The following is a 45922-nucleotide window of genomic DNA, read 5'->3' as shown; positions in this document are numbered from 1 at the left end:
TTCTTCGCGGAGCTGGGCGAAGGCCTGGGGGCTGGTGACTTCGTGGCAGAGGTGGAGCCCGATAAAGAGCTGGCACTGGCCGCTCGGGAGCTTTGCTACCGTGTGGCTCTCAAAAATCTTCTGATAGAGTGATTTTCCCATGATTTTTTCTCTTTTTTGCGCTCGTCCGGACATTTACGCAAATGTCCGAATGGAGCCGTTCAATTGCGGCACAAATATAGAAAAAACCTCGGCAATTGCCGAGGTTCTCCCATGCACAAACTCCATAAAATGCGCTATCTAGAGGTATTTGCTGAACACGTCCATGAGATTGCTGTTCCAGTTTCCCGTATAGGCCTCGAAACCGCCCACGCCGGTGAATCCCCAGTAATGCCAGGACATGCCGTAGCTTTCTGCCGCCTTGATGGCCGCGTCGGTCCATTTCGCGCGCTCTTCGCTGGTGGGGCCGTTGCCGCCGCAAGTCGAAACGCCGAATTCACCCATGTTCATCGGGATGTGCCCGCCGTTAATGTCGGGGAAATGGACGAGGGCGGAATCAACGTAAGACTTGAACTGCATCGGAATCTTGGAAATGTCGGTATCCTTCAGCCTTCTTCCGCAGTCGTAGCCGTGACCCTGGTGCGTAAACTCGAACGGTTCGTAGTAGTGGCCCGTGAAGATGATGTTGCCGTCGGCGGGGAGCTTCACGTTCGAAATCTGCGCGAACTTGGAATATCCGTTGCCTTCGAACATGATTGTCTTGCCCGGGGCGTTCTTGCGGATGACTTCGTAGGCGGAGAGCATCAGGTCATCGACGAACTTGTTTTTCATTTCATGCGGCTCGTTAAAGATTTCCAGCACGATTTGGTCGTCGCCGTATTCGTCCATTTCCCTTGCGACCTGTTCCCACATTCCGAGGAAACGAGCCTTTTCCTTGTCGTAACCGCTGGGATTGTTGTCGTAGTAGAGGGCGTAGTTGTTGAGTTCCATGTAATGGTGGAAGTTCACGATGACGATGAGTCCCTGTGCGAGAGCAAGATCGATATCGGCCTTCACGCCAGCGAGTCGGCCGGCATCCAGCGTGTAGGGCGCTTCCTTCGCGGCATCGTAGTTCCAGCGGACGGGGAGGCGTATGGACTTGAAACCGGCATCCTTGATAATCTTGAAATATTCATCCTTGATGCAGTTGCTCCATCCGCAGTCGGCCGTGGCGCCTTTCTGGCCCTGGGATTCCCAGGCATTGCCCAGGTTGATGCCGGGGCCGAGCTTCTCGTTCATGGCGCGTCCCTTGGAGTAGTCGACCGGAACCACGTTCAATTTTTTCCAGGTGGAATTCTGGCACAACACATAAGCGGATTCGTGTTGGACGATATTCCCGTTTTTCTCGGCGGTGCATGCGCCGTTCTTTTCTGTTACGGCGATGTCCAGGAGTTCCTCGTCGCTCGCATATTTCCATTTGGATTTTTTGCAGAGGAAATTCTTGTCGCCCGATTCTTTAAGCTTTCCTTCCAACGCTTCGGTGCATTCCCCGAACAGCTCGGATCCTTCGCGGTTCTGGAGCACTGCGGCCGATGCGATACGCCATATGGAATCTCCGCATACGAAATTCTTGTCGTAGTATTGGCTGAACTCGTTTACGGCTTTCTTGATTTCTTCTTGGTTGGTAGAATCGCAGGTGCCGAGCCCGAACGTTTCGAACCAGAAGATGCGGACTTTTTGATCGAAGTTCGACAGTTCCTGCGGAAGAATCATGTTCTCGAGGGTGTAGGAGAGGTCGTCCATTCTCTGCATGTACGCCCAGTCTGCGATTTGCGCCTTTGTTTTGGCGTCGTCCCATGTGCCGTCCTTCTCGATATCGGCAGCGATTGCGTCTATGATGCCCTGAATGTCGGAAGATGCGTTGTCGGCGGTGATCAAGAACGAAATCGTGAGCAGGTTCGCGTCGGCGGCGCTGTTGCCGAATACGGAAAGACCGCGCGCCGGAACAAGATGATTCTGCATGTGGAACGCCCGCAGGACTTCGCCTTCCGCCTTGCCTTGAGCGTCGGCGTAGCTCATGGATTTTTCCTTCATCAGGTAGGCGATACGCGGGGCCTCCAGGTGGGTAAGCATGTTCACGTTGGCCGTGTCGCCGTCAACACCGCGGATGAGCGAGCGGAGGGTCATTGTCGCGTTGGCATCGCCCTGAACGATGTTCAGGAATTTTCCCGAAACTTCCTGCATGGCGAAGGAGGGGAGGCCCGAGTACGGAAGGGTGTATTTGCCGAATTCGTCGGAGACGGTGCCGCTTGCCGCATCATCGGTCGGCGAAAGGTCGGATTCCGAGAGGTATTGCAGCTTTACGGTGGCTCCGGCCTGGAACGGGCCTTCGCATACGCCGGTAAGGGTGCCCGTGTAGCCGCCATCAGGAGGGGGGACGTCAGGCGTGAGAATGGTCGTGTCCTTGGGGGCGGACGAAGATGAATTTGCGTTTTGATGATTGCTCGAGGAATCCCCGTTGCCGGAATCGTCTATGGTGTCGTCGGCGGAGTTCGAGTTGCTGGGGTCATCGGAACAGGCGATAAAAGCGCTTGCCGGGAGCAGGAGCGCCGAAAGGATTATTGCGGGTAAACAAATTTTGCGGATGGACATAGTTTCCTCACTTACAAAAATAAAAATAGATTTGCAAATGGTTGATGTCCTTTTTTATATGTCACAAAGCGTTTACCGTTGTTACCAGCTGCGGGTTTGCGCTTTTCCGTGAACGGAAAAGGCCCGTATTGCGATTTCATCGCATAAACCGGCGCCTCAACAATAGAAACAAGCAAGCTTGTTTCTGCTGTACTCGGCTTAGGTTTATTTAACGGGCCTTTGCAGTGAGAGAGCACGAGTTGCCGGAGATTCTGCTCCAGAGACGTCGAGTGCTCGGTCTGTAATCGCGAACGGTCTTCCGTGAGCAACAAAGCCCCAGTTATCAAACTGGGGCGGTTGCGACCTTTGACCACTTAGCGCTTCAGCGCTTATGTGGGCATGGCCCCCCTTGCGGGGGTAGCGAGTGAGGAACCGGAGGTCTCGACACTCAAAATGTCGAACGAGCGGTCTTTTGTGAATGGAAAAGGCCCGTATTAACGGGCCTTTGCAGTGAGAGTGAGCGCTTACCGGAGTAATTTAATACTCAAACTAAGCGCGAACGGTCTTAATTCGTTTCGAACTTGTAGGCTTCGCGGTAGTACGCCATCATCTCGTCCGTACTTCCGAACGCCCTGCGGGCAGCGGCGCCAACCTGACGGTCCTTGCGCACGAGGTCCGTAATCTTGGAATTCACATCCTTGAAGAAGAGGTCGTTGCTGGCCATGTCCACGTGGTTCTGCGTGTAGTTCATGTGGTAACGGCGTTCGAGCATCTGGAAGAGCTCCGTCTGGCAAGCGTTGACGGGCGGTTCCCTCTTGGCGACGGGCATGTAGCATGCCTGGATGTAGTCCTGCTTCATGTCGACGATCATCTGGTCGATAGCAGGAATGTCATGACGGGAGTCATGGCTGGCGAGATCCGCCGTCGGTGTCTTGATGCCTGAGCAGCCGGCCAACATTGCTGCAGAGAAGAGGAGAGAGGCCACAAATCCAGATTTCATTATTGATAAACTCCTTGGTTTTTACTCTAAAGTTCTCTTCGTCCCTAAAACTGGTTACAAAGTTATTTAAATGTTGATATCTTGGCGATGGTGGTTTTGTAATTATTTACTTACTTCCGGTGAAAATAAGCAAAAAAAAGCCATTCTTGTGACCTGAGTCACCATGTTTTTCGGAACCTTTAGTGACATCTGTCACAAAGCGGCTTTTTGTTGCCTTGAATGGGCTTTTGAATGCGCTGTTTCGCTATTAAGGCATGTTCGGTTTGAACTTGTAATACCACGCAATCGGGTCTATTACTTTGTACGAAACATTCCCGATGCGGTTCGTGCCGCGCTTGTCGATAACGCCCGTTACAATGTGCGCGTGCGGGCCTGTCGTGTGCCCAGTCATGCCGACCGTCGCTATCGGGTCGCCCTGCATAACTTCTTGCCCGTCAAGGTACAAAAGTTGGTCGCAGTGCATAAAGATCAGCACGTCCTTTTCGCGTACGAGTCCGATCATTACGCCGCCGCGTTCGTTCTTGCTGGTATAGGCCTTCGCGGAGAACGGGGCGAGAATGCGCGCGCCTTGCCTCGATGCCAGGTCGATGCCGTTGTGCTTGCGTCCGCCGATGCCTTTCTCGTTGTAGAACTCGGTGATGTAGGCGACGCTGTCCGAAAGTATGGAGGTCCAGTACTTCCATGCGGCTCCGATGGAATCGGCTGCGGCGCGGGGGAGGTTGCTCGGGCGCGAGAACTTGATGACGGTCCCTTGCGGCGGCGTGGCGAGCGCGTTCGATTCCCAGCCCTGTCCCTTGTAACCGTTGTCGTTTATCGTTTCGTCGAGGTACTGGCGGACCATCTTGTCGTCGGAGATGACCGCGTTGAATCGTCCGATGGCGTAACGCGCGATGCGGCGCAGGTTCTCCTTGCCGTCGAAGGTGTAGTCGAAAGAGGGTGCGACCGAAAGCTTGTTCCTTTCGGGTATGCGGTCGCGCATGTTGGAGTGGCTACTTTGTATGCTGGTCGGGTAGATGAATGGCGTAAGCAGCGCAATGAGCAGGAACAACGGGAATAGGTTGCGGAAAAGCCTGGAGAGCCCTTCCATCGGGTTCTTGCGCAGTATGCCTTCTTTCAAGATGTACTTGACGCTTTCGGCCAGCGCCTCGGGCTTGTCCTCGAACTTGCTGCGCTCCGCCACATACTTCGAGCAACTGCGCTTGACGGCCTTCGCTGCGCGCGGGAATCGCTTCTTGTCGGGGAACTTCGCCGGAAGCCAGAGGATGTTCTTTTTCTGCAGTGTCGGGCTATCCTCGATGAATGCCGCGGCGTCGTTTACGTTGTCTGCAGAGATCATCACGAGCTTCGTAATCTCGATGATGTTCTTGTCGAGCGCGGTCGGATCGTCCGCGGGCATCACGCATATCGTATGCGGTACAATCTTCTTTATGGATTCGAGATTGCGGTAGAACTTGCGGAACGAATCCTCGGCGGAATCTACGGGCGCAAACCCGCCGAACACGAGCCCGTCTTGCTTTCGCTCGTCGATTTCCTGCAGCTCAGTTTTCGTGAGCGTGCGCGTGAACAGGTCCGCCAGCGTGAGCGGTGCCTTTTCCTTCATGGTGCGCGTGAAATCGAAAACAACAAAACACGCGCCAGCGTTCATTGCCAGCGCGAATTTTTCAAGGGCCTCCTGGGGAATGCGGCTTCCGGGGAAAACCGCCATCACCAGTTCGCCTTGCGCATACAGGTAATCGAGAACCTGCCGCTGCATGGGCGGTTAGACCTTCCTGGAGCCTCTCGGGTACGTAAAGCCGGAAGGAGGAGCGGCGACGAACTTGTCGACCTGCAGGTAGAGTTCCTCGGGGCTTGCGGACGGGTTGAAATAGATTTCCTGGTTCCTGTTCTGGCTTCTGCCCTTGAGGGGTTCGCCGCGGCGGCCGCGGGAAACGACTCCGAGCGGGAGCACTTCAAGAAGCGGGAGGAGACCGAAGTAGCGGAACAGGCTGAAGTTCTTCTGCCAGGTGGCGCGTTCGGCGAGAATCGCGAATGTACCTTCGATGACGGACTTGGACTGCAGCAGGTCGTCGGAAGTCATCGTCACCAGCTCGTGGTTGGTGGGGAAGTTATTGACGAAGTTGACCAGGTCGCCCTTAAGGTAATTGGCGTCGCAGAGAAATACGAATTTCATGTTTTGTCCCAACGTTGAAGGATTTTTGGTATTATACGAGCCAATATTAGTATTTTTACGCGATTTTGTCATTTGACCCTAAAAAATGGGGCATTATACCAATTTGGACGATATTTTGTTTGAAATGCGTAAGTCGTTGATACTCAATGACTTACGAGATTTCTCTCAAAAAAAAATAAAAAAAATGCCGATTTTTTGCTAAAAATGCCGATTTTTCGTGAGTAAAAGCATTATATTTGAGCGCATAACACGCATGTAGCAAGCGTGCCTGTTTTTGTTTTTTGGCAAAATTCATGATGCTTGTGGCAGTATTATGGGAGACAGTAAAAGATGAATAAAATGAAATGGCCTGTTACAGCGCTTTTGGCATCGGCTGGAGTTCTAGCCTCTGTCGTAATTGCGCAGGAAAATTCTGGCAAGTCCCCGGCGGTCGAAAACAACGCGCCGTCAGTGAACGGGATTCCAGGGGAATCTATCAACGAAGGCGGCAAGTTCGCTCCGATCAAGCTTGATAGTTATGTCTCGGACGACATGGACAAGCCCGCGCAGCTCAAGTGGTCTGTATCGGGCAACAAGAGCATCAAGGTGTCCATCTCGAACGACCATGTGGCCACCCTGCAGGTCCCCGACCAGTACTGGAACGGTTCCGAAGACATTACGTTTGCGGCTACCGACTCCAAGGGTGCTGTTGGTTCCGAGACGGTCAACTTCTCTGTTGAATCCGTGAACAACCCGCCTGTCATGAAGGCCATTCCCGAACAGAACATCGACGAAGGCAAGCAGTTTACCAAGATTAAACTCGATGAATTCGTGACTGACCCGGACCACCCGAAGGACCAGATCTTGTGGGAATTCGACATCCAACCGGTGGGCAAGGATCAAGCTGAAGGCGACCTCAACGTTGAAATCGACCCGAAGCGCGTCGCTACCATTATCATCCCCGATACCAACTGGTACGGTTCTGCAAAGATTACATTCACTGCGACCGACGGCGAGTACGCGTCCGACAAGAAGACGGCTCTCTTCACGGTGAAGCCGATTAACGATGCTCCCGTGCTGCAGAAGATTCCTGACCAAACCATCGAAGAAAAGAACGAGTTCGAATCTATCTCCCTTACGGACTTCGTGAGCGATGTCGATGATGACGTCTCGAAAATCAAGTGGGCCATTACGGGCAACAAGGACCTGAAGTTCGACCTCGACAAGTACGGTACCGCGAACATCAAGATCCCGAACGAATTCTGGAACGGAACTGAAACCGTTACCTTTACTGCGACCGACCCCGCTGGTGCGGCGGTGAGCACGAAGGCCACCTTCACGGTGAAGTCCATCAACGACCCGCCGGAGTTCACGAAGGACGTGCCTGAACAGACCATCGAAGAAAAACAGGAATTCAAGCCGATCGAGCTCTCGCAGCTCGTGAAGGATCCGGACCACAAGATGGAACAGCTCAAGTGGGAAGTTTCTGGCAACAAGGACCTGAAGGTCAAGATTGCCGGCGGTACTGCCACAATCGCCATCCCGAGTAAGTTCTGGAATGGTTCCGAAACGCTCAAGTTCAAGGTGTGCGACCCGGCTAACGCTTGCGCCACTTCTGAGGCTACGTTCACCGTCAACTCTGTGAACGATAAGCCCGAATTCACGAAGACTATCCCGAACCAGACCATCGAAGAAAAGAAGCAGTTTGCCAAGATCAAGCTTGACGAATTCGTCAAGGATGCTGACCACAAGAATTCTGAACTCTCTTGGGATGTCGACGTGAAGCACCAGGGCAAGGAGCCCGAATCCGGAACGCTCGTCGTCAACATCGACGAGAACCGCATCGCTTCTATCGAAATCCCCGACACCTACTGGAACGGCGCCGCTGTGGCGACGTTCACCTGCTCCGACCCGGAAGGTGCTTCCATCAAGCAGGCCGTTACCCTTACGGTAAGCTCCATCAACGACAAGCCGGTGTTCAAGAAGATTCCTGACCAGGAAGTCGAAGAGAAGACCGAACTTTCTTCCATCGTTCTCGACGAATACCTTTCTGACCCGGACCACGACATCTCGAAGCTGAAGGTCGAAGTCGCCGGCAACAAGGACATCAAGGTCAACATCAACCAGAAGACTCGCGAAGTCACGTTCAAGACTCCGAACGAACTCTGGAACGGTTCCGAGACTGTCACGTTCACTGCTACCGACCCGGAAGGCGGTGTGGCTAAGACCACGATGAAGCTCTCGGTGAAGTCCATCAACGACCCGCCGGTCATGAAGGACATTCCGGAACAGACCATCAAGGAAAAGGGCCAGTTCAAGGATGTTGAACTCGACAAGTATGTCGATGACCTCGACCACGGCAAGGACAAGCTCAAGTGGACGATTACCGGCAACCGCGAACTCAAGGTTGTCGTCGACGCGAACCGCGTGATGAAGGTGACTCCGCCGAGCCCGCAGTGGAACGGCTCCGAGACGCTTACCATCAAGGTTTCCGACCCGGAAGGCGCTTCTGACGAACGCTCCATCGCTTACACGGTGGAATCCGTGAACGACCTGCCCGAATTCGTGAAGCAGATCCAGCCGCAGACTATCAAGGAAAAGGGTCAATTCCAGCCCATCAAGCTTGCCGAAATGGTCCGCGACCTCGACAACAAGCTTTCTGATCTCACGTTCTCTGTCGACGTGAAGCCGACGGTGAAGGGCAAGGACGGCGATCTTTCTGTTGAAATCGACGCCCAGCACGTCGCCAAGGTAAATATCCCGAACAAGTTCTGGAACGGTGCCGCCGAAATTACCTTCACGGTTACCGACCCCGAAGGTGCAAAGGCTTCTTCTAAGGCCCTCTTCACGGTGCAGTCCGTGAACGACGTGCCCGAACTCAAGAAGGTCCCGGACCAGATGATTGAAGAAAAGCAGCAGTTCAACCCGGTGAACCTCGCCGAACTCGTGAACGACGCTGACCATGAATTTGCAAAGCTCAAGTGGACTGTCACTGGCAACAAGGAACTGAAGGTCGATATCGACAAGAACGGTGTTGCCACCATCAAGACTCCGAACCCGAAGTGGAACGGTTCCGAAAAGGTGACCTTCACGGTTGCCGACCCGGAAGGCGCTGCTGCCAAGAGCGACGCCGTGTTCACGGTGAAGTCCATCAACGACCCGCCGGTCATGAAGGATATCGCAAGCCAGAAGATCAAGGAGAAGGAACAGTTTAAGCCCATCGCGCTGGATGACTTCGCGAAGGACGAGGACCACGACAACTCCAAGCTCAAGTGGACGTTCTCCGGCAACAAGGACCTGAAGGTCCAGATGGATGCCAAGCATGTGGTGACCGTTACCGCCCCGAACAAGTTCTGGCACGGCGAAGAAGTTATCACGTTCACCGTTACCGACCCGGAAGGCGCTGCTGATTCCCGCAAGGTCAAGTTCACCGTTGAATCCGTGAACGACCTGCCGGTGTTCACCAAGCCCATCAAGGATCAGACCATTCCTGAAAAGCGCGAGTTCGCGATTATCAACCTCGCTGACATCGTGGCTGATCCGGACCACAAGCCCGAACAGCTCACCTGGAGCTTCGACGTGAAGCCGGCGAAGGGTGCTCCGAAGACCTATATTCCGAAGCTGTCCGTGAAGGTGGAAAACCGCATGGCCCGCATCATCATTCCGGACAAGAACTGGAACGGTGCCGAAGAAATCACGTTCAAGGTGGAAGATCCGGAAGGCGGCAAGGCCAGCTGCACGGCGCTCTTCACCGTGACCTCCGTTAACGACGCTCCGACCATCGGCAAGATTGAAGACCAGATTGTCGAAGAAAAGCAGGAATTCACTCCGATTGATCTCGCGGCCATCATCAAGGACCCGGATCATCCGTACGAAAAGCTCAATATTGAAGTTACTGGCAACAAGGACCTGAAGGTCGACATCAGCAAGGACGGCAAGGCTACGGTCAAGGCCCCGAGCAAGATGTGGAACGGTACCGAGAAGATCACGTTCGTCGTGACCGACCCGGAAGGTGCCGCTGCCAAGGCCATGGTCACCTTCACGGTGAAGTCCATCAACGACCCGCCGATTATGAAGGATATCGCGAACCAGACTATCAAGGAAAAGGGCCAGTTCAAGCCTATCGAACTTGATAACTTCGTCGATGACCTCGACCACGCCAAGAACAAGCTCAAGTGGAAGATTGAAGGCGCCAAGGAACTCAAGGTGCAGATGGACGGCAGCCACAAGGTCACCGTTTCTCAGCCGAACCCGCAGTGGAACGGTTCCGAGACGATTACGTTCACCGTCACCGACCCGGAAGGCGCTTCCGATTCTCGCAAGGTCACCTTCACTGTGGAATCCGTGAACGACGCTCCTGAATTCGTGCGCGAACTCAAGGATCAGTCCATCGACGAGAAGAAGCAGTTCCAGACCATTAGGCTCGGCGACCTCGTGAAGGACCCGGACCACAAGGCTTCTGATATCAAGTGGAGCTTCGAAGTGAAGCCCGCCAAGCTCGCTTCCGCCGAACCGGCCCCGAAGAAGGGCAAGAAGGCCAAGGCCGAACCCGAAGTGAAGGCTCCGGCTGTTGAAACTCTCAAGGTCAGCGTGGATGCGAACCAGGTGGCGACCATCGAAATCCCGAACAAGTTCTGGAACGGTGCCGCGAACATCACGTTCACCGCGACCGACCCGGAAGGCGCCAAGACCTCGAAGACCGCACGCTTCGAAGTGCGTTCTATCAACGACCCGCCGAAGATTGCCGAGAAGGCTCCGCAGGGCGAGACCATCCGCGAAGGCGGCCGCTTCAAGACGATCGACCTTGCTAACCTCGCTATTGATCCGGACCATCCGGCCACCAGCCTCAAGTGGAGTGTCTCGGGCAACAAGCAGCTGAAGGTTGATATCCGCAAGGACAACACCGTCATCGTTTCTGTGCCTGATCCGCAGTGGTCTGGCCGCGAAATGCTCACGTTCACCGTCACCGACCCGGAAGGCGCTTCTGCTAACCACAGGATGACCTTCGAAGTGACCCGCGTGAACGACCCGCCGACGCTTGCGAAGAAGATTCCTGACCAGAAGATCAAGGAAAAGGAAAACTTCAAGCAGATCAAGCTCGACGAATTCGTGAAGGACCCGGACAACAAGCCGAACGAACTCGTTTGGACTGTCACTGGCAACAAGAAGCTCAAGGCTGAAATTTCTCCGAGCCGCATCCTTACCGTCTCCGCTCCGGACAAGTACTTCTGGTGCGCACCCGAGACGATGGTCTTGGAAGTCAAGGACCCGGATGGTGCCGCTACCTCGCAGACGGTGACCTTCGAAATTACCTCGGTGAACGACGTTCCTGAGATGAAGGACATTCCTGGCCAGAGGATCAAGGAAAAGGGCCAGTTCAAGGAAATCGACCTGAACAAGTTTGTGCGTGACCCCGACCACAAGAACGAACAGCTCACGTGGACGGCTACTGTCGCGAAGGTCGGCCCTGTCGCCGCTCCGAAGAAGGAAGTCAAGCCCAAGAAGCCCGCGAAGAAGGGCAAGAAGGGCGCCAAGGAAGAGAAGGTCGAAGAGGCCGCTCCGGCACCGGTTCCGGTTGACGAATTCCAGGTGGAAATCGACAGCAGGAACATCGCCCGCATCAACATTTCCGACAAGTTCTGGCATGGCGAACGCAACGTGACCTTCACGGTCACCGACCCGGAAGGCGCTAAGGCCTCCAAGACGGTGAACTTCCTCGTGGAATCCGTGAACGACGCTCCGGTCATCAAGCCGATTCCGACCCAGTCCATCCAGGAGAAGGAACACTTCAAGCCGATCGATCTTTCTCAGTTCGTGTCTGATCCGGATCATCCGTTCGCCGCGCTCAAGTTCGAAGTGGGCTCTACCCGCTCTCTGAAGGCTTCCGTGAATGCGAAGAAGGAACTGGTTGTCTCTACTCCGGACAAGTTCTGGAGCGGTACTGAAAAGGTCAAGCTCGACGTGATTGACCCGGAAGGCGCTAAGGGCACTGTGCAGGTCACCTTCGAAGTGACTCCGGTGAACGACCCGCCGGTCGTGAAGTTCATTCCTGGCCAGAAGATCAAGGAAAGGGAAAAGTTCGCTCCGGTCGACCTCTCGAAGGCCGCCGAAGACCCGGACAACAAGCCTGCCGAACTCCGCTGGTCTGTTGCCGGCAACAAGGACTTGAAGGTTGACATCAAGGGCAGCCGCGCCATGGTGGTGACCCCGAACCCGAACTGGTTCGGCAAGGAAACCCTCACGTTCACCGTGAAGGATCCGTCCGGTGCTTCTGCTTCCAAGAGCGCAACCTTCGAAGTGACTCCGGTCAACGATCCTCCGGTACTCAAGCCGGTGCAGCCGTTCGTAATCGACGAAAAGAAGCAGTTCCAGCCGTTCGACTTCAGCAAGGTCGTGAGCGATCCGGACAACAAGCTTGAAGATCTCAAGTGGTCTCTCGATAACGACGTCCCGGGTGCCAAGGCCGCTCCTGCCAAGAAGGGCAAGAAGGCTAAGCCTGTCGACCCCGAAGATGGACCGGTCAAGCATGAAATGAAGTTTGAAATCAGCGACAAGGGCGTGCTTACCGCCGAGACCCCGAACAAGTTCTGGTATGGTACCGAAACCGTGACCGTGAACGTGTTCGACCCGGCTGGTGAAAAGGCCTCCGTGAAGGTGAAGTTCACCGTGCGTCCTGTGAACGACCCGCCGGTCGTGCAGGAAATTCCGGGCCAGGAAACCCTCGAAGGCAAGTCCTTCAAGGCTATCAAGCTCGACCAGTACGTGACTGACCCCGACCACAAGCCGCACGAAATCAAGTGGAAGGTCTCCGGCGCCAAGAATCTCGACGTGATGATTTCTGGCGGTCGTGAAGCCGTCGTGAAGCCCAAGAGGCAGGATTGGTTCGGCGAAGAAACCCTCGTGTTCATGGCTCAGGACCCGGCAGGCGGAATGGACAAGGCCGTCGTCAAGTTCGTCGTGAAGCACGTGAACTCCGCTCCGGTGATGCGCGATATCCAGGACTTCACCATCAGGGAAGATGACAATGAAGGCGTTATCGCTACCATCAAGACCGATCAGTATGCCCGCGACAAGGACCACAGGCCTGAAGAGCTCAAGTGGACCTGGACTGGCAACAAGTTCCTGCAGGTGAAGTACGACAAGTTCAAGAGGATCCTCACTGTGTCCCAGCCGCACGAAAACTGGAACGGCAAGCCGGAACGTATCACGTTCACGGTGACCGACCCGGAAGGTGCTAAGGCCCAGAAGACTGCTACCTTCACGGTTATTCCTGTGAATGACCCGCCGGTGGCAAAGTCCCAGACCTACATGACCCAGGAAGGCGAAATGCTCAAGGTGACCGCATCTGAAGGCCTGATGAATGGCGTTTCCGATGCCGATGGCGAAAAGCCCGTGGCCGTTCAGCTGGTGCAGCGTCCGCGCAACGGCAAGATTGAGCTGAACGAGCGCGACGGTAGCTTCACCTACACGCCGAACCGCGGATTCTCCGGCCTCGATGAATTCACCTTCAAGGTGAAGGATCCGGGTGGAGTCTACTCCAAGGTCGAAACCGCCGAAGTCAACGTTACCTTCAAGATGAAGGACCTGCGTGGCAACGCTCCGAAGCCGGCTCCGAAGGTTGAAGAACCGAAGGAAGAAGAAAAGCCCGCTAAGGACGACAGAAAGGGCAAGAAGAAAAAGAAGAAAAGGTAATCTTCCTTCTTGAATGAATTGACAAAACCCGTGCAGTGAACCTGCGCGGGTTTTTCTTTATGGAAGTCGCGATGTGTAGTGTGTGGGGGAGGGCGTTTTTAGCCTTTACATACTAATCGATGTTTTATACCCATTTGGTATGTAATTTTGTGCGCCTGGAGGGTGCTTTTTGAGATAAAAGAAGGGATGACGGGGCCGCAATGCTGCTTTTGGGCCTGTTTCTATGTTGTCGAGTCGTGTTTTTACATACCAGCGGCAAGTATTTAGGCGTTTAGTATGTAAGCCTATTGGAGAGCCCATTCGCTTTACATACTAAATGAGCGGAGCATATGCCTTGGTATGTAATAGAGCTTTTTAGGCTTGTATCGCTTCGCTCAATAAACGAAAAAGACCTTCTTTCGAAGGTGGATATTTGGTTTATTTCGCTTTGCTCAATAAACGAAAAGTCCTCTCTTTCGAGAGGACTTTTTCGCGGGATAGACGAGGCTTGAACTCGCAACCTCCGGCGTGACAGGCCGGTGCTCTAACCAAAATTGAGCTACCACCCCAGAGTGGTTGTGACTGATTTCTCAATCAACGTGCCAAATATACAAATGTATTCCGTTCTTGTCAAGTGAAAAAGCGCTTTTTTTGCAATTTTTTTGAGAAAATTTTTTTCTAGCGCGCAGGAACTTTTCCTTTGACAAGTTCAGGATGACAAAGACGAGCTATGCGCATCTTTGTCACTTCTGGCCGGGATACTTGACGCGGGTATGGAACGTGCCGTCCAGGCTGTGCAAGAAGGCCTTCTCGAGCTTGAACAGTTCCTTGATGGAAAGGTCGCACTCGTTGAACTGTCCTTCATTGAAACGTCCCTGGATGGTGTTGTGGATCATGTCGGCGAGGCTTTCCTGGTTCTGGTCGGTCATCGAGCGGCTGGTGGCCTCGATGATGTCGGCGAGCATCAGGATTGCGGTTTCCTTGGTCTGCGGCTTGGGGCCCTTGTAGCGGAAATCCGCCTCGTTGACGGTCTTGCCTTCGGCGGCTGCGTTTTCGACCGCCTTGTGGTAGAAATACTGGATGAGCGTCGTGCCGTGGTGCTCGTTGATGCCTGCGGTGACGATGTCGGGGAGCTTGTATTCCTTGGCGAGCACGTTGCCCTGCACCACGTGGCCCACGATGATTTTCACGGAGTGTTCCGGATCGATATTGTTGTGCGGGTTCACGCCCTGCTTCTGGTTCTCGGTGAAGTATTCCGGGCGCATGGTCTTGCCGATGTCGTGGTAGAGCGCCATGACGCGCACCAGGAGCGAATTGGCGCCGATGCTGTCGGCGACCTTTTCGGCGAGGTTGGACACCTGGATGCTGTGGTGGAACGTGCCGGGAGAAAGCTCGGAGATGCGCTTGAGCGCTGGGCGGTTGAAGTCGGACATTTCCATGAGCGTAAGGACGGTCGTGATGCCGAAAATGCGCTCGACAAGGTGGATGAAGAACACCGACGCGATGGCCGTGCAAATCATGATATTCACGGAGCCTGCGATGAGCGTCTGGTAGAACGGGGTGAATCCCATGCGGTTACGCAGCAGGAACATGATGCATATGGCGCAGGCGAGCCCGATTACGCCGGCCATCATGGACCAGACGAACTGGATACGGTAGCGGATACGGATGAGCGGGTAGGTGAGGACGGAGAGGACTCCGAACACGGTGACCATGGCCGCGAGGTCGTAGCCGTTGAGGATGCCGAAGAATATGGAGGAGAACGCCTCGAAGGCGATGCCGATGCGCTGTTCGTAAAGCACCATCGCGATGACGGGCGTGATGGCGAACGGGTACAGCCACATGATGTCGATTCCTTCGGGGAGCGGCATCACGTTGAGCTTGTTGAGGCTGTCCGAGAAGTTGTGCATGAGCCAGAAGGCGACGAGCTGAAGGGCCAGAAGCGCCATGAGGCTCCAAAGCTGGCGCGGGGTGCGCAGCGTCTTGGTGGACGAAGAAAACGCGAAGAAGCAGAAGAGGATGGTGATGCACACGAAGAACACGAGCACCTGGCCGTAAGGGGCGGTGAGGGTGCGGGCGTTTTCTTCTTTCTGCTGCGCCTGCTGGAAGGCTTCGAGCTTTTCGAGGATTTCCTTGGTCACCGGAGTGCCCTGCGTGACGATTTCGACGCCGCGCGGGACCATGCCCTTGATGAGGGTGACCTTGTCGCGGGCTTCCTGCTTGCGGGCCTGCGTTTCCTTTTCGAGGTAGAATACGTTGGGGAGCGTGAATACGTAGAGGATTTCGTAGAATGCACTCTGGAGGCTCTGATCGGAGGGGAAGGCGCGCTGCAACTGGCTGAACGCTTCTTCGACGCGGCGCTGGATGGGCTGGATTTCGCTCACTTCGAGCGTGTTTTCTTCGCTGTCCTTGATGAGCGAGACCGTGGGCTTGTTGTAGATGATGGCCTTGGTGTTCTGCAGGTTGTAGTTGTTGCTGAACAACTGTACTTCGGTCTCGGTTTTCGCGACGAGCGTGTTGGAGACGCCCTTCTCGAGCATGCGATTGAACGTGGCGAGCAGGGAATCGCGCGCCTTGGAATTCTGGCTAAGCGGGCGAATGGCGGTGACGGAGACGCGCTGCTTGAGGGTCTCGTAAATGCGGCTGGCCTGCTGCACCTTGCGCTGCAGGGAGTCGTTGCTTTCTGCGTTGCCGCCGTTCGCGCTGATTTGCGCCTGGAGGTAGCCGTACTGCGCGAGTTTCTGCAGGTACTGCTTGAGGTCTTCGCTGATGCGGTTTGTCTCGTCGGTGTTGTACCCGAAGATGGCGTTCACCTTCTCTTCGGCGCGCTGGCGTTCGACCTCGATTTCCTGCTTGGACTTGGGAATGTCGAACTTGAGCGTCGAGACGATGGTGCGCGTGCTCAGCTGGCCCAAATGCGGGTGTTCCGCCTGCAGGGCGATGTTCTTATCGGGGAAAAGGAGTATGGCCAGTATCGTAATAAGTATCCACCCGATGGCGAGATGGATTCTTTTCTGCTTCTTCTTCATTTCACTTTTCCTTGTTTTCGTAGGCTTGTAGGATGTCCTTGACCAGGTGGTGGCGGAGAACGTCCGTCTTGTCGAATTCGATTTGCGCGATGCCGCGTATGCCCGAAAGGATGCGCATGGCATGCTTCAGGCCCGATTCTTCGCCCTTCGCGAGGTCGACCTGCGAGGTGTCGCCGGTGATGATGGCCTTGCTGTGGGGGCCTAGGCGGGTGAGGAACATCTTCATCTGCGCCTTGGTGGTGTTCTGTGCCTCGTCCAGGATGATGAAGGCGCGCTTGAGCGTGCGCCCGCGCATGTAGGCGAGCGGTGCGACTTCGATGGCCCCCGTTTCTTCGTAGCGGCGGAGTTTTTCGGCTGGCAGAAGTTCGGAGAGGCTGTCATGGATGGGGCGCAGGTAAGGAGCGATTTTCTCTTTGAGGTCGCCCGGCAGGAACCCGAGGGATTCGCCCGCCTCGACTGCGGGGCGGACAAGGCAGATGCGCTCGGCTTCGCGTTTTTCGAGACTTGCGACGGCGAGCGCCACCGCGAGGAACGTCTTGCCGGTGCCGGCGGGGCCCTTCGCGAATATGATGTCGTTTTTGTCGACCGCCTTGACCAGTTCGGCCTGCGAGCGGGTCTTCGCCGTGATGGCGATGCCGAACCTGTTCCTGAGGATGGGCGCCGTCGGCAGGGCTTCCAGATCTACGGGTTCCCCCGGTTCCGGTTGCCCGATGAGGCGGTCCACTTCTTTCGCTGTGAGCACGCCACCGCGTTTTGCGATGAATTTCAGCTGGTCCAGCACGGAAAACAGGCCGTGGACGTCCGACTTGTCGGTCGTCTTGACCGATAGCCCCGGAAGCCTGGTCTGTATTTCAACACAAAAACGGCTCTCCAATAAGCGGAAAACCGTTTCGTTTTCACCTGAAACAACGCGTTTCAGGTTATCTGAGATGGAATAATGTTCCAAACTGCCTACTCGGCGTCGGGACGTTCCACAGGGATGCCCAACTTGTTCTTGGCATCGAAGATTTCCTTACGGAGCTTGTGGTTTTCTTCGTTAGCGGCCATAGCTTCGTCTTCGGTCTTCTTCAGCTTGTTTTCATCAATAACTTCCTTCGGGGCAGAAGCTTTCTTCTTGCTGGTGCTGCCGCTTCCGGAAACCTCTTCCGTACCTTCGTCATCGGCGTAATAGCCTTCGCTGCTGCCGCCGTTAGATCCGCCGGCACATGCGGTAAAGAATGCAAAGGAGAGAGAGGCGAGGATAAGTTTCCATTTTTTTGTAAGAGACATTTTGTTCAGGCTCCATTCTAGTCTGTGATGCCTAAAATCTATAATATTTTAATGTGGAAGGTTAGCGAAAATGGTAAATTTATAGCGAAATTTTACTTACTTAGAGGATAAAATGGCATCAAAAGCGATTTCCAGGCCTTATTCACAAGTTTTTATTGATTCTCCGCGCTACAATTCGAGAAATCTGTACAGGAAACGCCGCAAGGCGATGCTCAAGGAGCTTGATTCATTTTGTGTGATAGCCGGTATCCCCGCGGATCCGGGTTCCGAGGAGGCCTACGTGCAGACTTGGAACCGGTTTATCCAGGAACCGGCCTTCCTTTTTCTCACGGGCATCAACCAGGCGGGCTGTTATCTGCTGCTCGACCCCGCGACGGGCGAGGAAATCCTTTTCGTGCCGCCGAAGGATCCGTTCAGGGAGTTCTGGAACGGCAAGCGCCTCGGGTACCTGGAAGGTGACAGCGATGTGGCGAAGGTTACGGGAATCGCCGACGTGCGTAGTGAATCCGAGCTTTGGGACGAAATAGCCTTGCGCGTCTCCCGTCTCCCGGAGGGCGGGCATGCCTACGCCTACTATTTCGAGAAGTTCAGGGACGACCACAACGACCGGTTCAGGAAGTCTATGCTCAAGTCCCTGCGCGGGACTGGAATTTCGCTCAGGAGCGCCGCCGCTCTGCACTGGAAGTTGCGGCTCCCGCTCGAACCCGAGCGTATCGCGGATGCCGAGGCCGCGCAGAAGGTGACGGACGAGGCCTTCCGTACGGTGCTGCCCATGTTTGCTGAATTCAGGAACGAGCGGGAGCTTGCGCTGCGTCTCGATTACGAGATGCAGCGCCGGAGCGACGGCGACCTCGCGTTCCCGACGATTGCCGCCTGCGGGAAGAACGCCTGCTGCCTGCATTACGTGAAAAAGGACGAGCCGCTCGTCTCTGGCGAACTCGTGCTGCTGGATTTCGGTATCCGCATGGGCTCGCTCCACAGCGACATTTCGCGTACGGTTCCGGTAAACGGCAAGTTCGACCCGCTGCAGAAGCTCCTGTACCAGATTGTGCTAGATTCTGCCGCGGAATACCAGAAGTTCGTGAAGCCCGGGGTCTCGTTGAGGGATATCGGGCAGGTTCCCTGGGATTATATAATGGAGCAACTAGAAACTAGGCTGGTGCAGGGGGCCAAGGGTTCGTATGAACTGCTGTACGACAGGCGCCCCCACGGGGTGAGCCATTTTATCGGCGAGCAGATTCACGAGGGCGACCCCGGCTCGCGCTCGCTCGACGTGGTCCTTGAACCGGGTATGCTCATATCTTGCGAACCGGGATTGTACGGCAAGTTCTCGGGCGTATTTGGCGGCAGGCGTATTACTGCGCAAATAGGCATCCGCATAGAAGATGACCTTCTTGTTACAAAAAGTGGTTTTATAAATGTTTCAAAGCATATTCCGAAGGAAATTGCCGAAATCGAGAAGCTGATGGGCCGATAACGGCCCTTTTTCACTGGGGAAAACACCGAGAATTTCTAGATTTTACGTCACGTTTTTTCCTACCCGATTTTATAAAGGTGCAAAAATGTGGAAAGTTAAAGGATCTATCCGCTATTTCCTGTCGATTCTCGCAATGACCTTCGTACAGTGTGGTGTGTTCATCTATGCCCAGAAAATTCTCTCGGGCTCTTTTTCCGACTCGGATACTGGCCAGATATGGCAGACGTTCATGCTGCAGGTGTTTTTCCTCGCGCCCTACGTTTTGATGATATGGCCCGCCGGGTTCTTTACCAACAGGTTCTCCAAGAATAAGATTCTGGCTTGGTCTGCGCTGTTCATGACGGCGTTCGTGATTGCCCAGGCGGTTCTGGTTTCCTGCAACTGCCCGCGAGTCGCATTCTGGCTTTCTATCGGGCTTTCTTCCGGATTCGCGGTCCACAGTGCGGCCAAGTATGCGATTGTCCGCGAGATGTTCGGCGTCCACAACTTGAGCTATGCTAACGCCTTCTTGCAGATTTTCTCCATTATCGGCGTGATTACTTCGAGCTGGCTTGTCATCGTGGGTATTAACCTCATCGACTTGGAATCGCTCGTCCGTTATGAGGCTGTGGGCTTCCTGCTTTCGAAATCCGTCGTCATTCCGTGGATTTTGACGGGCGTGAGCGTCCTCGGTACGGTCGCGAGCTTCCTCGTGCCGAAGGTCAAGTACGAAGACCACAACATTAAGTTCTCCGTGGCCCGTCGCCGCCTGAGCTTCGGCTGGCGCCACCGCACGCTGCGTGCCACCATCATTACGCTTTCGATGTTCTGGGCCATGGCTCAGGTGTTCATCCTCATGTTCCAGGACGTGTCCGGCTCCCAGACGGTAGCCACGCTCCAGAATTTCCTCTCGTTCACCATCGTTGGCCTCATGGTGGGCTCCATCATCGCCGCCCACAATTCCAAGGACTTCATCGAGACGGGCTTTATCCCCCTCGGCATGGCCGGTGCTTCCATCTGCATGTTCCTCATCCCGTTCATGGTGCATCCGGTTGCCCTGTCTATCCTTTATAGCGCCATCGGTATCTTCGGGGGCATGTTCCTCGTGCCGGTGAACGCCCTTCTGCAGTACAACACGCGCCCCAACAATTCCGGCTGGGTGCTTGCGCTTGCGAATCTTATCCAGGCGCTAGTACTTGTGGTGTTCCTGTTCGTGTATTCTACTATGGTGCGTTACACGGACATACAGCCGCAATACTATTTCATCGGGCTGGCCGTCATATCGGTGGGCGTTTTCTACTGGTCCATTTCGAACCTTCCGCAGGCCCTCGTCCGCTCGCTCTTGCGCCTTGTCTTTAGCCGTTACAAGATCCGCGTGCTCAATGTGGGCAATATCCCGAATGACGGACCGGTGCTCTTGGTCGGTAACCACCACAGCTTCATCGACTGGGCCATGGTGCAGATGGCCTGCCCGCGCCCGCTGTGCATCGCGAGCAACAAGGACCATTTCGAGAAGTGGTACCTGCGTTCCATGCTCAAGCGCCTGGGAAGCATCCGTATAGACAACCGCCACCCCGAAGAGGCGATGAAGAAGATTCACGACCGCCTCATGGAAGGCCATGCGGTGGTCATCTTCCCGACGGGCGAAGTTTCCCGTTCCCCGCACGTTGAACCCTTCAGCATAGATTATTCCAAGGCGGTGGAAGGTACCGATGCGACCGTCGTGCCGTTCTACATCCAGGGCCTCTGGGGCTCGAACTTCAGCTACAGCGGCTCCAACATGTACGGCGCGAGCGCCGAACGTACCGTGACCATCGCTTTCAGTGCGCCTATCGATGCGACGACGCCCGCGAACAAGGTTCGTGCCATCATCCGCAAGATTTCCATCGACGCCTGGAACTACTCCGTCTCGTTCGTGAAGCCGGTCGGCGACGCCTGGATCAAGACGTACAAGAAGTACGTGAAGAACGGCCCTGCCATCTACAATCCGGACGGCGGGCACTTCTCGGGCTACAAGCTCATGGGCGCGGTTATCGCGTTCAGCAAGCTCTTGAGGAAAAAGGTTGGGCCCGAAGAACAGAACGTGGGCATTATGCTCCCGCCTTCTCCGGCGGGCGTGATTGTGAACCTCGCGCTCTGGCTCTGTGGCAAGACCAACGTGAACCTGAACTACACCTCGTCGGTCGACAACGTGAAGTTCTGTGCCGCCCGCGCCGACGTGAAGACGGTCGTCTCGAGCCGCATGTTCGTTGAAAAGCTCAAGGGCCGCGGAAACGACTATTCGAAGATAGCGGGCGAGAACCTGAACCTGCTCTACGCCGAAGACCTGATGAAGGAAATTCCGAAGGCGAAGATCGCGTTCTACATGTTCTTCTGCATGATTGCGCCCGCATGGCTCATCAAGTTCTTGTTCCGCAAGCGCGTGAGCCTCGACAGCATTGCCGCCATCATGTTCAGTTCGGGCTCTGAAGGTACCCCGAAGGGCGTGATGCTGAGCCACAGGAACCTGATGGGCAATATCCAGCAGCTCGCTTGTATTTTCAACGTGACGCGCAACGACGTGATGCTTTCGGAACTCCCGCTGTTCCATAGCTTCGGCCTCACGGTGACTACGCTCTTGAACCTTACCGAAGGTTGCCCCATCGTGACGGTTGCCGACCCGACCGACGTGAAGACCATGGCCCGCGTATGTGCGGAATTCCGCGTTACGGCGTTCGTCGCGACCCCGACCTTCTTGCGTGCGTTTACGATTAGCCGCTACGTGCACCCGATGGCGCTCAAGTATGTCCGCCTGATTATCGCTGGTGCCGAAGCATTGCGTCCGGAACTTGCGACCGCATTCCGCCTCAAGTTCGGCAAGGAAATCTACGAAGGATACGGCTGTACCGAAACCGCTCCGGTGGCATCCATCAATACCGAGAACAACCTGCACAGCGACTACATGACGATGCAGGTGAACAACAAGCCGGGTACCGTGGGCATGGCGCTCCCGGGCTCGCAGTTCCTGATTGTGGATCCGGATACGAACGAACCTCTGCCGACGGGCGAGGCGGGCATGATCCTCATCGGCGGTTGCCAGGTGATGGTGGGCTACCTCAAGGATCCGGAACGCACGAAGGACGTGACCGTGATGATTGGCGGCAAGCGCTACTACCGCACGGGCGACAAGGGCTACCTCGACGAGGACGGCTTCCTCACGATCGTGGACCGCTACAGCCGCTTCGCGAAGCTTGGTGGCGAGATGGTGAGCCTCGGTGCTGTCGAGAAGAAGATTCAGGATACGCCGGTGCTCGAAGGCTGCGACTACGTGGTGACTTCGATTCCGGATTCGGCGAAGGGCGAAAAGATTGTGCTCCTCTACCAGGGTGAAAAGGACCCGAAGGACGTGCTTTCTGAACTGCGCGCGAGCGGGTTCCCGCCGATCATGCTTCCGGCTGCTGCTTTTGCCGTCGAGAAGGTCCCGAAGCTCGGTACGGGCAAGGCGGACTTTACCACAGCCAAGAAGCTCGCGAAGGAACTCGCCGGAATGAAATAAAATGTAGGATGTGAAATTAGAACTTAGAGCGTAGAAGTTCCTAGTTCTGAGTTACTAGTTACTAGCATAGACGACATCAAGAAGCATTTTGGTATAAGATATTCTAGTAACTAGGAACTATTAACTCCATTAGATTATGACTGAAGAAAAGAAAATCCAAGGACTGGCTCCGGTACGGACAGCGCACCTCGTCGCGTCGCTGTTTGCCCTTGTGGGTATGGTTTTCTTGCTCTTGGAACGCGTGCTCGCCGCGGTGCTTGAAATGGCCCGCGGGGCAGTGACGCTCGGACTTGCTCGGTACAACAACTTTACCGGGCGGTTTGCCGCGCAGAATTTCTCCGAGGACAAGGAACTTCTCGGCCTGCTGAAGGAAGCCGAGGGGCTGCTCCCCATGGCGGATGTCGCGCTCGTCGTCTTGCTGGTGATTTCCGTGCTCCTGATTCTGGTGGCCGCGGCGGGGCTTGCCTTCCCGCGACAGATGCTCCACATCCTTGTGGCCTTGAAATTGCTCAAGTGGCAGAAGGGGAAGGAGGTTGAACCCGAGGGTGAGTCCATCGGCGAGGTGCTCGAAAAGCTGGGCAACGTGCCGCTCAAGAAGATAGCGCTTCCGCTCGTGTGTATTGTCGCGGTGGTGGTTGCCGTTTTCGCGGTGCGCAGCTGCAACGAGACCGCTCAGGAGAACGAGCTTGCCGCCTCGGTCAGGGACATGCAGGAACAGTCCCTGGCCTACATCAACGCGCAGAAGGATTTCTTCGCGAAGAACGCCTATGTCGGGAACGCGAAGGCCCTGCAGCTGGGCGATTCCGCATCGACGGACTATTTTGATTACAAGATTACATCTACGAGGTTCACCGCGGTATCGAAAGTGGACATTTCGGGATGCCCCGCCGGGAGCAAGTGGAGCGTTTCGGCCTCGGCGAAGGGTGTTTTTACTAAGGAACTCGCGCTTTACCGCAGTGCCCCGAAGGACACGAACTGCGTGAAGCTTACGCCCGATTACAAGAACTTGGGCCGTGCAAGGTAGCCTTTTACGGCCGCTTTTGCGTTTTTTTTATTTACTCTTTCCTTTGCGCAGTCCTACGGGGCCCAAAAAAGAATATATTCATTCGTAGTTTGGGAATAAATCCGGGCCAATAGGAGTGCTTATGAAAAGATGGGTGGTGGTTTCCCTTTTCCTTGGCGGTTTGTGCAGTGCAGGCGCTGTCACGTGGAATCCTGTATGCGAACCGCACGGGCATAGGCTTGTCCGTGCGTCCGAGCATTTTGAGATATGCCGCAAGGACAAATACGACGACGGCTCCACGAACATGGTGGGAATCTCGAGCGACGAGGCGCAGAAGGGCCTGGATATCCTGGAAGAAATTTTCACGTTTTACCATGATTCTTTAAAATGGGCGCTGCCGCAGCCCGGCAATCCGAATAGCAAGATAAAGGTTGCCGTCTACGTGTTTGACGACGAGAAGATGGGCGCGCTTTACGGGGGCGACAACAACGAGGCCTGTGGCGACGGTGGGTGTTCTCCCGGCATCTGGCTCGGGAAGGGCTCCTTGAGCGACCGCTGGGGTCTTGCGCACGAATATGCGCACGGCATGCAGAGCCTTGCCGGATGGATGGGCAACAACAGCCATACGGGCTGGGTTTGCGAATCGCATGCGAACTGGATGGCCCACCAGTTTATCCCGAATGAGGCTCCCGGCTGTTCGGAATACCTTATCGATTTCCCGTTCCTGTATTACGGCTCGACGCGCGACCGTTACTGCAACTGGCATTTCATGGAACACCTCAAGGAATCGTTCGGTGGCGGCATCGAGGGGGCCAAGCAGGTGAACCGCATCTGGACGGAATCCATCGCCGACGGCGAGGACGGGCTTATGGACCAGACGCCCTTCACGGCCATGATGATGGTTTACAAGTGGTCGCTTGACGACCTGAACGAAGAGTTCGGCCGGTGGGCGATGAAGCAGGCGACGCTCGAGTACGTCCCCCAAAAGAAGGCTTTGTACAAGAAGGCCTGGGGCGATTACGAATTTTCGACGAGGCGCAGTGTCGGTGTAGGTTACCCCTACAGCAACCATGCCCGCGTGACGATGCTTAACAAGATGGAGTGCGATTCCGCCGTTTCGGGGGAATGCCCCGACCGATACATTTCGCCGAGCTACTGGGCTCCGCAGCGCTGGGGCTACAATCTGGTGCGGCTTTACCCTGACAAGGCGGGGAAGGTCTCGGTCAAGTTCCGCGGAATCGTGCAGGACAAGCCGACCGTCAAGGGCTACACCTGCTTTGGCGACAATACCGACGACTACATGGGCAAGAAGTACAACTGGTGCAACTACGCGCCGGACAAGTTGCCGGATCCGGCTTCGGGCTGGACGGCGGGCCTTGTCGCCGAAGGTGCGGACGGGACCGCGCGTTACAGCGAGATGAAGCACGGTACGGGATTCAACCTTGAAATCGAGACGAAGGCAAGCGACAAGGCTTTGTGGCTTGCCGTGGCGGCGACCCCGACCGAGATGCAGACGATTCTCTGGGACCAGTTCTACTATAGCATCTACCGCTATCCGTACATGATTGAGGTCGTGAACGGCGCACCCGAAGGCTACAACAAGGATTTCTGGAAACCCGCGAACACAAGCGGCTACAAGCAGCACGCCAATGGTGGGGGGTGGGTAAGCGGCAAGGCGACCGTGGCCACCACTGCATTTGTCGGGCCGAATGCGGTCGTGAACGGCGGAACCGTTACGGGGAAGGCCCGCATCGAGGATTTTGCAGTTATTAATGGTGGTTCCGTCGGCGACAACGCCGTTGTTCGCGGGCGTGCCTTCATGAGCGCGGGGTCGGTCAGCGACGACGCCGTGCTCGAAGAAGACGCCTGGCTCGTGGGCGGGAGCATCAGCGGGAACGCGAAGGTCGGCGCGCTTTCGGTGATTTTTGAAAGCACCATCAAGGACGATGCACAGGTTTACGGCGTGATGTGGCCGCTTGAATACAAGACTGTCGGCGGGACGGCGCAGCTGCGTGGCGACCTCGAGAACAATTTCAGCAAGGAACTCACGAAGGGAGTGTTCTTCGGCTTGGTTGAAGATGCGATGCTGAACAACCCGAATTACGGCGCGAATCTGACGGAACCGCCCACCGACGCGACGGCGGGTATCGAGAATGCCGTGTGGTACGCCATAGCGGAGGATTCTGTCGGGACATCCGGAAATCCTGCGGGTCAGGATACTACGATTGCCATCAGGAACATTGCTCGCATGCCGGCTACGGAAATGCACGAACCGAAAATCTACTTCGATTCAAAAGAGCAGAGTTTGTTCGTAAAATTCAAGAAAAACGGGCGCGATTTCCGCTTCCGCGTGAATGGCCGGAAGAGCCCGAGGTAGTTTTCGGGCCTTTGCCTGCTTGAATTAGCCGCTTGAAAATAGGGCAAAAATAAGGCTTTAGAGCCGCGGGACCTTGACCCTGTCGCCTGCCCTCAGGTGGTCGAGGTCGACGTTTGGGTTAACGGTCTGCAGTTCGGATCTCACTAGGAAGCCGGGGAGGCTCTGCGAACCGGCACCATAGGTCCGGCGCAGCAACTTGCTAAGATCCTCTTCGTTCGCGACGACCATCTTGTACAGGCTCGAGTTGTTCGGGTCGGACTGCAGCGCCGACATGGCGCGCATGAACTTGTCGCTGAAGGCTTCGCCCTTCTTGCCGAAAGCGTCGTTGCTTTGGCCTTGCGGGAGTCCCATGCCGCGGGCTTCCTGATTACTCTTGCGCACATCCTTGCTTGCGGTCTTCTTGTCGGGCTTGCCCGTGACGGAGGAGGGCAGGTTGAATACGGGCGCCTTGTTCGGGTTCAGGCGCAGGTTCGTCACGTTCTCGTTCTTCGGCTTTCTGACGGGTTCCAGCGCGAGAATGGAATCGAGGGAATTCACGTAAACGCTGTCGGGCCACTCGATGAGCGGCATTTTTTGGTCCACCTTGATGATTTTAGCTACGGGACGTTCATCGTTACAGGCGGTAAAGCAAAGGGCCAACCCGGTCATGAGTGGGGCGGCAATTAGACATTTCAGCGTTTTCATGCTCTAAAAATACAAAAAAAGAGCCCGTATCTTGCCAAAATCCTCAAAAACTGCTAAATTTGGAACTCCAAATAATTCACTTCAATAGGATTTGAAAAATGAAAGAAGGTATCCACCCTAACTATCAACCGGTCGTGTTTGTCGATGCGAATACGGGTAAAGAATACATCACCCGCTCCACGAAGTCTTCCGCCGAAAAGAAGACTATCGATGGGGTTGAACATAGCGTGATTTCCCTTGAAATCACCGCTGATACCCATCCGTTCTGGACGGGTAAGCAGCACCGCGTGGATACGGCTGGCCGTATCGATCGCTTCAACAAGCGTTTCGCTGGCAACATCACGGGCGCAAAGCGCAAGACCCGCAAGGCTGTGCCCGCCAAGGCCGAAGAAGAAGCTTAATTTTAGGCTGTTTCCGATGCCCTCCACGTTGCGGGGGGCATTTTTTTTTAAATTCAACTGGGTTTTCAAAACAAGGAAAAAAAATGAAGAAACAAATTCTTACTGCTTGCGCCGCGGCTCTCGTCGCCATGGCCATGACCGGTTGCGAAAAGACTGGTACTATCGAAGGTGTCGTTCTTGATCCGTTCACTGAACAGGCCGTCCCGATGCCGACCGTATGGATGGACTCCACTATTTTCACGACCACCAAGGAAAAGTACCCGTACAAGGCTGAACTCCAGAAGGGCGAATTCAAGTTCGAAAAGGTTCCCGTGGGCAGCTACCGCATCCTCGCCGGCCGTTCCAAGTACATCAAGAGCCGTAACCCGGTTCAGACTTCCGAAGCCGAACCGAACCTCAAGGTCAAGCTCTACATCTACAGCGACCAGGTGAATCCGGGTCTCTACAAGACGGGCGAAAAGGCCCCGACCAAGATCAACAACGATTGGGTGCTCTTCTCTACCCAGTGCACCGAATCTGTCGCCGGCTACCGCCTTGAAATGACTCAGTCCACCGATGGTGCCAAGGTTCCGCCCAAGGCTGACAAGAAGGGCAAGAAGGCTAAGGGCAAGACTGCCGCCGCTGCAACCAAGACGCTCACCCTCAAGGAGCCGCTCGTCGTTGACAGCAAGCTCAACGTGCTCTACGTGAACGCTTCCTCCGTCACCGCTCCGCTCGTCGCCAAGACTTTCGCCGCGATTGAAGACAAGGTTGCAAACCACAAGGACTGCAAGGGCTTCGTCGAGACCGACGTGAAGGGTATCTTCCCGGATAAGAGCAAGTCCACCGACCTTAAGGTGACCTACGTTGCCGAAAACCTCTACAAGATTACTGGTGACCTCCCGAAGGGCAAGCAGATTATCCAGTTCTCTCAGGAAGGCAAGACCCTCCAGACCTACTACTTCGAAGTGAAGTAAGCTGGTTTAGGCTCTATACCGCCTAGAATTGCTTAGCGACGGCACCCATCCGGGTGCCGTCCTTTCTTATATATGTCGGCGCTTGCTATATTTACTGGGAGCGGGGTTTGTGCCCCGTTGGATCGATCTTGAAAGGAAAGTAGAAATGAAAAAGGTGAAAGGCTGTTTTTCGTTTTTTGGCTTGGCTTTTACTCAGGTGGCCGTCTCTACGGCGGTTGTTGCCTATACTGAACTGGTTCTCAACCGCATGGGCTTCACGCCTACGGGTTCGTGGCAGTTCTATGTGCTCCACCTGCTGTTCCTGCTGCCCTGCGTGCTGCTTTTGACGCCTGCGGGCTTTGCTTCGGACAAGCACCCGAAGGAACGCGTGCTTGTGTGGACGACGCTTCTTTCGCTCCCGGTGATTGGCCTGTTCTGTGCGGGTGCCTATCTCGGGAACCTCATCATGATGTTTGCCGGCGTGGGGCTGTTCTTTGTGCTGCAGGCCTTCCAGAGTCCGGCCAAGAACGGCTACCTGAAGGAACTTCTGGGTGTGCGCTTCCTTGCGAACGGAAGCGGGACGCTCATGATTGTGACGTTCTGCGCGATGTTCTTCGCGGGCGTGGCACTCGCTTTTGCCGTGCGCGCAGACTTGACATTGCCCGTGCTCTATACGCTTGGCGGGCTCCAGCTTCTCGCGTTTGTTTTTGCCCTCAGGCTCCCTTCCATCGGTGCTTATGACAAGGATCTGAAGTTCCCCTGGAAGTATTACTGGACGACCAAGTACGCTCGCCGCAAGATGGCGAAGGCCTGGAAGAACAGGCCGCTCCGCCAGGCGCTCGTCGGGCAGTCGATGTTCTGGGTCATTATCTTCCTCATGGTGTTCGTCATCCAGGACCAGTTTAGTTCCGGCTCCCTGTTTGACAAGGACGCTCTTGCGAACTACGCCATCTTCGGTACGGCCATCGGCCTTGTCGCTGGTTTCCTGTTTGCGATTCGCATGTCCAAGAACTTTATCGAGATGGGGCTTATCCCGATGGGGACGGCCGGTGCGTCCGTGCTCATCTTCCTTATCCCGTTTATTCCGCGCCCCTACAACTCGATTGCCTTCGCGCTTCTCGGGTTCTGCGGCGGTATCTTCGCGCTCCCGATGTTCGCGACGATGCTCTACAACACCAAACCGCGCTCCGCGGGCCATGTGCTCTCGCTGTCCAATATGGTGCAGAACCTCAGCATTATCGTGTTCGACATTCTCGCGATTATCGCCCTCCGCTATGTCGGGCTCGCAAAGATAAACTTGTTCTTCGTCCTCGGCATCGTATGCCTTGTGGGGACGGTCTGGGCGCTCTGGGCCTTGCCGCAGACGCTTCTGCGCCAGCTTTTGCGCTCGGTGCTCTCCGTGCATTACAGGTTCCTCGTGACCGGCGTGCAGAACATCCCGTGGGAAGGTCCTGTGCTCTTGGTCGGTAACCACATCTCGTATATCGACTGGGCGATGATCCAGATGGCAAGCCCGCGCCCGATGCGCTTCGTGATTACGCGCAGGCCTTTCGAGAAGTGGTACGTGAGGCTCCTGCTTTCGCAGATGGAGACTATCGACCTCGATATTGCGAATCCGGGACCCGCGATGGAGGCTGCCCGCAAGGCGCTCATGCGTGGGGAAGCCGTGGTGATGTTCCCCGAGAACGCGATGACTTCGACGGGCAACATGAGCCGCTTCCGTCTGGATTACTCGGCCGCCATCAAGGACGTGCCGCGTGTGAAGCTTTTGCCGTTCTATGTGCAGGGCCTGTGGGGGAGTAGCTACTCCATGGCCGACGCCGGCTTCAAGGATATGGTGCATAGCGGTGGCCGAATCGTCTCTGTCGCGTTTGGCGAGAGCCTTCCGCTCGATACGAGCCCGATGATGGTTAAGCGTGCGGTGCAGGAACTCTCGATTACCGCATGGACGACCTACATCCGCAAGCTGCGCCCGGTGGCATCCGCTTGGATTCGCACGGTGAAGCGTATCGGGAGCGGCCCCTCGGTGTATAGCCCCGACGGGAACCACCTTTCCGCCAATGCGCTCGCGACTGCCGCGCTCTCTTTCTCGGGAATGATTGACAAGTTAACGGCGGGCGAGAAGCAGATTGGCGTGCTTATCCCGCCCTCCGGTCCGGGCATCATCGTGAACATGGCCTGCCTCATCAAGGGCAAGACCGTATATAACCTGAACTACACGAATACGCCCGAGACGATGGACTACTGCTGCGGTGTCGCGGACGTGAAGACCATCATTACCGCACGCGTGTTTATCGAGAAGCTGAAGCAGAAGGGCCTCCCGATGGAGAGACTGCTCGACAACTACAAGGTCTACTACATGGAAGACCTGAAGGAGCAGCTGCACAAGTCGACCCTCGTGAAGAACTTCTTGCGGGTGATGTTCCTGCCGGCCTGGTACCTGGAACTGCGCTTCTTCAAGAAGGTTACCCTCGACGACGTGGCGACCATCATATTCAGCTCTGGTTCCGAAGGCCGCCCGAAGGGCGTGGAACTCACGCACCAGAACCTGATGGGCAATATCAAACAGTGCGAAAGTGTGCTCTTGCCTAGCGCGGAGGACGTGTTCCTCGGTTCGCTCCCGCTGTTCCATGCGTTCGGGTTCTCCATCACGACGATGCTTTGCCTTGTGGAAGGCGTGCCGGTGGCGACCTGCCCCGACCCGACGGACGCTAGGCTCGTGTCGCGCATGTGTGCCCAGTTCAAGGTTTCCATCATGGTGGCCACGGGCACGTTCCTGCGCATGTGGGGCCTGAACCGTGCGGTGCACCCGCTGATGTTCTCGCATGTCCGTGCCATATACGCCGGCGCCGAGAAGATTCGCGAGGATGTGCGCCAGCTTTACCGCACCAAGTTCAAGATCGAGATTTTCGAAGGCTTCGGTTGTACGGAAACGACTCCGGTGGCGGCTGTGAACACGAAGGACGTGCTCATGGACGACTACAAGACGGTTATCGAGGGCAACAAGCCGGGTACCGTCGGCGCTCCGCTGCCCGGGACGCAGTTCCGCATCGTGGACCCGGATACCATGGAAGAACTCGGCGTGGGCGAGGATGGCCTTATCTTGATTGGCGGTGCCCAGATTATGAAGGGTTACCTGAAAGATCCGGATCGTACGGCGCAGGCGATTGCAGTCATCAACGGCAAGCGCTGGTACAAGACGGGCGACAAGGGCCATGTGGACGAGGACGGTTACCTTACGATTGTGGACCGCTACAGCCGCTTTGCCAAGCTCGGCGGCGAGATGGTGAGCCTCGGCTCCGTGGACTTCAAGATATCGGAATGCGCCCTGTTCGACGAAATCGACCATTTCGCTGTGGCCGTCCCCGACGGGAGCAAGGGCGAGAAGATCGTCTTGGTGTATGCGGGCGATAAGGAAGAAGCCGAAGTGAAGGATATGCTTAAGCAGGTCGGACTCCCGCCCCTGATGCTTCCGGGCGCCGTCGTGAAGGTCGATGAGCTTCCGAAACTTGGTAGCGGCAAGAGCGACGTGCAGACGGGCAAGAAGATTGCCATGGAACGCCTCGGCATTACGGGTTAGGAATCAAAAATAAACTAAATTGTCTTGAATATGAGTAGAAGAGAAAATAAGAAATCTGTTGCAAAAAAGGATTTGTCTGTAAAGAAGGAAACCGGGGTGGAGAAAAAGTCTCTGGCGCAGTCGCTTCGAGACTGGGTTTCTTCGCTCATGCTGGGAAAACCCCATGCGGTGATGGCTGCGGTCTCGGTCGCGGTGTTGCTTGTCGCGTTCCTGATTTTCAACAACCTTACCGTTTCGTACGCGCGCCGCTGGGATATCGATTGGGGTTACTACTCCATCCTTTCGACGTTCGTCTTGCTGATTGCGGGCATTATCGTCAACATCCCCTTCGTGGCGAAGCACCTGAAGGGATTCCTCCCGAGTGGCAAGAGCTTCTGCGGGCTCGCCCTGCTGCTGATTTTCTTCTCGGTGTTCATGTTCGGCAACATCAGCAATACGCACCGCGTGCTGAGCGACGAGACGAGCTGGGAATCGATGGGCTTGCAGATGTACTTCCAGCACACGGGCGGCATCTGCAATGAGGGCGTGTGGACCGACGGCGTTCTCGACTGCAAGACCGAAGTGAACAATTTCAAGGGCAAGGCGCTCGGGTTCGTATATTCGCTCGTGTTCAACTTCATGGAACCGAACCGCGATACCGCCCTCCTGGTGAACTATCCGTTCTACATCTTGAGCCTTATAGCGTTCTTCTTGGCGCTATCCAAGTGGTTCAGGAGTAGTAAGCTGGCTCTAGCGGCGACGGCCTTCTTGGGCGGTATGCCCATATACCTGTTGCAGGCGCGTTCCGCTTCGACGGAAGTCCTCTACATCTGCCTGCTCACCATGCTGATGGCTTGGTATGCGTTTGTCCCGACCAACAAGGTCACCTGGAAGCACTTCTTGCTGACGGTCCCGCTGCTCGGTTTCTTCGCGCAGACCCGCCAGGAGACGGTTTTCGCCTTCATCCCGTTTGCGCTCTACTATTACCGCTATTTCCTCGAGAAGCCCTACCGCCTGCCGGCCTTCATTGCCGCGGTGATTGCGGTGAGCTGGCCGAGCGTCAACAACATGGCGGCCTACCGCGGTTACGACTTCCAGGGTGGCGAGCATGCGGCTCATTCGTTTGATAACCTTTGGTTCAACCTGAAGACCAATATCGTGACGATGCTGAACTTCGATACCGACCCGTCTTTCGGTGGTATCATGACGAACCCGTTCTACACGACGTTCACCATCATTTTGCTTGTGGCGACGGTGTGGCTCCTCGTGCGCATGATTGTCTTTGGCCGTTATGTGCGCGGGTTCATCTTGGGTATTTTCTTCTGCTTGCAGATTTTCGTCATCATGTTCAACGTGTCGGGCACGTTCACCATCGACATCAACCAGCGTTACGTGCTGGTGGCGCTCCCGATGTTCGCGCTCCTGATGGCGCTAGGCCTTTACGATGCGCTTGAATTCTCGACCAAGATGAGGAAGGATGCCGCCGCGTCGATTGTTATGGGGCTCGCATGCGTCCTCACGCTCGGCCTCATGCTGTACCATGCCCCGAGCTACCGCAACAACATGCTCTACTACAAGAACAAGCTGTTGGGCGAAGAGGAATTCCTGAACAACGAACTGGCGAGTTACCCTGCGAATTCCGTGTTCATCTACTCTAGGCCGTGGCAGATGCTTGCTCAGGGCCACAGCGCCTTCAGCGAACGCACGTTCGAAGGCTGGAGCACCGATGTGTTTGCCGAATGGATGCAGAAATCCGGCGGGAACATCTATCTGGTGCGCGGTCAGGACGGTTACGGCAAGGTCAACCGCGAAAGCCGCGTGGTGGGTTTCAAGACGACCGACCAGATCGACAAGATTCTCGACAGCTACAAGCACGAACGCGTGCTCGTGGATGCGAAGAAGTTCGGCTACCCGCTGGTAATCTACAAGATTATTTCCAAGAAGGGCGTGTCGCATTACGCGCAGAACTTCACCGTCAGCGAACAGATGGACGGGATGATCGTATTGAACAAGCGCTTCCCCGAGTCCATCGCATGCGATTATTCGCTCAACGACGAAAAGCAGGGCGGCATCTTGCTGACTTTGGAGGCGGATACTTTGCGCCTGGATTCCCTGAAAATCAGGAACGGCATGAATCGTGCCTTGTTCACCTGCTCCATGCCCGATGCCGATACGACTGTCATTTACAGGGATTTCTTCCTGGAATCCGACAGGGCGGTCCTCCTTTCGGCCCTCAAGATGGAGCGCTACGCTCAGGATTGGGGTGACCCGCAGGTGAACCAATCTGTGGAACACCACAGGCTCACTCTGGACGGTGAACCGTTCCGTTACGGTATCGGCTCCCATGCGAATTCCAGTCTCGAATACACGCTCCCGCGCGGGTTCGACATGTTCCATGCGGTTGTCGGGCTTGACGACGAAAGCGCCTGCGGTGACGGAGCCTACTTTGTCGTGCTGGGCGACGGGCGCGAACTTGCCCGCTCCAAGAAGCTCTACTCGATGGAAAAACAGAAGTTGGATGTCGAGATTACCGGCGTGCGCCATCTTAACTTGAAGGTCGAGATGGGCGACAACAAGGACTGCGACCACGGCGACTGGGCACACTCCTGGCTGGAGGCCCGGTGAAAGTATTTGTAGCCCCTTTGGATTGGGGGCTAGGGCATGCGACGCGTTGCGTGCCCGTCATAAGGGAATTTCTCCGTAACGGAGCTGAGGTCGAAATTGCGGTTGTGCCCGCGAATGCGGCCTTTTTCCGTGAGGTGTTCCCGGAGGTGCGCCAGCGCATTGCGCCGAGCTACAATATCGTCTACCCGAAGCACGGGTTCAACATGGGGCTCTGGCTTCTCAAGAAGAGTTCGCATTTGAACGCCGTCATCCGGTACGAGCACCGCTATGCCGAAGAGATGGTCGAGCGCCATGGGTACGATATCGTTTTTTCGGATAACCGTTTCGGTTTTTATTCCACCAGGGCGCATAGCGTGTACATGACGCACCAGCGGCGCATCGCTTTCCCGCCCGCGTTGTCGACGCTGGAAGGCATCGGCATCCGCTGGCACAATTCCCTGATGAAGAAGTTTGACGAGGTGTGGGTTCCCGATGTGGAAGGTTTCCCCGGATATGCGGGAGCGCTTTCGCATGTGGAAGGCTGCCCGGTGCCGCTCCGGTACGTGGGGCTCCTTTCCCGGTTCGCGGGCCTCGAGACGCTTGGCTCCGGGGACGGGTCTACATCGGGCCGTAACGTTCTCGCCATAGTTTCGGGCGTGGAACCCGCACGAACGCAGTTCGAGACCGCCCTCCGGCAGATTCTCGCGCAGGTTCCGGGCGAGCACGTGATGGTGCTCGGGAAACCGCAGAAGGGCACGCGCTCGTGGAAGGAAGGGAATGTCGAGTTCCACAACCACCTGCCGACGGAAGAATTCGCCCGCGCCGTAAGGAACGCCGACTGGGTGATAAGCAGGGGAGGCTACAGCACCGTGATGGACTTGGCCTTCCTCGGCGCGCGCTGCATTTTTGTCCCGACTCCCGGCCAGTTCGAACAGACAGTCCTCGCCAGGGAACTTTCTTCTGCGGGTTATGCCGCCTATATTCCCGCGCATAGTTTCACTGCCGGCGCTCTCGAAAAGGCGTTCCAGGCTAAAGTTGCCCTGCCCGCGCCCCCGCGCGAAGACCTGCTCCAGGCCGCGGTTCGGGAGCTGCTGTAAAACATTTTATTTGAGGTTGATAATGAACCGTTTTGTCCTTGCTTTCCCGATTCCCGTTGCTCCCGCGGATGCTTTCCAGTTGACGGAGACGGTGTCCGTCGGTGCCGACACGAAGACGCTTCTCGTTCCCGGTTGCAGCGTGAGTTTCGATGTCGTTCGCAACGCCCCGGCCTCGGGCCTTTCGGGTATTTTTGCCGAGCATCGGGAACTGAGCGCGGAAGAGGCTGCCGCCATCGATTCTCACAAGTCCTTGCTCTTTTTGCTCGGTACGCTCAAGAGCGCGGATGACCTCAAGATGGTTAATTCCGCCATCCTGAAGGTGCTTGCCGCGGGTGCGACGGGCGTGTACATGCAGCAGTCGGGCACGGCCTGGACTGCCGACGCCTTCCGCGAGGAACTCGACGATGGCGAATTCCCGATGGACCCCTGGATCAACTTCGTGGAAAGCGACAATCTGCTCTACACGCTCGGGCTGGAAGTCTTCAATTCGCCGGATTTGTGCATTTCGCGTACGAACGGCAATCCCGAAGAGCTCCGGAACATCCTTTCCGTTGTCGCGGATTCCATATTCGTGGATGGTATCTCCTCGAAGTCCGGTACCGAGGTCGACGGGGGAGAATGCGGCACCTTCACGCTGCGTGCCGAACAGAAGAGCCCGTTCCCGAAGGATTCTCCGGAATTCAACCGCCAGGGAATCATGCGTCTGTTGAAGAAGTAGTCTTTTATTATACTTTGTTCTATGCCAATAGAAAACGAATACGTCAATCTCGCTTTTTTGCTTTCGGCGATTGCATTCCTTTTCCTTGCAATCTATGCGGCGTTCGTCCCGCTGCTCAAGCGCTGGGCGAAAAAGACACCGAACACGTTCAACATGCTCCTTGTGGAGAGGCATGTCGCGTCGCGCCTTTTGCAGATTCTGCCGGCGACCGCGTTTTCTACGACCACGCCGCGGATTCTGAACCAGTCCGGCTGGCTTTTTGAATTGTGTTCCCGCGTGTCCAACATCTGGTACACGCTGCTCTCGTTTGCGATTGCTTGCTCCATGCTCGATGTGGTCGAGCACCTGAACGGCATAAACGAACGCACCATGAAGCGCCCGCTGCACGGTATTTTTCAGGCGGTGAAGGTCGCGCTGTTCTGCCTTGCCGCGATATTTATCGTGAGCCAGGTGACCGACAAGAGCCCTGTCATCATATTCTCGGCATTGGGCGCCATGGCGACTGTCCTGATGCTCATTTTCAAGGACTCGATTCTTGGCGTGGTTTCGGGCGTGCAGATAAACATTTCCGATTTGCTGCGCAAGGGCGACTGGATCGAAATCGAGCGTCACCATGCCGACGGCACGGTCATGGACATCACGCTTACTTCGGTGAAGGTGCGCAACTGGGACAATACCATATCGGTCATCCCCGCATACGACCTCATCACGAACTCGTTCCGCAACTGGCGCGGCATGCAGGATTCCGGAGTGCGGCGCATCAAGAGGGCGATGTTTATCGACCAGAAGTGCATCCGCTTCCTCACTCCCGAAGAAATCGCCAATCTTTCAAAGATTGAAATTCTCGCTCCATACCTGAACGCGAAGGCGCACGAAATTGTGGGCGAGGAATCTAAGGCCGGCTTGCTGGGCGTTGCTTCGGGCACCGAAGACCCGGATATGCTCAATACCCGCCATCTCACGAATATAGGCACGTTCCGCGCCTACTGTACCGCCTACCTCCGTTCGAATAAGTATGTCGCGCAGGACATGACGCTCATGACCCGCCAGCTGGAGCCGACTCCGCAGGGCCTTCCGCTCGAGATATACGCGTTCACGAATACGACCGTGTGGGAGGACTATGAAGGCATCCAGTCCGATATTTTTGATCACCTGATTGCCGCATTGCCGGAATTCGGGCTGGAACTTTACCAATACGGTAACGGCTTTAGGGCGTAGTTCCGGAAATTTTCGGTTTGTTTTTGTGCCGCATTTGCTCAAGGAGGGCGTTGCGGCCTTATTTTTCCACGACCTGGCCGAGCACCTGCTGGATGCGGTGCTGCATGTGGAACGCGTCGCTGTTTACCAGGCTGTAGAACATGCGGTCGACGAGCGCCTGCGTGTTGAAATCGTACGAGGGTAGCCTCAGCAGGTAGCTTTCCGCAGAATTGTCGAAGGCGTAGAGCTGTCCCAGCGGGCCGATGCGGCCTTCTTCCTGGAGTTCGAGCAGGGCGGATGCGACGTCGTCGTTCACGCACACGATGGGGATTTGCCCGTAATCCCGGTTTTCCAGGATGCTGACCATTTTGCGCTTCAGGAGTTCGCGGGCGTAGGCTTCCACCGAATGCTTTTCCACCTTGCTGCGGGCGATTTGCTTGTAGTCCCACGGGCTTGCGAATTCATCGTCGGTGCAGTCCATGACGCTCAGGCCCATTTCCCGCAGGCCGGCGAGGCGCTCTATGGACCAGGAACTGTCATGGTATGGCGAAAAGAAGGCGACATCGTGTACCCCGCGCGAAAGCAGGTACTTGCCCATCTCCTTTCCGGGGCCGGGACCGAATGTGGAATTGAAGAACGTCCAGTTGTCCTTGCGGATGTAGCGTTCGGGCAGCGACTGCACGGGATGTTCCCACCACACGGCGACCGGGTAGGTGACCTCGGCGAATAGCTGCAGGAGTTTTTTTGGTTCCATCACGAGCAGGGTAGAAAGAACTGCGCCGACGGCGTTGCGGAAGTCAGTGAGCTTGCGCGGCTTGCCGCTCCGGTCGATAAGCGTTCCGGTCTTTTCGTTCAGGCCGAGCAAAATGAGCTTGTAGTGTTCGGCACCCGCCTTCTTGTAGACCATGCGCAAAAAATCCATCTCGCGCTCGCTTTCGGCGGTGAAGCCGCCCCAGCTGTTGCAGCGGGTGACAAAAATGATTTCGCTCAAGGAGGCACCCGTTTTTCTCTCGTCCTTGCGGGTGAAGCGGTAATGACGCCCGACCCTCTCGAGGATCCCGCGGGATTCCTCCAGGTTCAGGAACTTGCGGATTACGGCCTGCGAGATGTTGTAGCGGATGGACAGTTCCTTCATGAGGGGGAGGTTGTCATCTGTCTTGAACACGCCGCGTTCCCAGTCCTCGCGGAAGAGCCTCTCCACTTTTTCCATGGCGGATTCGCGGATTGCGGGGACGGAATTGCCCGCGTATATCGTGGTGATGCCCTGCGATGTCCAGAAGCAGCCTTTCCCCTGGATGCGGCAGATTTTCGATTCGCGCTCGAGCGTGCGGAGAGCCGCCTGTACCGTGCTTGACGACAAGCCGTACACCTTCATGATTTCGCGTACGCTGGGTAGCCTGTCCCCGTCTTTGTGCGGGAGTTTTTCCAGGATGAGTGCGAGTTCTTTGCGCATGGCTATAAAATAACAAAGTCTACGCGACATTCGCCACGTAGACTTTGTTGTTTGGGGGGTGTTTAGTTAAAATTTGAAGTTCACGCGGTAACGGTTGCGGGGATCGCTTGCGCGGGTGTTGTTGACGCGGGCGCCCTTGGCGTTGACGGTGTGGGTTTCCTTGTCCTGCAGCTGCTTTGCGCGCATCTGGGGGATGGCGTCCACGACGCTGCTGGAGTAGGGGGGCATCACGATGCTGCTGGAGGAGAGCGGCGGCATCACTTCGCTGCTGGAGCTGGGCGGCGGGGTAACGCTGCTCGAAGACGGCGGAGTGACGTTGCTGCTCGAAGAAATTGGGGACGGTTCGTTATCAACCGGGACCTGGCCGTTGAAGCTTTCCTGGCCCTTGCGGGTGAGGGCGAGAATCAGCATGCCATCCTTGGTGTAAATATTGTTCGGGGTCAGGTCAACGCGGTTGCCGTCGAAGGTCCAGTTGCCCTTGCTCCAGCGAGAGCTGTTGAACGAATTGAAATCGTCCGTCCAGTCGAGCGTGAAGTCGCTGCCGTTTTCGCCCCTGCCCGGAGTGTATTTGTAAACCTTGACCCAGTTGATGAACTGGAAGAGCGGGAGTTTGGATTCGTCAAACTGGCCGACCCATTCAGCAGTTTCAGAAGACCAAATGTTGAAGCGGAGGCCCTGCGTACCGATCAGGTTTTCGACCTGGTTCTTGTTTTCGCCCTTGTTGGTCTTGCGGACTTCTTTTCCGTCGAGGGTCCAGCGGACGTAATCGGGCGTCCATTCGAGACCGTAGGTGTGGAACCCCTGGTCTGCTGCCGGACTGACGGCGTGGTGCTTTTCACTGGTGATCTGTGCGCCGGCTTTGCCCGTGATGATGTTGGACTGGAAACTGTTGGGGCTCTTGCCCAGGACTTCGATATCGACTTCGACCCAACGCTGTGCGCTGGCCTGTTCGGAGCCGTTCTGGTAGAGGAACATGGAACTGACAGTGCCCGAAGCGGCCGCCATCTTCATACGGGCTTCGAATTTACCGTAAGAAAATTCTTCATTGGTGTAGAGTTCTGCACCGCTGAAGTCTTTTGCAATAGTTGTTGCTGCCATGGTCATTACCGCAAGGGTTCCTGCCGAAAGAATTTTGTTGATTTTCATAAAAAACAACCTCCTAAACACGTGTGTCCTTAATATAGGTCCGTAAAGTGGGGGTCGCAATGCGATGAAAATAAATTATAAACCAACTGTATCAAGTGTATTGAAAGGGGCGAAAAAGCGGGCGGGAGAGGCGGTGGATGGGCGTAAAACGGGCTTGCCAAATTACTATCTTTTTTCGTATGGAAATAGAAGACTGGCGCATACGCATAGACGAATTGACAGATTCGGTAATCGCGCTCTTGAACAAGCGCGCCGTCTATGCGACTGAAATTGGAAAAATCAAGAAACAGAAGGGCCTGCCTGTGCTGGATACGGCTCGTGAAGAGGCCGTGCTGGCCGAAGTTGCCGAAAAGGCGGAAAAGGCCGGTGGCCCGCTTTCCGGTGAATCGGTGCGCCGCATTTTCAAGGTTATCATGGAAGAGACCCGCAAGGTGGAGGAATAGATGAAACGTATAGCGCTGGTAGGTTTCGGGCTGCTTGCGGGTTCCATCGCCTCTGCACTCAAGCAGGCAAAGCGCCCGACTGTAATCCGGGCCGTGAGTTCTCCCGTGACGCTTGCGCGCGCCCGCGAGCTGGAACTTGCCGATGAATTTTTCGAATACGGCGATGTCGAACAGTGGTCCAGGGACTGCGACCTCATTTTGCTGTGCAGCCCGATTCTGCATATCTTGAAGACCATCGATGCGCTTGCGCATGTGAAGTGGACCGAGCAGAACGATGCCGGGTCCAGTGCGCCGTGCCTCGTGAGTGATATCGGCTCTACGAAGGTCGAAATCTGCAAGGCGGGCGTGAAGCTGCCTGCTCCGTTCCGCTTTGTCGGGAGCCACCCGATGGCCGGTTCCGAGAAGCGGACCTGCGAACACAACGACCCCGCGATTTTCGAGAACGCCTACTGGTTCGTGTGCCCTCCGGAGGGTACCGAGGAATCCGCATACGCCGAACTCCTGGAACTGGTGAAGTTCCTCGGGGCGACTCCCGTCGTTTTTCCGCCGGAACACCATGACCGCACGATGGCATGGGTTTCGCACATGCCCCAGATGCTCAGTTCTACGCTTGCGGGCAACCTTCCCGAACGCCTGCTCAAGCACAACTACCAGCACTATGCGGGCCGCGCCTTCCGCGACATGACGCGCATCGCCGCGAGTGGGTGGGGAATGTGGCATGACATCGCGGTCACGAACCGCGACGAGACCGTACGTGCGCTCGGCGAAGTCCGAGACGGGCTCGAGAAGACGATCGAGGCCATGAACGCCCTCGATGTCGTGGTGGATGGAAAGCCTGCGACGGATGACCGTTCCGCCGGGCTCGAGACGATTTTCAAGGCGGGCAACGAAGGCCGTGCGAGTTTGTTCGCTCCGGGCCGCAATGCCGGCGCCGCCTTCTCCGAAATTACGGTGCAGCTCAAGGACAAGCCGGGAGCGCTGCTCAGCGTGATGCAGCCGCTTGCCGAAGAAGGCTTGAACATTCGCGATATCGAACTCATGAAGGTTCGCGAGAATGTCGCGGGCACCCTCCTGCTTGCTTTCAAGACGCCCGACGAGGCTGCCCGCGCTGTGAAAATTTTGCGCTACCTAGGCTACGAAGTGAAGGAACGCTAGATGGAATTTACGCTTAATCCAGATCGCGAACGCATGGCGCTCACCCTGGTGATGGGCCTTTTGGTCAACGGTCGCACCGTGCTCGAAGATTTCGCATGGGCGAGCGGTACCGAGGAATTCGCCCGCGCGCTCGCGGAATTCGGGCTTGTTTACGAACAGCACGGCCACCAGCTGGTTCTCGACGGCAAGGGCTTCCAGTATTCGCTCCCGTCGATGCTGCCCTGCGGTTTTTCCGAAGCCGAGAACGTGCTCCTCTGGACGCTTTCGAGCAAGGATCCCGAACATGTTTTCACCCTCGCCGAGGAATCCGACGAGGCGGGAATCGCGAAGGTTGCATCCGTCAAGGAATGCCTGCTCAAGTATTTCAAGCTGAATGTCGATGAGGATTCCCCCGCGAGGTTCGTTTTCCGGTTCGCCGTGGAAGAGCCCGCATTGAAGAAGGATTCCCTCGGGAATGTGCCCTTCGTGATGCGAAACCGCCTCTTGCTGCGTGCCCTCGTGCGCGGGGAATACCTGAGTTTCGAGGAACGCTCTACGGTTCATGACCAGTGGACCAAGATGCTCATGTATTTCGGTGTCCCGGTTCGCTACGAAGGCCGCGGCATGGAACAACTGAGCGAGTTCGAACGCCGCCTCATGATTGCGCAGGGCAAGAAGATTGAACGCACGCAGTTTACCGAACTTTCGGAGGCTCGCGTGATTACCGGCCGCGAATACTACGTGCCCGGCGATACGACCGAGGCGACGGCTTTCGCCCTGCTCGCGACTGTCGGGAACATGCCCAAGGAAAATGTGGTGCGCCTGCTGAACGTCGATTTGAACAGCACGCGCGCCGGTGCCCTCACGTGCCTCAAGCGCATGGGCGCAAACATCGAGACCGTTACCCGCCGCGAAAAGTTCGGCGATGTCTACGGCGATGTGGAAATCTATCCGCTTGCTGCGGGCAAGCGCCTCCAGGGTCGCCGCTTTAGCGAAGACACCATCGCGACTGCGCTTGACGAATTCCCGCTGCTCGCCGTAGCCGCGTGCTATGCCGAAGGCGAAACCATCCTCCGCGTGCCCAAGGAATACCGCAAGGAGATGCGCGTCAAGAACGAGTTCTTGGCCGAAAACTTGCGCAAGACGGGCGTGGAAGTCGGCGTCTACGACGACGGGCTTGTCATTCGCGGGATGGAAACCATCGTGAACGGGAGCGAATTCGACGGGGGAGACTCTGCCGAGACGGGGCTTGCCCTGAGCGTCCTTTCGCTTTCCCTCCAGAACGACGAGCCGGTAGGTGGCTTGGATTGCGTGGAACGTGTATTTCCGGGCGTTGCCGAGCGGCTCAAACAGGTGCTGGTCGCCGAAAAGACCGAAAATGAAGGCTAATCCATTCGAGGCTGAATATGAAAGGCACTTTCAAGAAAATCGGGATTGTCGGTTTTAAGGACAAGAGCGCGGATCTCGCTTGTGCGTTGAACCAGATTGCGCTCTGGGCGGTCGCTCATCCGCAGGTGAAGTTCTTCGCGCTTGATAGCCTCTCCGGGCTGGTGCAGAAGCCTATCCGCGTGGTGAAGGAACCGGGCCTGCGCAACATGGACCTGCTGCTTGCCATCGGTGGAGATGGTACCGTGCTTTCTGCCGCGCACATTGCGCTCGGGCACAGCATTCCCATTTTGGGCGTGAATGCGGGCCGCGTGGGGTTCCTTGCCGAAAGCAGGGTGGAAGGCCTCTCGAAAACGCTTGACGATTTGATTGCCGGTGATTTCTCTACGCGCGACCGCATGATGATTGACGCTTCCGTTTATTGCGGCAAGAAGTGCGTCGCGAAGCAGACCGTGTTGAACGAGGTGCATATCCGCGCCCATGCTCCCGACCGCATGGTGAACGTGAATGTCGCCTACAATGGAACGGACCTGACGGAATACTGGGCCGATTCCCTGTTGATTTCGACCCCGACGGGATCCACCGCATACAATCTTGCGGCGGGTGGCCCCATTATCCACCCGAGTACGCCCGCTGTCGTGCTCACGCCTGTGGCCCCGAGCAGTCTTTCCGTGCGCCCGCTTGTGCTTTCGCTTACCGACAAGAAGTTGCAGATTGCATCCGCTGTCGACAGGCCGCTTGACCTTGTTTTTGATGGCCGAATTACGGTCGAAATGAAGTCGGGTTACCAGGTCACACTCAGCGAAAGCAAGTCCGTGACCACGTTTATCCGCATGCGCCATACCGGTTTCGTGGGTGCGCTGCGCGAAAAGCTCGGCTGGACCGGAAAACCGCGCCTTGCATAGCGGAAAGATTAGGCCGTTATGCAAATTGTACAGCTAAATCCTGCCGAAGAGAACGCACAGGTCCGAAACCTTTACGAATCCGCTTTCCCGAAAGAGGAACAGATTCCCTGGGCCGATTTGATGCGGCTTATGAAAACGATGTCGCTGGATTTTAGCGCTTACAGCGAAGACGGAAACCTTGTCGGACTGACGATTGTCTATTCGCGGCCGCAGTTCAACTGGTTCTGGTATTTCGCCGTGCCCGAATCCTTGCGCGGGAACGGTATCGGGCAAAGCATTCTTTCGCAGTTGCTTGAAAAGTACAGGGGTCAATCCAACATTCTCGACATGGAATCGCCGGAGCAGGTTTGCGACAATTCCGTGCAGCGCAAGCGCCGCCACGCTTTCTACCTGCGCAACGGCTTCCGCGATACGGGTGTCGGGAAATCCTTCAAGGGCATTGACTATACCATTATGATGATTGGCGAAGGCTCATTCACGCAACGTGATTACGACCAGATCATAAACGAACTACGCTCTTATTGGGACGCGATGCCAAAAGAAAAGTGATTGCGTCGCTTTAATAGTTCGTGGTAATACGGGCAGATGTTTTCAATCCATTTGGGAGAATTTGACTTGATAGCCTAAATTCGCTAATCCCCTTAGATAAGGAGCGAATTCTTCTGTTGAAAGGTCCTTTGAGCAAGCGAAATTTACGATGTTTCGGTCTTTTTTATTTGCAAGGCTTTCCCTGGTGCGAATTTCTTTAAAATATGCCCAAATTTCTGTTTCGTTTTTAAAAGATGTTGTTGTCTTCTTGCCAATCAAACCTGTTTCGTTGATGCTAGAGCTAATGAAAAATGAATCTTTAGTCTTGTTTAAAAAGAAAGCTAGCTCCATAAAATTTTCAGCACATTCGAGATCGCGGTTTCGTTCCTGAATCTTTTGATTGTTCTTCTCGTCTGCAGAAAGCCCTTTATTCATCAATAAATCATGGATGTTGATGACTCGAGGTCCATTACAAGGATTGATTTCTTCATTAAGTTTTGCGTGAATGATTGAAGAAAAATCATCTTCTAACGCAATTTTTACGGAATCGAGTCCCGACCAATTAACAGTACCAAGAGTTTTAAAGAGAACTTTGAAAGAATTTTTTGAAGCAATGTGGATGTGCGCGGTTTTCGGGCTAGGACTAAGCTCTTTTATTTTTCTTTCCAACGAAGCTATCATTTGACCTCGTTTTTCATCTTCAATTTCGTTGAATGTATCCCCAACTTTTTCTCCATTGAGGAAAAACTCTTTTGAGGTGATGTCTATTATGGCCACATCACTTGATGGTGTCATAAATTTTTTTTCTTCACCACAACCGACAAGCAAAAGTATTGCTAGAGCGTATAAAATTTTTTTTATCATTTGAATTTATCCCGACAGTTCAAAAAAAGTTTTTCTATTTCAGGGATTGTATAGTGCTGCAAAGCAAGCTATAACAATAGCTATGCAACAGATTGCTGCTTTTTTTAGAATCTGTAATCCTTGCTGAATGTGATTTTTTTTAGTTGTCACTCAGTTTAATATACTTTTTTGACCTTTAAAAAGTTATATAAACTAATGAATTCTGCTAAAATTTTGAGTAAAAAAACGAAGGACCTCAGCGATAATGCCGAGGTCCATTTTGCAAAGAGATGCGGTGAGATCCTTTCGCCTTCGGCGTCAGGATGGCCCTTCGCTTTATTTCTTCACATGCCTATGATACTCTTGGAGGCTGCACACTTCGAAGCGGCCGAAGTCGTGCTTGTCCATGAGGCCTTCTACGGTAGAGGTGAGGGCGGCGATGGTCGTGGTGATAGGAATGCCGGACACGACTGCTTTCGAGCGCATCTGTATTTCGTCCACCATGGCTTCTGCGCCGGTTTCGGTGGTGTTCACGATCCACTGGACTTCCTTGTCGTGGATAAGGTCCAGGAGGTTCGGGCGGCCACGGGAGATGCGGAACACGGCGCGGGTCTTGATGCCTTCGTTATAGAGGAGGGTCGAGGTTCCGCGGGTGGCGTAAATCTGGTAGCCCATGTCCACGAGGCGCTTGATGAGCGGCACTGCCTTCTGTTTGTCTTCGTCCTTGAGGGAGACGAAGATGTTGCCTTCGCTCGGGACCTTGTTGCCGGAAGCCAGCTGGCTCTTGAGGTAGGCGAGGCCGCGGTCGCGA

At 55.5% G+C, this 45922-nt stretch carries 29 protein-coding genes, 1 tRNA gene and 2 pseudogenes; 17 read left to right on the top strand and 15 right to left on the bottom strand.

What is annotated here, in order from left to right:
* The 6 genes and pseudogenes from IK012_RS13640 to IK012_RS11570 form a co-directional block, all read right to left on the bottom strand.
* Positions 1 to 141 (bottom strand): annotated as a pseudogene (locus IK012_RS13640) (3-isopropylmalate dehydratase large subunit); the annotation flags it as partial.
* A 138-nt stretch (positions 142 to 279) separates the two neighbouring features.
* Positions 280 to 2610, bottom strand: a complete 2331-nt coding sequence (locus IK012_RS11590) for a glycoside hydrolase family 5 protein (RefSeq protein ID WP_290954712.1) — start codon at positions 2608 to 2610, stop codon at positions 280 to 282.
* Positions 2611 to 2621: 11 nt separating this feature from the next.
* The gene (locus tag IK012_RS11585; RefSeq protein ID WP_290954709.1) at positions 2622 to 2918 is read right to left on the bottom strand and encodes a hypothetical protein; all 297 of its coding nucleotides are present in this window, start codon (positions 2916 to 2918) and stop codon (positions 2622 to 2624) included.
* A gap of 236 nt (positions 2919 to 3154) precedes the next feature.
* Positions 3155 to 3589 (bottom strand): hypothetical protein, encoded by a 435-nt coding sequence (locus IK012_RS11580; protein WP_173380114.1) that lies wholly within the window; start codon positions 3587 to 3589, stop codon positions 3155 to 3157.
* 247 nt (positions 3590 to 3836) lie between these two features.
* Positions 3837 to 5342: a M23 family metallopeptidase gene (locus IK012_RS11575; RefSeq protein ID WP_290954705.1), complete on the bottom strand. Its 1506-nt coding sequence runs from the start codon at positions 5340 to 5342 to the stop codon at positions 3837 to 3839.
* A 6-nt stretch (positions 5343 to 5348) separates the two neighbouring features.
* Positions 5349 to 5759: a hypothetical protein gene (locus IK012_RS11570; protein WP_290954702.1), complete on the bottom strand. Its 411-nt coding sequence runs from the start codon at positions 5757 to 5759 to the stop codon at positions 5349 to 5351.
* A gap of 330 nt (positions 5760 to 6089) precedes the next feature.
* Here IK012_RS11570 and IK012_RS11565 point away from each other — a divergent pair, with 330 nt between their 5' ends.
* Positions 6090 to 13430, top strand: a complete 7341-nt coding sequence (locus tag IK012_RS11565; protein ID WP_290954700.1) for a tandem-95 repeat protein — start codon at positions 6090 to 6092, stop codon at positions 13428 to 13430.
* 472 nt (positions 13431 to 13902) lie between these two features.
* Here the strand turns inward: IK012_RS11565 and IK012_RS11560 are convergent.
* The 4 genes from IK012_RS11560 to IK012_RS11545 form a co-directional block, all read right to left on the bottom strand.
* Positions 13903 to 13978, bottom strand: a tRNA-Asp gene (locus IK012_RS11560).
* A gap of 174 nt (positions 13979 to 14152) precedes the next feature.
* Positions 14153 to 16438 (bottom strand): HDIG domain-containing metalloprotein, encoded by a 2286-nt coding sequence (locus IK012_RS11555; RefSeq protein ID WP_290954697.1) that lies wholly within the window; start codon positions 16436 to 16438, stop codon positions 14153 to 14155.
* A 1-nt stretch (position 16439) separates the two neighbouring features.
* Positions 16440 to 17312 carry a PhoH family protein gene (locus tag IK012_RS11550; RefSeq protein WP_290954688.1) on the bottom strand — a complete coding sequence of 291 codons (873 nt, stop codon included), beginning with the start codon at positions 17310 to 17312 and terminating at the stop codon, positions 16440 to 16442.
* Between the two features lie 77 nt (positions 17313 to 17389).
* Positions 17390 to 17707: a hypothetical protein gene (locus IK012_RS11545; protein ID WP_290954682.1), complete on the bottom strand. Its 318-nt coding sequence runs from the start codon at positions 17705 to 17707 to the stop codon at positions 17390 to 17392.
* A gap of 112 nt (positions 17708 to 17819) precedes the next feature.
* Here IK012_RS11545 and IK012_RS11540 point away from each other — a divergent pair, with 112 nt between their 5' ends.
* The 4 genes from IK012_RS11540 (at position 17820) to IK012_RS11525 (ending at position 26078) form a co-directional block, all read left to right on the top strand.
* A complete protein-coding gene (locus tag IK012_RS11540; protein ID WP_290954680.1) occupies positions 17820 to 19184 on the top strand; it encodes a Xaa-Pro peptidase family protein in 1365 nt (454 codons plus the stop codon).
* A gap of 85 nt (positions 19185 to 19269) precedes the next feature.
* The gene (locus IK012_RS11535; protein ID WP_290954677.1) at positions 19270 to 22698 is read left to right on the top strand and encodes an MFS transporter; all 3429 of its coding nucleotides are present in this window, start codon (positions 19270 to 19272) and stop codon (positions 22696 to 22698) included.
* A gap of 136 nt (positions 22699 to 22834) precedes the next feature.
* Positions 22835 to 23722, top strand: coding sequence for a hypothetical protein (locus IK012_RS11530; protein ID WP_290954674.1), 888 nt, complete (start codon positions 22835 to 22837; stop codon positions 23720 to 23722).
* Positions 23723 to 23843: 121 nt separating this feature from the next.
* Positions 23844 to 26078, top strand: coding sequence for a DUF6055 domain-containing protein (locus IK012_RS11525; protein ID WP_290954671.1), 2235 nt, complete (start codon positions 23844 to 23846; stop codon positions 26076 to 26078).
* Positions 26079 to 26135: 57 nt separating this feature from the next.
* Here IK012_RS11525 and IK012_RS11520 read toward each other — a convergent pair whose 3' ends face one another.
* Positions 26136 to 26762, bottom strand: a complete 627-nt coding sequence (locus IK012_RS11520) for a hypothetical protein (protein ID WP_290954669.1) — start codon at positions 26760 to 26762, stop codon at positions 26136 to 26138.
* Between the two features lie 98 nt (positions 26763 to 26860).
* Here IK012_RS11520 and IK012_RS11515 point away from each other — a divergent pair, with 98 nt between their 5' ends.
* The 7 genes from IK012_RS11515 (at position 26861) to IK012_RS11485 (ending at position 37294) form a co-directional block, all read left to right on the top strand.
* The gene (locus IK012_RS11515) at positions 26861 to 27163 is read left to right on the top strand and encodes a type B 50S ribosomal protein L31 (RefSeq protein WP_173380226.1); all 303 of its coding nucleotides are present in this window, start codon (positions 26861 to 26863) and stop codon (positions 27161 to 27163) included.
* An 83-nt stretch (positions 27164 to 27246) separates the two neighbouring features.
* On the top strand, positions 27247 to 28119 hold the full coding sequence (locus IK012_RS11510) for a hypothetical protein (protein ID WP_290954665.1): 873 nt from the start codon (positions 27247 to 27249) through the stop codon (positions 28117 to 28119).
* 145 nt (positions 28120 to 28264) lie between these two features.
* On the top strand, positions 28265 to 31678 hold the full coding sequence (locus tag IK012_RS11505) for an MFS transporter (protein ID WP_290954657.1): 3414 nt from the start codon (positions 28265 to 28267) through the stop codon (positions 31676 to 31678).
* A 30-nt stretch (positions 31679 to 31708) separates the two neighbouring features.
* Entirely contained in the window at positions 31709 to 34282 is a 2574-nt protein-coding gene (locus IK012_RS11500) for an NPCBM/NEW2 domain-containing protein (RefSeq protein WP_290954654.1), read from the top strand.
* Positions 34279 to 35358 carry a glycosyltransferase gene (locus IK012_RS11495; protein ID WP_290954643.1) on the top strand — a complete coding sequence of 360 codons (1080 nt, stop codon included), beginning with the start codon at positions 34279 to 34281 and terminating at the stop codon, positions 35356 to 35358. Before IK012_RS11500 ends, IK012_RS11495 begins: the two co-directional genes overlap by 4 nt.
* A 22-nt stretch (positions 35359 to 35380) precedes the next feature.
* The gene (locus IK012_RS11490; RefSeq protein WP_173383318.1) at positions 35381 to 36076 is read left to right on the top strand and encodes a hypothetical protein; all 696 of its coding nucleotides are present in this window, start codon (positions 35381 to 35383) and stop codon (positions 36074 to 36076) included.
* A 21-nt stretch (positions 36077 to 36097) separates the two neighbouring features.
* The gene (locus IK012_RS11485) at positions 36098 to 37294 is read left to right on the top strand and encodes a mechanosensitive ion channel domain-containing protein (RefSeq protein WP_290954634.1); all 1197 of its coding nucleotides are present in this window, start codon (positions 36098 to 36100) and stop codon (positions 37292 to 37294) included.
* Between the two features lie 58 nt (positions 37295 to 37352).
* Here the strand turns inward: IK012_RS11485 and IK012_RS11480 are convergent, their stop codons facing one another.
* Both IK012_RS11480 and IK012_RS11475 read right to left on the bottom strand, forming a co-directional pair.
* Positions 37353 to 38726 carry a GntR family transcriptional regulator gene (locus IK012_RS11480; RefSeq protein ID WP_290954631.1) on the bottom strand — a complete coding sequence of 458 codons (1374 nt, stop codon included), beginning with the start codon at positions 38724 to 38726 and terminating at the stop codon, positions 37353 to 37355.
* A gap of 66 nt (positions 38727 to 38792) precedes the next feature.
* On the bottom strand, positions 38793 to 39830 hold the full coding sequence (locus IK012_RS11475) for a family 16 glycosylhydrolase (protein ID WP_367273791.1): 1038 nt from the start codon (positions 39828 to 39830) through the stop codon (positions 38793 to 38795).
* Positions 39831 to 40051: 221 nt separating this feature from the next.
* Between IK012_RS11475 and IK012_RS11470 the strand changes: the two genes are divergently transcribed.
* The 5 genes from IK012_RS11470 to IK012_RS11450 are packed head-to-tail and all read left to right on the top strand — an operon-like array spanning position 40052 to position 44289.
* Entirely contained in the window at positions 40052 to 40315 is a 264-nt protein-coding gene (locus IK012_RS11470; protein ID WP_173378543.1) for a chorismate mutase, read from the top strand.
* Complete coding sequence (locus IK012_RS11465) at positions 40316 to 41470, top strand: prephenate dehydrogenase/arogenate dehydrogenase family protein (RefSeq protein WP_290954628.1); 1155 nt, start codon at positions 40316 to 40318, stop codon at positions 41468 to 41470.
* Positions 41471 to 42838 carry a 3-phosphoshikimate 1-carboxyvinyltransferase gene (locus tag IK012_RS11460; RefSeq protein ID WP_173384721.1) on the top strand — a complete coding sequence of 456 codons (1368 nt, stop codon included), beginning with the start codon at positions 41471 to 41473 and terminating at the stop codon, positions 42836 to 42838.
* 17 nt (positions 42839 to 42855) lie between these two features.
* Positions 42856 to 43740: an NAD(+)/NADH kinase gene (locus IK012_RS11455; protein ID WP_290954624.1), complete on the top strand. Its 885-nt coding sequence runs from the start codon at positions 42856 to 42858 to the stop codon at positions 43738 to 43740.
* Between the two features lie 18 nt (positions 43741 to 43758).
* Positions 43759 to 44289, top strand: a complete 531-nt coding sequence (locus IK012_RS11450; RefSeq protein WP_290954621.1) for a GNAT family N-acetyltransferase — start codon at positions 43759 to 43761, stop codon at positions 44287 to 44289.
* Positions 44290 to 44331: 42 nt separating this feature from the next.
* Here IK012_RS11450 and IK012_RS11445 read toward each other — a convergent pair whose 3' ends face one another.
* Together IK012_RS11445 and carB are read right to left on the bottom strand one after the other, a co-directional pair.
* The gene (locus tag IK012_RS11445; protein WP_290954618.1) at positions 44332 to 45132 is read right to left on the bottom strand and encodes a hypothetical protein; all 801 of its coding nucleotides are present in this window, start codon (positions 45130 to 45132) and stop codon (positions 44332 to 44334) included.
* A 315-nt stretch (positions 45133 to 45447) separates the two neighbouring features.
* Positions 45448 to 45922: pseudogene (gene carB, locus IK012_RS11440) on the bottom strand (carbamoyl phosphate synthase large subunit); the annotation flags it as partial.

This window comes from Fibrobacter sp. (assembly GCF_017551775.1).
In the GTDB taxonomy this organism is placed as follows: Bacteria; Fibrobacterota; Fibrobacteria; order Fibrobacterales; family Fibrobacteraceae; genus Fibrobacter.
This window is presented reverse-complemented; position numbering and strand designations above follow the sequence as displayed.

Excerpts from the sequence above, each read along its gene's own strand:
- IK012_RS11580 (WP_173380114.1), bottom strand. The coding sequence starts at position 3,589 with ATGAAATCTGGATTTGTGGCCTCTCTCCTCTTCTCTGCAGCAATGTTG.
- IK012_RS11470 (WP_173378543.1), top strand. The coding sequence starts at position 40,052 with ATGGAAATAGAAGACTGGCGCATACGCATAGACGAATTGACAGATTCG.
- IK012_RS11460 (WP_173384721.1), top strand. The coding sequence starts at position 41,471 with ATGGAATTTACGCTTAATCCAGATCGCGAACGCATGGCGCTCACCCTG.
- IK012_RS11515 (WP_173380226.1), top strand. The coding sequence starts at position 26,861 with ATGAAAGAAGGTATCCACCCTAACTATCAACCGGTCGTGTTTGTCGAT.
- IK012_RS11545 (WP_290954682.1), bottom strand. The coding sequence starts at position 17,707 with ATGTCTCTTACAAAAAAATGGAAACTTATCCTCGCCTCTCTCTCCTTT.
- IK012_RS11555 (WP_290954697.1), bottom strand. The coding sequence starts at position 16,438 with ATGAAGAAGAAGCAGAAAAGAATCCATCTCGCCATCGGGTGGATACTT.
- IK012_RS11475 (WP_367273791.1), bottom strand. The coding sequence starts at position 39,830 with ATGACCATGGCAGCAACAACTATTGCAAAAGACTTCAGCGGTGCAGAA.
- IK012_RS11500 (WP_290954654.1), top strand. The coding sequence starts at position 31,709 with ATGAGTAGAAGAGAAAATAAGAAATCTGTTGCAAAAAAGGATTTGTCT.
- IK012_RS11505 (WP_290954657.1), top strand. The coding sequence starts at position 28,265 with ATGAAAAAGGTGAAAGGCTGTTTTTCGTTTTTTGGCTTGGCTTTTACT.
- IK012_RS11535 (WP_290954677.1), top strand. The coding sequence starts at position 19,270 with ATGTGGAAAGTTAAAGGATCTATCCGCTATTTCCTGTCGATTCTCGCA.
- IK012_RS11525 (WP_290954671.1), top strand. The coding sequence starts at position 23,844 with ATGAAAAGATGGGTGGTGGTTTCCCTTTTCCTTGGCGGTTTGTGCAGT.
- IK012_RS11530 (WP_290954674.1), top strand. The coding sequence starts at position 22,835 with ATGACTGAAGAAAAGAAAATCCAAGGACTGGCTCCGGTACGGACAGCG.
- IK012_RS11570 (WP_290954702.1), bottom strand. The coding sequence starts at position 5,759 with ATGAAATTCGTATTTCTCTGCGACGCCAATTACCTTAAGGGCGACCTG.
- IK012_RS11445 (WP_290954618.1), bottom strand. The coding sequence starts at position 45,132 with ATGATAAAAAAAATTTTATACGCTCTAGCAATACTTTTGCTTGTCGGT.
- IK012_RS11480 (WP_290954631.1), bottom strand. The coding sequence starts at position 38,726 with ATGCGCAAAGAACTCGCACTCATCCTGGAAAAACTCCCGCACAAAGAC.
- IK012_RS11465 (WP_290954628.1), top strand. The coding sequence starts at position 40,316 with ATGAAACGTATAGCGCTGGTAGGTTTCGGGCTGCTTGCGGGTTCCATC.
- IK012_RS11590 (WP_290954712.1), bottom strand. The coding sequence starts at position 2,610 with ATGTCCATCCGCAAAATTTGTTTACCCGCAATAATCCTTTCGGCGCTC.
- IK012_RS11455 (WP_290954624.1), top strand. The coding sequence starts at position 42,856 with ATGAAAGGCACTTTCAAGAAAATCGGGATTGTCGGTTTTAAGGACAAG.
- IK012_RS11520 (WP_290954669.1), bottom strand. The coding sequence starts at position 26,762 with ATGAAAACGCTGAAATGTCTAATTGCCGCCCCACTCATGACCGGGTTG.
- IK012_RS11575 (WP_290954705.1), bottom strand. The coding sequence starts at position 5,342 with ATGCAGCGGCAGGTTCTCGATTACCTGTATGCGCAAGGCGAACTGGTG.
- IK012_RS11450 (WP_290954621.1), top strand. The coding sequence starts at position 43,759 with ATGCAAATTGTACAGCTAAATCCTGCCGAAGAGAACGCACAGGTCCGA.
- IK012_RS11490 (WP_173383318.1), top strand. The coding sequence starts at position 35,381 with ATGAACCGTTTTGTCCTTGCTTTCCCGATTCCCGTTGCTCCCGCGGAT.
- IK012_RS11565 (WP_290954700.1), top strand. The coding sequence starts at position 6,090 with ATGAATAAAATGAAATGGCCTGTTACAGCGCTTTTGGCATCGGCTGGA.
- IK012_RS11510 (WP_290954665.1), top strand. The coding sequence starts at position 27,247 with ATGAAGAAACAAATTCTTACTGCTTGCGCCGCGGCTCTCGTCGCCATG.
- IK012_RS11540 (WP_290954680.1), top strand. The coding sequence starts at position 17,820 with ATGGCATCAAAAGCGATTTCCAGGCCTTATTCACAAGTTTTTATTGAT.
- IK012_RS11485 (WP_290954634.1), top strand. The coding sequence starts at position 36,098 with ATGCCAATAGAAAACGAATACGTCAATCTCGCTTTTTTGCTTTCGGCG.